Below are 57,671 nucleotides of genomic sequence, written 5' to 3' on the forward strand. Positions count from 1 at the left end.
CACCCGACCCGCTGTCCCCGGTCCCCGTGTCACCGCCGGTATCACCCGACCCGCTGTCCCCGGTCCCCGTGTCACCGCCGGTATCACCCGAGCCGGCGTCTCCGGTCCCCGTGTCACCGCCGGTATCACCCGAGCCGGCGTCTCCGGTCCCTGTGTCACCGCCGGTATCACCCGACCCGGCGTCTCCGGTCCCTGTGTCACCGCCGGTATCACCCGACCCGCTGTCCCCGGTCCCCGTGTCACCGCCGGTATCACCCGAGCCGGCGTCCCCGGTCCCTGTGTCACCGCCGGTATCACCCGACCCGCTGTCCCCGGTCCCCGTGTCACCGCCGGTATCACCCGAGCCGGTGTCCCCGGTCCCTGTGTCACCGCCGGTATCACCCGAGCTGGTAGACTCAGGGTGACTAAATGCTTCGCCACCAATAATCTGACGCTGCCCATCACTGTCCGGGCCCGCCCATTCTAGCTGTAAAGATGCGGCGCCACGGCGCTCAAAGTAGAAGATTTCGATATCATGTGAACCAGCGCTCAGTTCAAGCGTGACCCGTTGTTCGCGCGTAGCGTGCAGACCATCATTGTCGATTACCGGTTCACCGTCGATATAGAGCGCCGAACCATCATCTGAAGTCAGGTAAAACGTATAAGTCCCTCCGGCCTCAACATTCAGATTACCTGCATAATGCGCTGCAAAATGATTTCTCGGGCCACCTTCCCAAAATCCGCCTCTCTCATAAAGAATGGCAAGCTGGTCAACGTTGGCCGTCTCAACCGGAGTTGCCTCAAAATCGACATCCGACAAATTGGATATCTTGTTAGCAGGTGTGAAATAACGAGCCACAAGACCCGACACCTGTGTACTGGCCGAATCCGCATCTCCAGTATTGCCAGTATCCACATCGTCTTCGGCACTGCTTTCGTCGGCACTCGACCCTATACCGTCAGAGCCCGTTTCATCATCAGCGCGCGTATGACTGAATGTTTCGCCTTGGATAATCTCGCGCTGGCCACCACTGTCCGGTCCAGACCACTCCAATTGCAGCGATGCATCTCCAAATCCCTCAAAATAGCGGATTTCGATGTCATGTGAGCCGGCCCCAAGATCAATCGTGACAGTTTGTTCAATATCACCATGCAAACCGTCATTATCAATCACCGGCTCGCCATTTATATAAAGTGCCGAGCCATCATCCGAAGTTAGGTAGAACGTATACGTACCACCAGAATCGATATTCAGCTGCCCGGTGTAACGCGCCGCAAAATTGTCTGTCGCACCACCAAGCCAGAAGCTTTCCGCGCTGTATCGCGTCGCAAGTCTTGAAACCGTACCAGTCGCTGAGGGAGGTGCATCAAAATCAATCTGGCTGAGGTCTGACACACCAAATTCCAGAGTAAAGTATTCCGCATATAGGCTCATGACTGTACCTGCTCTTGAGTTGAAGCCTGCCTGCCAGGCCCTACTGTTTCCATTTTTTTGCACAACACGGCTAAATTAAGACAATATTCTGGCACCTCACGAGAATCGCAGTCACGACCACCACATATTTGCCCCAACAGCCAAATTTACCAAGATCACAGATACCTAGAAGCGGATAGTTTCAAAATCCTAAGCGCTTCAATGATCAGAAGCTTAGGCATCATTTATGGGCAAAAAACAGCTGATATACGCCATCGTAAGCAAAAAAACACGCATATTGAAAAACCCTTGAGAGATATCTCAGAAAAAAATCAGCCACAGATTGATTGCATTTTTAATACGCCCTCGAAATATCAGAGGCTGAATATTCTTCAGGCTGGGCAATTCCTGAAAACGAGGCGCAAAGGGCAAAGTGAAAACATATGAATCAATCTTTCGGAGCGCTCAAAGCATTTTCACTTATGGCCGCCATAAGAAATCTCGACCCAGTGCTACAAAAACCAATGGCGAATTTGCACGCCCAACGCCCTCTTCATCCCGGCTCCGATAGCTAACGCCAGTGTTGAAATTCCAATCCTGAGTTAGCCTCCGGCTGTAAACAGCATCAAGATCAAAGCGCGCAACCCTAGGATCGCTTGCCGTACCTTCTGCAAGCGCATATGTCGCCCGAAACCCCAGTTGCGAAACGGCACTAATCCCAAAAACTACTCCAAGATCTGCGACGGTTTCCGGCCGGTATTCCCGGCTATCTGTGACACCGATGCCTCGATTGATCCGGGCAAAAGCTTCGTGCGCGCCGAATTCATACGCATATGCCAGCGCCCCAATGAAATCGACTTCTCCATCAGAATCGCGCGCGACACCGACATCGGCGGAAAACGCTCCGTCTGGGATATCTACACTGCGCCCGAATGTCAGTGTATTCAAACGCCCCGGCGTATCGCGTAAAACGACAAACTCAGCCGACACATCTCCATTCGACACATCATATTGCCAGCCAATATCTCCAACAGGACCCGTAACGAGAATATCGCCTTCGACCTGATCGCGCTCGTCAATGTCAATGAAGCCTAAAGACCCCTCAAGCCGCGCCCGGGGCGAAAGCTCATGTTCTATTCTGAAAGCGATTTCTTCAGTGTCGCGGTCAGTCTGCCCTTCGCTTTCATCCTCGTAATAAATTGCCGTCAGATCGATGGCTGCCCTGGTCCGCGGTGAAAGATCAAAAGTAACACCCGCCCGGGCGGCAACTTCATCGCTTGCAAAAAGATCCGGATTGGAGGCGTCCGAGTAATCGATCCCGTTCGCTGCAACTTCCAAATTATATCCAACCAGATTCTCGCGCCCGAAATCGATCCGCCCGCTCACCAGATACTCATTCCGAATGCCCGTACCGGTCAGGTCATCAAAGTCGCGCGGCAACAAAATGACTCCCTCGTCATCCGTAAAGGTCAATAAGGAGCGCTGAAAGCCAATGTCATACCGAAGAAAATCGGCACTCAGATTCAACCCGGCATTCGCGGCTTCACGATCATACTCGAGTTCCAGAATGGCATCGCCAAAATCGATCTCGCTCTCTTGCTCGGGAAGATTTGTAAACCGTAAAGCAGTGGTGGCATCCAAAGAAAATCGCTGCGTCCGGGTTTCATCGGATAATCCAAAAGACAATATTGTCGAAGCAATTGTGCCTGATCCTTCTTCCGGGACCTCTAGCCCAAGGTTTTGCCCCGACTCAATACGCTCAGTAAGCCCGAAAGTCATCACGCGACCACCGGGATCAACCTCCTGTGCTAAAGCGGTATTTACGAAAATCAAAGGTATCCACGCAGCATTAACAACCGCTGCGTGTATATATGCTTTGTGTACCACGTCGCTCTCGTTACCAAATTACTCGAACAATCGCCTAGACGGGATGACAAGGACATCGCCCTCCGACAATCTGACGGCTGATCGTGAAACCGTACCGTCAAGAATGGAGTCATAGTCGAATTTGAAAACCGTTTCCTTGCCCGACCTGTCTGTCCGGCGCAGGGCAATTCTCTTGGTGGCGGCAAACCTGGTAAACCCCCCGGCCTCTGCAACAAGCTGCAATAACGTGGTACCGGGTTCAACCTCAAACTTACCCGGTTCTTCCGCTTCGCCGATGACATAGACACGGATCGGGTCAGGGTCTACAGGTTCGCCCACTTCACCCAGCGATACAAAAACATTTGGGGTATCCGCAAAGTTGGGTGCCAATAAATTTGCCAGATCACTTCGAAGCTGCTCAACACTGCGCCCTCCAGCAACAATCGAACCAGCTAATGGCATCGTAATCCGTCCATCAGGGCGAACAAGCACATCCCGGTCGAGCGTAGCATCCTCGAGAACCTCAATTTGCAGTGTGTCGCCGGGTTGAATGCGGTAGCTACCTTGAGCCAGAGCCGGCACAGCAACCGCAGTTGTCAGAACCAATGAAACAAGCAACGCAATTAATGAATGCATATTTATTCTCTAAAGCTCCCGCTCTTACGCCAAACTTTTTCAACCCGTCCGGCCCCAAATACATCTTCGATGGGTCCCGGATAGTGGGCCCACTCTAGCCTTGAAACTTACAGTAAAGCCACGTGTATTTGCGATCCCTTAACAATTTGGACTCAGAATGGCTCTGTATTGACCGCACCGCAACACCGAAGCGGACATGATCCATCGGCTGCATCAGGATTAAATTTTGCCATGCTTCCGCATTTTGTTGGCAGCCTGGCAACTCATTTTGAATATCACTCATCCAAGGGTATGGGCTAGATGATGCGCTTTCTGCACTGGATCATGCCTCACGCACTGCAAAGATGCGTATCAAGGACAGTCGCTAGCAGGCCTGCCTATTCGGCATGCAACAAACTCCTGCGCCCCTTGAGCAACCCATCGCCTGTTTTACCAACATCCTGAAAACTTGTCTGGCAACCGATCCCCTTCAGGAATAAGTTTGCTCACCCGCTTTCGCCCAGGTTGTGTTCAGGCAATAAATATCATGCTGGTTGGACTGATCATACTAGGGATGGCCCTTGGGGCATTCACGGCTATTGGCGTATTGATATTCGGTCATGGTATTATTGCAGCCCTGATTGGCTATATTACTGCCGGGATCCTCCCGCTTCTGGTGGTCTGCATCGCACAAGCCGTCCGTTCCGAAACATGCCAAACTAAAAAGGAGTCATCCGGCCGGGTCCCGCTTTCTCAACCACCCCAAAAACGCTTTGTCCGGGCTTCTAAGGGGCACACGACCCGATTGAGCCCAGAAAGCTCGCCAGTCGGCTTCAAGCGCATAAACATCCTGACCCGGCGCCAACGCACGCGCTTCTGCCAGCGTGGCCGGGGCAAGAAGTAGAGCAGCCCTCTCTCCCACCTCGACCACCACATCCCGACGGCTGACGCGGATGATATCACCCGGTTCCTCTCCCAGGTGATAGTCGGGCAAGTGATCGGCGGCGATCATGTCGCGCAGCATCTTACGGAACACCCGGCGCGGTGAGGCCGAGCCGGATTTCTTCAGCAGCGTCTCGACCGACACCCGCCAGTCTGGTTGACGACCACAGTGCTTACGCGCCAACTCGTAGATCCGGCGCTCCAGCGGTTTGCGCAGGCGGAAGTAGTCGCGGCTGAGTGTCAGCACCGATTTCGCCAGCACCGCTCGAAACAGCCAATCCGACAATTTGACCGAAACGCTGACCATCCGCCCTGCCCGCGTGTGGCGCACGATCTCCCAGCTTTCGATCAAGCCGAAACCTGTGGTCGTCTCAACCCCACCGGTGACCATGTTGGTGGTGATGCGGGTACCGGCCAACCGTTCAAAGGCTTCGCGCAGCCGCTTGTAACCATCGCCCGAGGTTTCCCGGTTAGTTGCCACCAGCAGATCATGCGCCTTGAGGTGCAACACCCGGCTGACGGCGCGGCCTGCGTTGATTGCAGCCATCAACTGACTGATGCAGAAGATCAGGATGTCCTTGTCGTGGATCGTCGCCAGCCCCCGGACCGAGGGTGTGACGGTGATCTCAACCCCGTTATGCTCATAGTTCAGGATGCGCCGATCCGGGCGTGTGGACAGCGAGAACATCGGATGCTCCATTGATCCCATGTCTGTCTTGGGCAGTGCATCGAAAATATCGCAGACAAAGAAATCCGCTGTCGGATGCCTCTCGGGCAACAGCCCCCCTGCCCCGGCAGGGGTATCCGCGCTCATGAAAAATCACTCAGAACTGAAACGTCCCAGCCCATACCTCTGCCCCTGATCTGCCCGAATCTTTTTTCGTGGTTTTATTGACGCTTACCCTAAAGTTATCCACAGACCGGGTAAAGCATCGGATCGTGGGTTCAGAGTCAGGACAACGTGGGATCAGAGTCACTTGATCGTGGGTTCAGATTCACTCTGTCTCAAAAGAGCCGCTAAAATACATTTTTTTTCAACACTTTATGTTACTGACGTCTATACCGTAACTAATAAATAACCATATTCTAACTAAAAAAAATTCGACAAGGCCTAAAACCTACGGATTTCTACACTTCCAGCCCCTTGATTTACTTAGAAAATATCGGTTGATGCCGTTAGTTCTTCCATATGTCATGTTTTGTGATACTATGGCGAAAACACAGCATATCGAGCAGAAGAACATGGCGTTATCTCCGAAAGACGGGCTTCCACCCTATTTCAATATTGATCCCGACACCGCCCTTGCCGAACTGGGGGATCCTTCAACCACAGCCAGTTTTGCAACTATTGCCGGGGCTTGCTCTCAGGGGCGTGAAGATCTGGCGAGCCGGGGATTGGAAGATGGAGAAACGCGGCAGTTGCGTTTGTTTTCCACTTGGGAAATCACCCGTTACCTGATCCCGGTTGCGGCACCCCATTTCCGTCGGGTCCTGAAGGCCAACCCGGATCTGCCCCAGGGGCGATCAGAATCCGAAGGCGGCGCCAAATGGTTCACCTTGGATGAGGTGCTGCGGTTGCGCACTCATTTTGCTTCAGAAGGATCGAAGGCAAAAGAGTACCGCCCTTATCGCCCCGAGGGTCTACCTGCCAAGCTTGTTTCTGTTGCCAATTTCAAAGGCGGCGTTGGAAAGACCTCGACTTGCGCGCATCTGGCGATGTCAGCGGCACTGGATGGCTACAAGGTTCTGGTGATTGATCTGGACAGCCAGGGTTCCATGACCTCGATCTTCGGTGGCAAGGTCACCGATGAATGGCAGACCGTATTTCCCCTGCTGGCGCGTCACTATGCCGGATATCTGCGCCGCGAAAACCAGGGACGTCTGGACCGGGGTGAGACGCCCCACCCTATCGATGACACTCTGATGGAGGCGCTCGATACGCGTGCCAGCAGCCTGATCCAGAAAACACACTGGCCCAATATTGATCTGATTGGGGCGCAATTGAACCTCTACTGGGCCGAGTTCCAGATCCCCGTCTGGCGGATGCAGGCCCGCGGCTGGAAGCTGTGGGATGCTCTGACGGAAACGCTTGAGGCGGATGGTGTTCTGGCCGATTACGATCTGATCTTCCTCGATACCCCCCCTGCCCTTGGTTATCTGACGATCAACGGACTAGCGGCGGCCGATATCTTGCTGGTCCCAATGGGGGCTTCGTTCCTGGAATTCGATTCCACGGGGAGGTTCTTTGACATGCTGCATTCGACTTTTCAGTCGATCGAAGAGGGCGAGAACATGGCCGCCCGGGCCCTTGGACGCGAAGAAATGGCCTTTGAATGGGACGCGGTGCGCACCGTTATAACGCGCTATGACGGCACCCAGCAGGCAGAGCTGGCCGGCCTGATGCAATCCTATCTGGGCAGTGCCCTGTCGCCCCACCGGCAGGAGTTTACCGCGCTGATCGGTCAGGCGGGGGAACAGGTGAACGGGATCTACGAGGCAGACTATCGTGACTTCAACCGCGAGACCTACGCACGGGGCCGCGAGACCTTTGATGAAACCTACGCCGCCTTCAAGCGGTTGGTTCTAGGTATCTGGCGACGCGAGGAGCTGGCCCGGATCGCTGAAGAGCAGCCCGAGGTGGCGGTATGACCCCCCTGCCCTGCCTGATGAATGTTTCGCGCGCGAAACGCCTGCCACGCACACCGTACGGATCGGTGGTCGGACGACATGCAACAGAGTCTATGACCGGCAGATAAGGAGGATTTGACATGGCAAAACGCAAACGACTGACCCCTGCCCGCGCCGATTTCCAGTCTGCCGGAACCCCGGGCACCGCACCGGAAACGAAATCCATGTTCCCGTCCGTTCAAATTGCGCCCCCGATCGCGCAAGTGGCCGGCGATACGGCGCTGCAGGCTGCTGTTGATGATCTGAGCGCTGAGATCCGCACTGCCCGGGCCGAGGGCAGGTTGGTACAGCAGGTGCCACTGATGGCCATCGAGGAGGCCCATCTGGTACGCGACCGGATTGCAGTGGATGGGGAAGAGATGTCAGCCCTGGTCGAAAGCATCCGCGCCCGCGGCCAGCAAACCCCTATCGAAGTGGTTCAGTTGTCCGAGGATCGGTTCGGCCTGATTTCCGGCTGGCGACGCCTGACAGCGCTGAAGGCGTTGTACGCGGAAACTGGAGAAGACCGCTTCGCCACCGTACAGGCGCTGCTAAGACGCCCAGAGAGCGCCTCAGACGCGTATCTGGCGATGGTCGAGGAAAACGAAATCCGAGTTGGGTTGTCTTATTATGAACGCGCACGGATCGTCGCACGTGCAGTAGAGCAGGGGGTATATCCGGATGAAGGCAGCGCTCTGCGGGAGCTATTCGCTACAGCCAGCCGTGCCAAACGTTCGAAGATCGGTTCTTTCATTGCGATTTATCATGCGCTCGATGAAGAATTGGGATTTGCAGCTGCAATACCAGAGCGATTGGGATTGGCTCTGTCCAAAGCTCTCAAAGATGAGCCTAAACTGGGACTGCGTATTTCCAAAACACTGCGGAATACTCCTCTTGGGACCCCCGCAGCAGAAGCTAAGGTGATCTCAAGTTTTCTTGCTAAGAAAGAACGAGGCCGGCAGGACCGAGAAGAACCTGACACAGACGCCAAGAAAACCTCTGAACGAATTGGAAGTGTTCAAGTCCAACATGATGTGGATAAACGAAAACTGGTGCTCAGTGGCTCCCGTCTCGACGCTGAGTTTGTCGAGCGCTTGAAAACATGGCTGCAAACTGAGATCAGATAATGTTCGGACCTGCGGTATTTTTTGTTCCTATTTGAAGGCTTAATTGTGCAGTCTTCGTTTCATAAGCTGACGGGCTTTCCCAGTCGAGAGCATTGTATTTCCTGCGAGTGCTAAAGACGCTATTCTTATTAGGAAGTTGTCCATACGGCCTGCTTTGCTTGAGCTGCCCAAGGGAGCCGCTCAGCAAGCTTTGATCACAATCTAATCACGAGAAAGAAACAAGAACGGTTTTTACAGCCAAGCGACCTAGACTAGAGAGCTGGATGACCCCTTTGTGGCAAAATACCAAATCAAAGAAGCCGAAAGATCCCACAATGAACCCAGTTTCGCACGCGAAACATCTGTACGAAGGATCATAAATTGTTCGTTTGGGTGAGTCATTGTTCAACTCAACTTTGACCGAATTGCTTTTCCAATAGGACGTTCAAACCAGCGGTATGTGGCGAATGCTGCTGCAATAGAGGCCGCTAAGTAAGCTGGCAAGGTTATCCAATAGCTGGCGAATATTCGGGTTCCGTCAAACGCAATATCGGCGACCAGCAGTATGGCCATCTGAATTGGGACATGAATAAGGTATAAACTATAGCTGATGTCTCCTAAAATTCTTAAACGTCTGCCAAATTTTGGAGCCATGCGATCTAAGGAAACAAAAAGGGTCAGAGTCGCTACCGACACGCCTATGACAGATAGTTGGGTACTTTCAACGGCAAACCCGCATGCTGCGGCGATCACGCCCAACAAAAATAGAGGGATTGCCTTGAGCAAGTTTTCTTGCAGTTTAAGTGCGTATAAAAGCGATCCCAAAAAGAAATATCCACCACATTCAAAAACGCCGCGGGAAATGTATAGAACTGGGTAAGGTTGGAGGAAAAACCAGCTCCAGCTCAGTATGCTTAGGGTTGCTGTAACAAAAAACGGACTGCGTTTGATTAAAGGCAGTGAAGCTAGGAAAAGACCATAGACCAGAATCTCTAGTGAGACTGACCAAATAGGTCCATTGAAGCTTAGTCCGTGTGCAAATACCGGCCAGTTTGATGCCATCAAAAGTTGTAACACAAAATGCCTGAGATCATTGTTGCCGTAGATCTGCCAATGCCCGGTTTGACTTAGGCTAATCCACTGTAAGAAGGCGACATAGATCAAGGTTGCGAGATGGAGTGGATACAGTCTTGCAAAGCGAGCAACGCTAAATGACCGAAGGGTCACACTGCGTCGCATATAAACATGGGCAAAAACAAACCCCGAGATAAGCCAAAATAATTCCACAGCATGTGCGGCGTAAGGTCCGAACAAAGGCGATAGATATCGAGAGTGCGGAAAGGTATCGACTGGTGGAAGTGTCGAGCGGCTCATCGCATCAGCGAGATAGAAATGGTGATAGTGAAAAATTACGATGGCTATTGCTGCTATACCTCGCAACGCATCAACCCAGTAAAAGTGCTCAATTGTGCCGCTTCTAGTTTTCGACACTGATCATACCCCCCAAGCACAATTTTGATGCTTCATTGCTATGTGTTAGATGTGGTTGAAAGATCGCATATGGCGGACACAAACGTAGTGTCAGTGCATAGAGGGCCATAATCCAATGCGCTGAAACGTGTGGGGATATCGTTGCTTGCGGGAGGTTTCTAATCACATAATTGTAGGTCAAGGAGTAACCCCGTGGTGGTTTTATCTCTGTCTAATGCGGTATTGATTTTTCATGTTGACTGAGAAATCACCACCAGTCCTGAGACAATCAAGCATACACCTATGATGCGCCCAACTGAGAGTGGCTCACCCAAAAAGAACACTCCAGAAGCCAGTACCATTACAAAACTCATTGCGACAAACGGATAAGCAACAGAGAGTTCCAGCTGGCGCAACGCAAATAGCCAAAGAATGGTTCCGACACCGTACAGGGCAAGGCCTCCAATGACATATGGCGACAAGAGCATTGCGAGAGATTTACCAAGTATGGATGCGTCCGCACCCCAGCGGACCCGTTCTACCCCAATTTTGAATGATGTCTGCGCCAGCGCGGATAGAGACACGCTGGCAAAAACAATGACAAAGCTCGTGAGATTCATTGTAATACCCAATTCATGTCAATCAGACGTGCGCCCAAAATTATTCCGCCTGCGAGTAGCGCTGTCACCTGACTGGAACGGTCCCTCAAAGCAAAGACAACTGGGTCGTCGTCAATGCGTCCACGGCTGGCCCACATCCATGCACGATAAACCCAAAGCATCATCAATGGGACAATTAGCCAGAGTAATTCTGGGGTTTGATAACGTTCTACAATTCCTGGGTTGTTGATGTATTGTGCAAGCGTGAGCAGCGCTACGGCTCCATTGGAGATTCCGAAGATTTGCACCATAATCAAATCGGATGGGCTGTAACCCCGTTGGGCAAGTGGTTGCCCGTTCTTTGTTTGGCTCAGTTCTATAAAGCGTTTCATGTACGCGAGGCTGAGAAAGAAAAAGAGTGAGAAACTAAGAAGCCAGGGGCTGACCGGCACCATGATAGCTGCCGCTCCGGCGAGTATCCTAACTGTGTATAAAAGTGCCAAGGCGACAACATCGACTGTCGAATATTTTTTGAGCCAGATCGAATAGCATTTAGTCATGATAATATAGCCGATCAGTACCAGGCCGAAAATGGGGCCGACCGCAAAGAAGGCTATGATCAGCGCGAGGCCAAACAAGGCAACCCCAGCCAGCAGACCTGTGGTGGAAGTCAGTGCACCGCTTGCAAAAGGGCGGCGACATTTGCTGGGATGCATCCGGTCTGCTTCGATATCCAGTAAATCGTTGAACAGATAAACGGCTGAGGCACAGGCCGAGAAAGATAGAAAGGCCAGAACCGACAACACTAGATTATGCAGTTCGGTATAGGTGTGCGAGAAGAGCAAGGGCAGAAAAAGGAGGGCATTCTTGCTCCATTGATGCGGGCGCATTGCACGTATCAATGGGCGGGGCGTGGGTTCCTTGTCGTTCAGCAGAATAGAAACCAATTTGGGGTCTTCTTCCATCAATTCTTTTGCCTTGAGCGGAGCATTCACAAACCCCCGCAGCGTAGCGACGCGCCAGATTGGCAGATCCGCTGTTGAATCGCCTATGTATTCAAAACTCTGGCCTTCTATGTAATTTTGAATGGCCTCTAGCTTGGCCTGTCCCTTCATGTTGTGACCGGGTCCAGAGGCAATGATGTCATCAAACAGTCCTAGGTGATCTGAGACCTGACGTGCGATTGAAATATCCGCAGCGGTCGCCAGTATAACAGTCCTACCGGCGTTTCGGGCAGCCTGTAGATACGTAACGACAGTTTGGTTGTATGGCAGCAGTTCAGCTTGTAGTTCCACTGTCTTGGCAAGCTGATGTTTAAGATCAGCACGATCCCCGCGCGCCAGGGTAGGGACGATCATCTTCACGCAATCTTTGTGACGCAAACCGCGTATCAGAAGTTCCAGTGCCACATCGGTGCGCACAAGTGTTTCGTCTAGATCTACAAAAAGGGGAACATCTCTGTTTTGCTGATGGAATTCGGAACTTGGTATCATGTTTCTGTTTTGCAAACTATTCCACCGTTACTTGGCGCATTATGCATTGTGAGGGATGAAGATATGGGCCAACCTTGTGCGAATTGCTTTCATTTCAGAGAACATAGTAGTTTCTTAAAAGGTAACCCGGGTACGACTTGTTTCATGTTAAATAATAAATTTGACCAAAAAACAGCTATAATTGTGCTGAGTATATGTCTTTACCTGATCGCTTTGGTTCTGCGGGCCAGCGGAGCGGATTATGGTTATTTTCATGGGGATGAGCGCATAAACGATGCGGCGAAGGTTATGACAGGGCAATTGGTTCCCGGCCAACACTTTTATCCGCCGCTGATCAACTATCTCAATGCTGTGGCTTTTGCTGGACTGTTCACGTTTGGTCTGGGGACGGGAATGTGGAGTTCTCCCGGTGAGTTTCGGGCCGCGTATTTTGAGGACCCGACGCCGTTCTATCTGACCGCTCGGTATACGACAGCGATGATCAGTGCATTGATGGCCCCCCTGTTTTTTGCCTTTGCCCGTCAAGCGCAATTGAAGACCCCAATAGCGGTGTGGATCGGTCTGATGGGGGCCTTGTTTCCACTGGGCGTTTTCATGGCCCATATCGCCAAGGGAGACAGCGCTTTAGCTGTTGCGATTGTTTGGGTATTTTTCTGTTTGTGGAAACGTGTAGAAACGAAGTACCCGAAGCGGTGGGATTTTATGACCGGGTTGGGTGTTGTTCTGGCGGTCAGCTTCAAGCATTCGGCTGTTTTCATACTGGGGCCGCTCGCGATTGGCTGGATCATCATTCTGTTGCGGCGGGAAGGTATGCAGTCATGTTTAGCCTCGGCATTGCGGGCAGGGGTAGGCGTTCTGATCCTCTGGCCCATCTTGAATATTGGAATTTTGCTCGACCTTGAGAATTTCCTTGAATACCAGGAGATTCAATCCGTGATGTCTGTTCAGGAGGGGGAAGGCTTTGCTGTCGGGCTGACCACCCTGGCGGTACGGTCACTCGATTTATATTGGGGCCTGAACCCTGTTATTGCCCTGCTTGTCTTGTTGACGCCATTGGGGTTGCTAGCAAGGAGGGTAATCTACCTTCCAAATCGAGATGTTCTTTGGGTGATCTGGGGATCATTGATGGTTGGCAGTCTCATGACAGCCTATATCACGGGATCCAGGCAGCCTGAGCATCTCTGGATCGCAAATTTTGCTGGTTTTTTGCTGCTTGCATGTATGGTTCTCGGGAGCGCTGCGGCGGTGGCAGAGAGGGGCTGGCGTATTGCTGCGCTGAGTGTGGGGGGCGTTGCTACCCTGTTGGCGGTTGTGGGGGCAGCTGTTCCCGTCAGCCAGGCTATGGCGGTACCTGTAACGGAAGATCTGGAAGCGTATCTGAGTAGGAATTTCGGTGCGGACCGTATACTGACGTCTCAACCTTTGGGGGTGCAGCAGCATGCGTTGGCGCAAGAAATGGAGTTGCAACGCTTAGACAGGCTTGCCAAAAAATATAGTGTCGAACTACCGGAAATGGCGCCTGAGCGCCTGATACGGAATACCAACCCGAACGCGCTTTTTTACGTCAATGCCCCAAGCGCAATGTACGGGTTGGAGGATGTCGACGAAGAGGACGTCAACTATGAGGTCAAAGCCCACAGTTGGCCACTTCAGAAAGAAGAATGGCAGCTTGGATACTGGCGAGACAAAGGTTTTAGAATCTTGGTGGTCCGGGATCTTGACTATCTTTTGACCGAAGTTCCGTCGGATTTGATGCGGGATTATTACCAGTCCGTCACCGAAGAATGTTTGGCTGTCAAAACATTTGAAACCCGCAAGCCGCTTTTTCTAGAGCGTCCCGTTACAGTGTTCGAGTGTTGAAAAAGGAAGCACGGCTTTGACGTATCGTCCCGACATTGATGGCCTGCGCGCGGTAGCAGTTATCACGATCATTTTTTTTCATCTTGGTATCCCCGGATTTGGAGGTGCGTTCACGGGCCCAGAGGTGTTTTTTGTTTTGTCCGGGTTTCTGATCGCGACGCGGATATTTGATCAGGTAGAAAAGGGAGAGTTTGTATTCTCAGAATTCTACTATCGCAGAGTTCGCCGTTTGTTCCCAGCCTATTTCCTCATGCTGAGCGTTTCGCTGTTGTTGGCCTACTTTCTATTGTTGCCAGAGGATTTACGCAGCTTCTCCAAGAGTTTCGTTGCAGCCACCGTGTATCTTTCGAACGTAGAGTTCTACCGTGAGACCGGATATTTTGACACAGCAGCTCACTTCAAGCCGCTCCTGCACACTTGGTCTCTCTCTGTCGAAGAGCAGTTTTATCTGTTTTTCCCAATTGTCGTGAGTTTTCTGGCATGGATGTCGCGCCGCCAGTTTTTTTTCGTTTTTTTGGGTCTCAGTATTGTCTCTTTTGTGGCTGCAGTTGTCGTGGTTACTGTCGATAAAAGCTTTGCGTTTTATATGTTCCCTCTACGCATCTGGGAGCTGGGGCTTGGGATTTTAATCGCCACAGGCTGCTACACGCTTCCCAAGTTCGAGTCTGCCTTTACAAGGGAAGTTCTCGCTTGGTCTGGTTTTGCACTGATCTTGGTCCCGATGTTTCTTTACGAGCCGACAATGAAATTTCCAGGACTGGCAGCGGTACCTGCTTGTATTGGAACGTGGCTCATCATTCAGCTTGATGCTGAACGCCTGACGTCGGTTCAAAAGTTCCTTGCCCTGAAGCCAATGGTTTTCATCGGTACACTGTCTTATTCACTCTATATGTGGCATTGGCCGCTGTTCGTGTTCTACAGCTACACAGACACAAACGGAACCGACGCCTTGGAAATCACAGCCATTCTGCTTTTCACGCTTGTTGTGTCCTATCTTACCTATCGCTATGTTGAGACGCCATTTCGCACCGGAGCCTATGGAATATACTCCACCAAGAAAACGGTTTTCACGTCGACCATAGCGATGTCTGCGGTACTGATGGCGGCAGGCTTCTTCGTGTTCCAGAAAAATGGGATGCCAAACAGATTTGACGAACAAACGCGCGCAGCAATTGCGGCGACTGATTTGTTTGGTGACATTTCGCAGGATTGTGTTTTGGACAGTGCGCAATCGCGCCTCAAGGATATAGAGTATTGTGAAATCGGATCCCCTTTTGAGGCGGAGCATTACACGCTGATTTGGGGCGACTCTCATTCGCCAACATATCGACATGCCTTCCGGGACACTCTACCAGACGCTGACGCGCTTATCGTGTGGAGCGGCGGTTGCCCCGCACTATTTGATATCAGAGTCGATGAATATGTTGCGACCGCAGCGACAGATCGCGAATGTGAGCAGAGAAATGCCGCAGTCAAACGTCTCGTGACCGAAGACAAGCGGATCGATGCGGTGATTATCCTAGGGCGCTGGTCTTATTACGGGCAGGGTACTGGGATCGGTGCAGATATTCAGAACGAAATCAAAATTTGGCCGCAAGGAGAGGCGTTCGATCCGTCAGCTGATCAATACGAAGTCTACATCGAAAGTTTTGAGCGAACGATCAACACGCTACGTCAGCAAGGCTTGAAAGTCTTTGTGATAGAGCAACCCCCTGAGTTCCCAGAATTCAGTGCTCGTACCTTTGTCATGAACAAATTAACCGGAAGAATATCGGAAAATGAAATAGCAGCGTTTGGCATTGTCGATGTAGAGACGTTGCTTGCGCGTCAGGGGCCGATGATGGGGCTTCTTGACCGGCTTGAACGGCAGGGGGATATTACCGTTTTGCGTACGCATGACAGCCTCTGCGGCGACGATACATGCTCTCTTATGATGGATGGCGCACCCCTTTATTTCGACAACAACCATCTGGCAGCTGCCATGGTGCCGCGAATATCTAGTTTATTCATTCCCGTTGCCCTGCATCACAAAAGTGCTCAGTAATCCTCTGGATTGTATTTTTTACATTTGGCGGCTTGCCCCACCTTCCATCGCCTAGAAGATAGAAGGTGGGCGAGGAGTTCTGAACTTCTCCAGCATACGTATGATTGGCCGACCTAGCTTTTGGAAAAAAGGAACCATCTCCGACTATTTGGATGCGAAAATTCTTTGCGGTCACTACTGCAACTTTTAAACTGTCATATTGTATGTTTGTGTAACACAAACACCTTATCCTGTCATACTCACCAAGAGCGAGCGGCTGAGTGACTTGAAAAAGTAGTACCACCAATCTGTCTGACGTCAGCAACTTTCGGACAGATTTAGGGGTTTGAGAAACCGAGGCTTTCTAGTTTGTCGTAGCTTACATGGAGCGAAGATGAACGAGAGGCCCGGAGAATAAACGTCACTGACAAGTTGGTCAGTGACGTCAAATGCAAGAATTGCGAGCACCACTAATTTTCGGCGGGATTGCCGCAAAACCTGGTGTTGGAGGTCTCGGCGCGCGATCAGACAACGGTTGTTCACCAGCTTTATTTGCCAAGTGATAACAACTCGTCTTACGTCGTAGCCGATGCTTGAGTATCTTGAACACAACGGCATGGATCACGTTTTTGAGGCCCGCCAAGTCGCCCGTAGATCCCGGGACGAGATTTGGCTTTTGTATCAGACGACAAAGCTAAGCCTTGTTGAAAAACGACTTTCTGCCGGGAGCCCTCGAATACCAGATCGGAGCCCTTGTCGATCACGGAAACAGCTGACGATACTACGAGCTTTTGTAGCCTAACACCCGCCGATGTCGATCGTCGCAGGGGTGCGAAAAACTCTGAAGATGGACACTTACAAACTATATGATCTTTTGGACGGCACTGCAGAGCAATGTGACAATTTGATTGACGATGTATGATCCGTCGATATTACGATTCATAGAGTGATATATCGGTATAGTGGAATGAAGTGATTGTGCCTATGAATTTAGTATCTTTTGCTATCCCGGGAGTTGTTTTAATCACGCCCGAGCGTTTTGGGGATCAGCGTGGTTTTTTCGAAGAAACGTATAATCTGGACAGTTTTACAGCCCAAGGCATCGACACAGTCTTCGTTCAAGACAACCACTCGCTTTCAGGCGCCGTGGGAACGGTACGGGGTCTGCACTTCCAGGCTCCACCAAGGGCGCAGGCCAAGTTGGTTCGCTGTGGACACGGCCGGCTTTTTGATGTTGCCGTGGACATTCGCAAGGGTTCACCCACATTCGGCCAGTGGGTCGGTGAGGAACTGAGTTTCGAGAACGGGCGGATGATGTTGGTGCCCGCAGGGTTTGCCCATGGGTTCATGACATTGGAGCCTGAGACCGAGATCATTTATAAATGTTCCGACACCTATGCACCGGAAACAGAAGGCGCTATTCGGTGGGATGACCCTGATGTCGGAATCAACTGGCCGCTCGATCTGGCCGAACCGCAATTGTCTGATAAAGATAAAATCGCGCCGTTTTTGCGGGACATCGACAGCCCATTCACAATTGAGGATATCAAATGAAAATTCTGGTGACAGGCGGCGCGGGCTTCATCGGCTCTGCCGTGATCCGGCGCGCGATTGCCGATGGTCATATGGTCGTCAATGTTGATGCGCTGACCTATGCGGCTTGTCTGGATAATGTTGCCTTGGTGGCGGATGCGCCGGGCTATGTTTTTGAGCAGGCCGACATCCGGGATGCAGGCGCGATGATCGCGATCTTGAAAAAACACCAGCCCGACACGATCATGCATCTCGCGGCCGAAAGCCATGTTGACCGCTCAATCGACGGGCCTGCAGCGTTTATCGACACCAACATCACCGGCACCTACGTCCTGCTGGAAGCTGCCCGCGCCTATTGGGTCGGGGCAGGCAAACCCGATACGTTCCGCTTCCATCACATCTCGACCGATGAGGTCTTTGGTTCACTCGGCGAGACAGGCTTCTTCACCGAAGACAGCCCCTATCAGCCAAATTCACCTTATTCGGCCTCAAAAGCGGGGTCGGATCATCTGGTCCGGGCCTGGCATGAAACCTACGGCCTGCCGGTGGTGATGACCAATTGTTCGAACAATTACGGCCCCTACCAGTTTCCCGAAAAGCTGATCCCAGTGGTGATCCTGAACGCGTTGGCCGGCAAGCCGATCCCGATCTATGGGGCAGGGGACAACATCCGCGACTGGCTGCATGTCGAAGACCATGCCGAAGCGCTGTTACTGGTGTTGGAGCAAGGCAAGCTGGGCCGCAGCTACAATATTGGCGGTGAAAACGAGATGACCAATCTCGATCTGGTCAAAATGCTCTGCGCGATCCTCGACCGATTGAAGCCGGGCAAAATGCCTTATGCCGATCTGATCAGTTTTGTCACCGACCGCCCCGGCCATGATCGTCGCTATGCCATCGACCCGGCCCGTATCCGGGAAGAACTGAACTGGCGACCCTCGTACACACCTGAAACCGGGTTGGAGCAGACGGTTCAGTGGTATCTGGACAATGGTGCATGGCTGGCCGCTCTGCAGGACCGCAGCGGCGTCGGAGAGCGGCTCGGGGTGGCCGGATGAAAGCGCTGGTCTTCGGGCATAGCGGACAGGTGGCCACGGAACTGCGCAGGCATGCGCCGGCGCATGACATCACGATCGAGGCGCTGGACCGGTCCCAAGCGGACCTGTCTGATCCACAAAGCTGCGCCGCCGCAATCCGCACCACAGATGCCGATGTGATCATCAACGCAGCCGCCTATACGGCGGTCGACAAGGCCGAAGATGAGGCCGAGCTTGCGCGGATGATCAATGGTGATACGCCGGGTGCCATGGCACGCGCTGCGGCAGACCGTGATTTGCCTTTTCTGCATATCTCGACCGACTATGTTTTTGACGGGGCAGGGGCCTCGCCCCAGACTGTTCAAGACCCGACCGGTCCGCTGGGTGTGTACGGCCAAACCAAGCTGGACGGAGAGCGCCAGATCGCCCAAGCAGGTGGATGGCATGCGATCCTGCGGACGAGCTGGGTGTTTTCAGCGCACGGTCATAACTTTGTCAAAACCATCCTGAGGTTGGCTGAGGCCCGAGATAGCCTGACTATCGTGGCCGACCAGATCGGCGGGCCGACCCCGGCCACGGATATTGCCAAGACGCTGCTGACCATGGCCAGAGGGCGTGCCGAAGGCGGGGTGTTTCACTATTCCGGGGCACCCGATGTCAGCTGGGCCGGTTTCGCGCGCGAAATTGTCTCGCAGGCGGGTCTGGCCACTCAGATCACCGATATTCCAACAACAGATTACCCGACCCCAGCCCCCAGACCGCTCAATTCGCGGCTGGAGTGTTCGCGGCTTAATGAGATTTACGGGCTTGGGCGGCCTGACTGGAAAGCCGGCTTGGCGCAGGTGCTGGCCGAGCTGAAGGTCACTGATAGCCCTGCTTTGAAAGGATAGATCATGCAACGCAAAGGTATCATTCTGGCTGGCGGCTCGGGAACGCGGTTGTATCCGATCACCATGGCGGTCTCAAAGCAGCTGCTGCCGATCTATGACAAGCCGATGATCTTCTACCCGCTGAGCGTGCTCATGCTGTCGCAGATCCGTGAGATCGCGATCATCACGACGCCAGAAGATCAGGAGCAGTTCCAGCGTCTGTTGGGCGATGGCAGCCAGTACAGCCTGTCGCTGACCTGGATCACGCAGCCGTCGCCAGACGGTCTGGCGCAGGCCTATACACTGGCCGAGGATTTTCTGGCAGGTGCGCCATCCGCGATGATCCTGGGGGACAATATCTTTTTCGGCCACGGCCTGCCTGATCTGTTGCGTGCAGCAGATGCGCAAGAGAGCGGCGGAACAGTCTTCGCCTATCGTGTGGCCGATCCCGAACGCTACGGCGTGGTCGATTTCGAAGGTCAAAAAGTACGTGGCATCATCGAGAAACCGAAAGTACCGCCCTCAAACTACGCGGTGACCGGTCTCTATTTCCTCGACGGTGACGCCCCTGCGCGCGCCCGTCAGGTCCAGCCGTCCGAGCGCGGTGAGTTGGAGATCACATCCCTGCTCGAGATGTACCTGAACGAAGGGCTGCTGAATGTTCAAACCATGGGCCGCGGCTTTGCCTGGTTGGACACCGGTACGCATGGATCGCTGCTGGATGCGGGGAACTTCGTACGGACACTGACGGATCGCCAAGGTATGCAAACCGGCAGCCTGGACGAGATCGCTTGGGCCAATGGCTGGATCAATGATGAAGCGCTTGAAGAGCGGGCTCAGCTATTCGCCAAATCCACATATGGTCACTATCTAAAATTGCTATTGAGTTGACGGCCCGCGCTTTTCAAGGCGTCAGCGCCTCTTGTGTGCATGACGTCTCGGAAGCAGATGGAGACGCGCGAATCAAGGGGTTGGGTCCTAGAGAACATATCCATCCACGTTTGCCATTTGTTATTTTCTCTAAAGATGAGAAAAACGCGAAAAGAGTAGGGGCTCCGTGCATTCAACCCCAGATTGACAGGCCGTGTGGTGAGGTAAACAATTTTAGGCACTTTGCAAAATTGTAGCCAGAGTAAGGCTAGAATTTGCCATCCTGGCGCAATTGCTTCGTTGTGATGGAGTTCATATACGTATAATCTCAATATTAAGTAAAAAGGCGCCATAGTTGTCCATCTGAAGTGTTTCGATGTATCAAAGGCGCTGGGTCATTTTGTGCCCCGCAATGTGTGGGTTAGTGGTGAAGCCGTATTTAAGGCTTTGGGTTTAAAGGTAAAAAATGTCTATTCAGGATACGAATATTTCCGCTGAGGTTCGGCCTTGTAGTACAACCATTCGTGCGCGGAGCTCAACGGCTCACTCCACACAGCTATATCGCAAGATTTTTAAACGGTTTCTGGATGTAGCTTTTGTTCTGCTAGCATTGCCGATTGTTCTGCCCGTTGTAGCCCTGCTTGCAGTTCTGGTCGCCCGGGATGGTAGTAGCCCGTTTTATGGACAACAGCGTATTGGCCGGGACGGTCGCGTTTTCACAATGTGGAAGCTGCGCACGATGGTGCCCAACGCACAATCGCTTCTGGATGATTATCTTGCCCACAATACCTTGGCGCGGCTTGAATGGGAGCAGACGCAAAAGCTCAAGGATGATCCTCGGATTACACCATTTGGCAAGATTCTCCGCAAGACATCACTGGATGAGTTGCCACAGCTGTGGAATGTGATTGTCGGTGAAATGAGCTTGGTTGGACCTCGTCCGATGATGCCCGAGCAGCAGAAACTCTATCCCGGTAAAGCATATTTCTCGCTACGGCCCGGGTTGACCGGCTCATGGCAAGTGTCCGAACGCAACGCCAGCACATTTGCAAGCCGCGCGGATTTTGACACCTCTTATGCGGAAGATCTGACGTTCAAAACTGATGTTGGCATTCTCTATGCCACAGTGGGCGTTGTTGTACGGGCAACCGGGTACTGATTCATACCCGACCCTCTGTCTTTGAGTGACGGGCTGATCAGATAAGGGCGATGAATCCTTTCTTGTTGCAGGGCAATCACAAGAGGCTGCTCAAATCCTATTTCCCCGCCGTGATGAGTTAAGCGCAAAAACTGCTCAATGGCAGAGATGGTGCTGAATTGTGCGCAAACCGGAAACACATAAGGCGCCGGTGATAGATTTCATGTCGTGGCTTCATGTTATGCGACAAGCCGGTAGACTGATTGAAAACCCAACCCGGTCAACAGGGTATCCATACAAATTTGAATGGCTGACGGGCCAGGTTTTCTTACGGATTCGTTTGGCAATCTCAACTATGCCGCCTACACTCAAACCGGTTTATTTATGGATGGTTCTACTGTGAGTATTTCTGCCAGGGACGGCGACATCGCAATCGTTGGCATGGCCGCGCATTTGCCCGGTGCGTCTTCGATTGCGGCATATTGGTCTAACCTGCGCGAGGGGGTGGAATCTATCCACCAGCTCAGCAGGGAACAGCTCATTGCGAATGGTGAGACTCCGCATTTGCTTGAGCGGCCCGACTATGTGCCGTTTGCCGCGCCGCTGGATCGGTTCGAGGAATTTGACGCCGAGTTTTTCGGTCTTTCCCCAAAAGAAGCCGCCATCATGGACCCGCAACACCGCCAGTTTCTGGAGGTCGCTTGGGAAGCACTGGAAAACGCTGGCCATCCGCCTGAGAATTTTCCCGGACCTATCGGCGTGTTCGCAGGCTGCGGCATGGGCAGCTATTTCTATTTTAATGTTTGCTCGAACCGGGATCTGGTCGACGATGTGGGCATGTTCTTGTTGCGCCATACCGGCAATGACAAGGATTTCCTGTCGACCCGGCTGAGCCATATCCTCGACCTCAAGGGGCCGAGCGTGAATGTACAGACAGCATGTTCGACCTCGCTGGTCGCAACTCACTATGCAACGCAGGCTTTGTTGACTGGTGAGTGCGATATGGCGATTGCTGGGGGGGTTACGATCGAACTCCCTCATAACAGAGGTTATGTTTATAAAGAGGGTGAGGTTCTCTCACCCGATGGCCATTGCCATGCCTTCGATCATCGCGCGCAAGGCACTGTTTTTGGCTCGGGCGCTGGCGCTGTCATTTTGCGGCGTCTGTCTGATGCGATCGAGGATGGCGACCATATCTGGGGCGTGATCCGCGGCACGGCGATCAACAATGATGGCGCGGCCAAAGCCGGGTACTTGGCGCCATCTGTGGATGGTCAGGCCGCCGCGATTTCCGAGGCCCATGTGATGGCCGATGTTCGGGCCGACACGGTGGACTACATCGAATGCCACGGCACCGGCACCTATCTGGGGGATCCGATCGAAGTGGCCGCGCTGACACAGGCGTTTTCGGAAACCACACAGGAAACGGGCTTCTGCCGGCTGGGCTCGGTCAAAACCAATATCGGCCATCTGGATACCGCCGCCGGGGTGGCGAGCCTGATCAAGACCTCGCTGGCCCTGCATCACAAGCAGATCCCGCCCAGCTTGGGCTACGAGAAACCCAACCCGGCGATCGATTTCGAGAACAGCCCGTTCCGGGTGAATGACACTCTGACCGATTGGGTCTCGCATAAGGGCCCGCGCCGCGCCGGGGTGAATTCTCTGGGTGTCGGCGGCACGAATGCGCATGCCATTCTGGAGGAAGCGCCTGAGCGAGCCGCATCCGAGCCGTCAGATTGGCCGTTTCAGATCCTCACGGTCTCGGCGCGGGGCAAGAAAGCGCTGGATGCCAACAGCGCAGCACTGACAGCGTATCTTCGGGCCAATCCTGAACAAGATTTGGCCGATATCGCCTGGACGCTGAAAAACGGAAGACGTGGGTTTGAAAAGCGGCGCGTCATCGTCGCCGAAACCCATGAAGAAGCCGCCGCGATCTTTGAGGAAAACGATCCGCGTCGGGTTTTCACCCATACGGTGATCTCGGACGCGCCTGAGCATGTCTTTATGTTCCCCGGCGGAGGCGCTCAGTACGCCGGTATGGCGCGCGACCTCTATGAGACCGAGCCAGTCTTTGCCGATTGGATGGATCGGGGTCTGGATATCCTGCAGGCCAAGCTGGACTATGATATCCGCGCGATCTGGCTGCCCGAACCGGGCGAGGAAGAGGCTGCGGATGAGCGGTTGAAAACGCCCTCGGTACAACTGCCGCTGATCATGATCACCGAATATGCGCTGGCGCAGCTTTGGATGGAATGGGGTGTTCAGCCCACCGCTCTGGTCGGCCATTCGATGGGCGAAAACACCGCCGCTTGCGTGGCCGGTGTTATGTCGTTTGAGGATTGCATCGGTCTGGTGCATCTGCGCGGGCGACTGTTTGATACGGTGCCCGCCGGCGGCATGCTGAGTGTCCCCCTGCCCGCCGATGATCTGCGGCCGCTTCTGGGCGATGACCTCGATCTGGGTGCCGTGAACGCCCCCAGCCTGAGCGTCGCAACCGGACCACAGGCGGCGCTGGACGATCTGGAGGAACGTCTGCGCAATCAGGGTGTCGACTGCCAACGCATCCCGATCGATATCGCCGCGCATTCGCGGATGCTGGAGCCGATCCTGCAGGAATTCGGCGACTATCTGCGCTCGATCGAATTGAAGGCACCGCAGATCCCGTTCCCCTCGAACCGCAGCGGTGACTGGATCACCGAGGCTGAGGCGACCGATCCCGAATACTGGGTCGGCCATCTGCGCAACACCGTTCATTTCGCCGATTGCATCACCACGCTATCCGAGAACCCAGAGCGTATCTTCATTGAGGTCGGCCCAGGCAAGGCGCTGGCCTCTCTGACCGGACAGCATGACAAGGTCGACGCCAATCAGGTGATCAGCAGCCTGCGTCATCCAAATGATGATGTGGCTGACGATGCTTATTTCATGGCCATGCTGGGCCGGATCTGGGCTTTGGGCGGCGCGTTCGACTGGGAACAGATCTGGGGCGAGGCGCGGCGCAACCGCGTGCCTCTGCCCACCTATGCCTTCCAGCGCTCGCCCTATTTCATCGAACCCGGCACGACACAGACCGAGACAGCCAGCCAATGGCTGATGCGCACCGAAGACCCCGCCGATTGGGGCTATCGCGTGGCCTGGACACCGAAATACGCAGCCTGCGATGTCGATGTCACCGGCGATCTGTCGGATGCGGCACAGGAAAGCTGGCTGATCTTTGCGGATGAGGCTGGGCTGTGTACCAACCTGACCGAACGCCTGCGGCAAGCCGGTCACAAGGTTGTCACGGTCACGCCCGGCGATGCCTTTGCCCGCATCAGTGACGATCACTATCAACTGGCCCCCGAACGCGGGCGCGAAAGTTATGACGCGCTGATCCGTGATCTCGTCGCGCAGGAACACCTCCCAACCCGAATTGTGCATGGCTGGCTGCTGACACAGGCCGAGACCTTCCGCCCCGGCGGTAGTTTCTTCCATCGCAATCTGGAACAGGGCTTTTACAGCTTGTTCTTCCTGGCGCAGGCCATTGGGGACGAAGATCTGCCGATGCCTCTGCACCTCCATGTCTTTAGCTCGGGCGCATTGCAGGTGAGGGGTGAGGCCCTGCCCTACCCGGAAAAAGCAACCGTGACCGGCCCGACCCGCGTGATCCCGCGCGAATTCCCTGGCCTGACTTGTGCGCTGCTGGATATCGACCTGCCGCAAAGCGCGAGCAAACGCCGCGCGCCTGCCCTGCCCGAGGGGCTGACGGATCAAGTGATGGAAGACCTGCTGGCTCCGCCCGCCTCGTTCACGGCGGCGATCCGCGCGGGCAAGCGATTTGAACAGGGCTATCGCCCGCAGGCTCTGACGGAACCGTCTCTGGACGATCTGCCCCTGCGCGATGGCGGCACCTATCTGATCACCGGCGGTTTTGGCGGCATTGGCCTGACACTGGCCGAAGCGCTGATTGCCAAGGTGAATGCCAACATCGTCCTGCTTGCGCGTGGAGACCTACCACCACGGGACCAGTGGGAAACCGTGCTGAACAACTCGGCCCCGCAGGACAAAACGGCCCGCCGGATCCGGGCCATCAAAAAGCTAGAAGCCGCAGGCGGCAAAGTACTGCCGATGCCGGTCGACGTCAGCAACGTTGAAGAGATGCGCCGCTGCGTCGAAAGTGCCACACAGGCATTCGGCCAGATCAACGGCGTGATCCATGCGGCTGGCCTGATCGACGACGCGCCTATCATGACTAAGACCATGATGGAAATCGAGGATGTCTTTACACCCAAGATCCATGGCACGCAGGTCATCGACCAGATCTTCCCGGACGGATCGTTGGATTGGCTGGTTCTGTTCTCATCCAGCTCAACCGCAACGGCACCTGTAGGTCAGGTCGACTATGTGGCCGCCAATGACTACCTGAACGCCTATGCGCGCGCGCGTTCGGGCGACAAAACGCAGGTTGTGTCGGTCAACTGGGGTATATGGGCCGATGTGGGCATGGCCGCGGATGCGATGGAGGCTCGGACAGGCACCGCAGAGCCCGCGCCCGTAACCTCGGCGGACGTTCCGATGCTGGATCAGGCAAGCTTTGATGACGCGGGCAACCGCCTTTTGAGTGCGACTTACAACGCCCATGACCGCTGGTTCCTGAACGATCACCGGACCAAGGCCGGGCATGCTCTGATCCCCGGCACCGGTTATCTGGAGCTGGCGTCTGAGGCACTGCGTATGCAAGGCGAAACCGGTCCGTTTGAAATTCGCGATCTGTATTTCCTCCGCCCCCTTGCGGTGTCCGATAGCGAAGATCAGCAGGTCCGTCTGCGCCTGCCACGCAGCGATGTGGGCTATGACCTAACGGTTGAGAGTGGATCGGATGATGCGTTCGAACTTAACGCCCAAGCCAGCCTGTCTCTGCTGCCGCTAATCGCGCCCGCACCGCTGGATGTGGAGGCCATCACCGCCCGTTGCGGTTCGACCCATCAGGCCGAAGGTGCAGGGCGCCTGCGATCCCCGCAGGAGGCGCATCTGAATTTCGGCCCGCGCTGGCGGGTGCTGACCTCAACTGCACTGGGGCAGGATGAAGGTCTGGCTCATTTAGCGCTGCCGGACGCCCTGCAAACGGATATCGAGGCAGGCTACCACCTGCACCCTGCCCTGATGGATCTGGCTACGGGCTGGGCGATGGAATTGATCGCGGGATATCAGGCCGCACACCTGTGGGTGCCGGTCTCCTACCGCTCGGTCCGCGTTTATGCACCACTGCCCGCGCAGATCGTCAGTTGGGTCCGCAACGCGGGCGACAACCGGGCCGAAGGCGAGGCTGCCAGTTTCGATGTCACCATCGCCGCCCCGGACGGCACGATCTGTATCGAGGTCGAGGGCTTCTCGATCCGCCGGATGGAAGATGCGGTGGATTTTGCCTTCACCGAAAGCGCCCCGGCGATCACCTCTGAGGTCGACGCCCCGGCGCCCCTGTCCCCGGCCGAGGAGCGGCTGCGCCACAACCTGTCTCAGGGTATTCCGGCGACAGAAGGGGCCGATCTGTTCTTCAAGGCACTGGCCAGCGGGCAATCGCAGATCATCCTGTCCTCACTGGATCTGGACGGCTTGATCGCGCAGGCCGCAGATAGCGGTGCGTCCACCGAAAGCTCGGATCAGAAATTCCAACGTCCCGAGTTGGACTCTGATTACGTCGCCCCGGAAAATGACATCGAACGCCGCCTCGCCGGGTTCTGGCAGGAATTACTGGGTGTTGATGAGATCGGTGTCGAGGACAGTTTCTTCGATCTGGGTGGGCATTCCCTGATCGCGGTGCGCCTGTTCGCGCAAATCCGGAAGGCCTATAATGTGGACTTCCCGATCTCGGTCCTGTTCGAGGCCCCGACCATCCGCAAATGCGCCGAACTGATCGCTGCCCGCGGCGTGCCGAAAGATGGCGACGAAGGGGACGCACCAGCAGCGGCCCCGGCGACACCGGAACGTCGCTTCACCCATCTGGTGCCAATGCATTCCGGCGAGGGCGGACCAAAGACTCCGTTCTTCCTAGTGGCAGGCATGTTTGGCAACGTGCTGAACCTGCGCCATCTGGCGCATTTGGTGGGCACCGACCGGCCATTCTACGGCCTGCAGGCGCGCGGTCTGTATGGTGATGAGGAACCGCACCGCGATCTGCGCGAAGCCGCCAAGGATTACATCGCCGAGATGCGGCAGGTGCAGCCCTCGGGGCCGTACATGCTGGGCGGTTTCTCGGGTGGCGGTATCACGGCTTATGAGATTGCGCGCCAGTTGACTGAAGCGGGCGAAGAGATCGCAGCGCTGGTCATGCTGGATACGCCTCTACCGGTACGGCACCCGCTTAGCAAAGCGGATCGGTTGAAGATTCAGTTGCAGGAGATGCGGAACAAAGGCGCAAGCTACCCCATTAAATGGGCCAAAAACCGGATCGCATGGGAAATCCAGAAACGCCAACCCAAGGAAGAAACAGCCGAGACCGGCCAGCAATTCCATGACACCGAGATCGAGGCTGCGTTCTTGGAAAGCGTCAACAGCTATCCCTTGCATTCATGGGATGGCCCCCTGACCCTGTTCCGCCCGCCTTTGGTCGGGAAATGGGAACTGGGGCCGGGCAAATTGGTGCATCACGAGCGTTATTACCTGACCCACGACAACGATTGGACGCCCTGGGTCCCCAATATCGAAGTGTTCGAGGTGCCCGGAGATCATGACTCGATGGTGCTTGAGCCCAATGTCCGGGTGCTGGCAGCGCAGATGAAGACCTGTCTGGAAAATGCCGAGCGTCAGATCCCGCGTCCAACCCTCCGGCAGGCGGCGGAATGACCATGGCTGATCCCAAACTCCTGACGGTTATTCTGAATTACAAAACGCCGGACATGACCCTGCGATCCGTCAGATCCGCACGGCAGTCAATGGAGGGCATCGCGGGCGAGATCATCGTTGTCGACAATGATTCACGGGACGGGTCTTTCGAGGCAATTTCGGCGTATGTTGCAGATCAGGGCTGGGATCAGGACAATCGCGTTCGGGTCGTCCAATCGGGGTATAACGGCGGTTTTGGTGCAGGTAATAATGTGGGCATCCGAACGGGCCTGTCCGATGGTACGCAACCCGACTACATCTACATCCTGAATTCAGATGCCTTTCCAGCACCGGATGCCATACACCTGTTGATGGGGCATCTGGAAGCCACGCCAGAGGCGGGTTTTGTGGGAAGTTATATCCACGGCGAAGACGGTGATCCGCATTTGACCAGTTTCCGCTTCCCTTCAATCGCAAGTGAATTTGAAAGCGGTATTAACTTTGGCCCCGTTACTCGGCTGTTCAAGAACCGGATCGTACCCATTCCCATCCCCACTGAGACCCGCCCTGTCGATTGGCTGGCCGGGGCAAGCCTGATGATGCGTCAAAGCGTTCTGGATGAGATCGGCCTCTTTGACGAACAGTTCTTCCTCTATTTCGAAGAAACCGACCTGTGCCGCCGCGCCGCGCTGGCGGGTTATCGCACCGATTACCTGCGCCCCAGCGAGGTCATGCATATCGGGTCCGTCTCCACCGGTATGAAAAGCTGGAGCCGGGTGCCGACCTATTGGTTCGACTCGCGCCTGCATTATTTCATCAAAAACCACGGCCGGTTTTATGCGGCCGGTGCCACCTGCGTACATTTGACCGGTGGTTTCCTGCACTGGTTGCGGTGTTTGATCACCCGTAAGGACAGCGGTGTTCCACCCCATTTTTTGCGTACCCTGGCCTGGCATGACCTGTCCGCCTGCTTTCGCGCGCCCTCTCGCAAAGCCACACAGGACAGCACGTCCAAGCCAGTTATTGGAGAGTAACGATGCCTTTCAGCACATTCCTTATCGGCCATGAATCCCTTGTCATTCAATGCGGGGAAATGCTGCTGGAGGCGGGGCACAGTATTCAGGGGGTGGCGACCCGCAACCCGGATGTCGAGGCCTGGGCACAGTCGCATTCCCTGCCCCTGCATGCCCCTGGTCAGGATTTGTCAAACCGGATTGAGGGTGTGTCGTTTGACTGGCTGCTCAGTATCGCCAATCTCGATCTGTTGCCGCAGACGATTTTGGACAAGGCCAGCAAGGGCGCGGTCAATTTTCATGACGGCCCGCTGCCACGCTATGCCGGTCTGAACGCGCCGGTCTGGGCCATTCTGAACAGTGAGGCACAACACGGGATCACCTGGCACAAGATCTCGGGCGGTGTCGATGAGGGCGGGATTGTCGCCCAGAATCTGTTCGATATCAGCGACCGTGAGACCGCCCTGACCCTGAACACCAAATGCTATGGCGCCGCCATCGAAAGCTTTGGTAATGTCATCCGGGCGCTTGAGGCGGATCAGCCCACGACCCCGCAAGATCTGTCTCAACGCAGCTATTTCGCCAAGAACGACCGTCCAGCGGCAGCGGCGCGGCTGGATTTCTCCAAGCCCGCTACTGAGTTGGCGGCTCTGGCCCGCGCGTTGGATCATGGAGAATACTGGAACCCGCTTTGCTGTCCGAAAATCGAGCGTGATGGTCAGATCTGGCTGGTCGGCTCGGTCGAAGTCAGCGATCAGCAAAGTGACGCGACGCCTGGCACCATTCTGGCAAGCACAGCCGACAGCCTGACCGTTGCAACAGGTTACGGAGTGGTTGAGATTAGCGGATTGCGCAATGGTTTGGGGGCTTCGGTCTCGACCGATGGGCTGTTGAACGGGGGCAGCGCTTTGCCCGTACCGACCGCAGATCAGGTGGCGCAGATCGACCGCGATGTTTCAAGCGCTCTGTCCGCTGAACCCGAATGGCGCATCCGCCTTGAGGCGCTGCAACCGATCGAGATCCCCCTGATCAATGCAGCGGCTCCGTCCGGTGCGCCTCGGTCGCAAGTGCTGCACCTTCCAACTGGCCTTGACGATATCACCGCCAAAACGGCTCTGGCGGCCCTCATGGCGCGGCTCGGTGATACCGTGGGCCTTGATCTGGCGTTGCGGCTATCGGATGCAGCATCACCCTATCTCAACAGCTGGGTTCCGATCCGCTTTGCGGCTGATCAGGCCTTTGCAGAGGCGCAAGAGGGGCTGAGCCAAACCATCGCACAGGCCCGCGAGATGGGTCCGTTTGCCTGCGATTTACCCGCGCGCATGCCGGGATCAACTCCGCTGCAAACGCCTGCGATCGGTTTGTCCGATGACGTCTCGTTTGGTCTGGTTCCGGGCACAAGCCTGACTCTTGCCGCATCCGGGGATCAGGCCGCGCTGTTTGTGGACAGCGGACATATCTCGGACGCCGCTCTGCACCTGTTTGCGGCCCGGCTGGAAAACCTGCTGGTGGCACTCTCCGGTGAGGCACAGCGCAGTCAGACGATTCAGGATCTTCCGATCCTGCCCGAGACCGAGCGTGCTCAGATCCTGCAGGACTGGAACGATACCGAAACCGCATACGATCAGACCTCCTGCGTGCATCAGCTTTTCGAGGCGCAGGTCGTACGCACGCCAGATGCCCCGGCGCTGGTCTTTGAGAACCTTGGCTTCTCATATACCGAACTGAACGCTCTGGCCAATCAGGTTGCGCATGTTTTGCGTGAGATGGGTGTAGGCCCCGATACGCTGGTGGGTTTGCATGTCAAACGATCCCCGCTGTTGCTGATCGGGGCGCTGGGGATCCTGAAGGCGGGCGGAGCTTATGTGCCGATGGATCCGGCTTACCCTGCGGACCGGACGGCGCTGTATCTTGAGGATAGCGGGGCGAAGGTGGTGCTGACGGAATCCGCGCTAGCCGCAAGCCTGCCTGATCACGGCGCGCAAGCCTTGCTGCTTGACACGGACCCACGGCTGGGAACAGCTGCGACGGACAATGTCGACAGCGGCGTGCGTTCGGAGAACCTCGCCTACATGATCTATACCTCCGGCTCGACCGGACGCCCCAAGGGGGTCATGGTCGAACATCGCAACGTGTCGAACTTCTTCACCGGCATGGATGATCGCATCAGTCATGATCCGGCCGGGGTCTGGCTGGCTGTGACCAGCCTGTCTTTCGACATCTCGGTGCTCGAGCTGTTCTGGACGCTGGCGCGCGGGTTCAAGATTGTCCTCAGCGATGATGAAAACCGCGCGTTGGTCGCAGGCGATGCGACCGCCGGGAAATCCATCACCGGCAAGGGGATGGAGTTCAGCCTGTTCTACTGGGGCAACGACGATGGTGTCGGGCGCGACAAGTACAAGCTGCTGCTCGAGGGCGCAAAGTTCGGAGATCAGAACGGCTTCTGCGCCGTTTGGACGCCCGAGCGTCATTTCCATGCCTTCGGTGGCCCCTACCCCAACCCTTCCGTGACGGGCGCAGCCGTTGCCGCCGTGACCGAGAATATCGGTGTCCGCGCGGGCAGCTGCGTCGCACCTCTGCACCACACCGCGCGCATTGCCGAAGAATGGGCGGTGATCGACAACCTGACCAACGGGCGCGCGGGGCTTGCCATCGCCTCTGGCTGGCAGCCTGATGATTTTGTCCTACGGCCCGAGAACACGCCGCCGGAAAACAAACCGGCGATGCTTGAGGCGATCAGCACTCTGCGACAGCTCTGGGCTGGCGAGACAGTGGAATTCCCCACCAAGTCCGGGGATATGCACGGCGTGGTTACACAGCCGCGCCCGGTTTCCAAAAAATTGCCCGTCTGGGTCACCACTGCGGGCAATCCAGACACTTGGCGCGAGGCCGGGGCCATCGGTGCCAACGTGCTGACCCACCTTCTGGGCCAGAGCGTTGACGAAGTCGCCGACAAGATCGGTATCTACCATGCTGCGTTGCGCGAAGCGGGCCATGACCCCGATGATCACACGGTCACCCTGATGCTGCACACCTATGTGGGTCAGGACCGGGAAGAGGTGCGCGAGGTCGCGCGCGAGCCGATGAAGGACTACCTGCGCTCGGCCGCCGGGCTGATCAAGCAATATGCCTGGGCCTTCCCAGCCTTCAAGAAACCCAAAGGTGTGGCGAACCCATTCCAGCTGGATTTGGGCAGCCTGTCTGACGAGGAACTGGAAGGCATCCTCGATTTCGCTTTCCTGCGTTATTTCGAGGATTCCGGCCTGTTCGGCACCGTCGAGGATTGTTTGAACCGGGTTGAAGAGCTAAAACGCATCGGCGTGGATGAAATCGCATGCCTGATCGACTACGGCATCTCAGTCGACGAGGTGATGGAGGGTCTGAAGCCTCTGGCCGAGGTTCTGCGCCTGTCCAATCAGGATACAGAGCTGGCCGAGGATGACTATTCCATTGCCGCCCAGATCATTCGCCACAATGTCAGCCATCTGCAATGTACTCCTAGCATGGCGCAAATGATCCTGATGAGCGACGAGGCGCGGTTTGCTTTGTCTAAGATCAAGCACATGATGATCGGTGGCGAGGCCCTGCCCGGCTCGCTGGTCAAACAGATCAACAAGCTGTCGCCTGCGCATATCGAAAACATGTACGGGCCGACAGAAACAACGATCTGGTCAACGACCGAAACCGCCGCTTCTGCCGAAGGCGTGATCAATGTCGGCACGCCGATCGCCAACACGCAGGTCTACGTACTGGACGAACACAGAAACCCCGTTCCCATCGGCGTGGCCGGAGAGCTGTATATCGGCGGCGCTGGCGTCACCCGCGGTTACTGGCAACGCGAAGACCTGACCGCCGAGCGGTTTGTGCCTGACCCGTTCTCAGATATGCCGGGTGCACGGCTCTATCGCACCGGAGATCTGGTGCGTTGGCAAACGGATGGTAAGCTCGATTTCCTGGGCCGGGCCGATCATCAGATCAAACTGCGCGGCTACCGGATCGAACTGGGTGAGATTGAAAGCCTGCTCGACGCACAAGCCGGCGTGCGCCAGTCGGTTGTCATCGCACGCGAGGATACACCCGGTCTAGTGCAGCTGGCCGCCTACATGACCACCGACCAGCCGGTGGATGATAAAGCACTGCGTCAGGCACTGACAGCGCAACTGCCGGACTACATGGTGCCGACGCATTTCGTGACGCTGGAGAGCTTCCCGCTGACACCGAACCGCAAAGTCGACCGCAAGGCCTTGCCTGTCCCTTCAGTGCAGAAGCCCCGCGTTGCGCCTCCGGTATCCGAACCCGTCTCGGGCGGCTCGGTTCCGCAGAAGATCGCAGCGATCTGGTCGCAGATTTTGGGGGTCGCCGAAATCAGCGGACGAGACAATTTCTTCGATCTCGGCGGGCATTCCCTGTTGGCCGTGCAGGCGCATCGGGAAATCCGCAAAGAGCTCAACGTATCCAGCCTCAGCATCACGGATATCTTCCGCTTCCCGACTTTGGCAGGCTTGGCCGAGACCATCGAGAAGAAAACCGGAGTGAAGCCGGCTGACGCAGGATCAACTCAACCAGCGCAGGACAAAGTGAACAATCGCAGCGATGCCATGGCCCGCCGCCGTGAAATGCGCGCCCGCAGACGGTCGGCATAAACAGGCTGATAGAGATAACGGCCTGGATATCAGTATGAGGGTGAAGGGCGCCAAGAGGTTGGCATCATGATTAAACGTTTTATTCCGGCTTTCCTTTTGGTTGGTATCGCAGCAGTGGTTGGGTTGGTGCGATTTGGGGCCACTAAGCCCATTGATGTAGCGGCGTTTGATATTTTGTACGACGCACCTGCTCCTCCGCCGACAAAGCCACAGAATGTCTTTCATCTGGGCCACAGCCTTGTCGGCCCTGACATGCCGGTGATGTTGCAGCAATTGGCCGGAGAAAAGCACCACTACAGCAGCCAATTGGGCTGGGGAACGCCGCTGAAAGCCCACTGGGAGCCGGATGAACCGATCAATGGATTTGAACTGAGAAACATGCCGTCTGAATTTAAGGATGCCAAAGAGGCAATATCCTCAGGGGATTACAATACTCTGATATTGACCGAGATGGTCGAGATTCAAGCAGCTATCAAATATTTTGACAGCGCAAAATATCTGCATGAATGGGTGCAGCTTGGCCGGCAGTCCAATCCGGACATACGCATTTATTTCTATGAAACCTGGCACCCTCTAGACGATGCAGAAGGCTGGCTTGAGCGACTCGACAAAGATTTGGAGCGCTATTGGGAAAAAGGAATCCTGCGCTCCGCCCTCGCCTATGAAGACCATCCCGCGCCAGTCTATATCATCCCAGCGGGTCAGGTCATGGCGCAGTTCGTACGAGAGGTCGAACGCCTCGGAGGTGTCGGGCCGATAAATGATCGCAGTGATCTGTTCTCCGACGAGATTCACCTGACTGACTACGGGACCTATCTTGTGGCCCTGACCCACTATGCCGTTCTGTACCAGACATCACCGGTTGGCCTGCCATATGAACTGACCAAAACTGATGGTACATTTTTTGACAGTCCCAGCCCTGAAGCGGCGGAACTCATGCAAGAAACTGTTTGGGATGTCGTGACAAAATATAGACCTACCGGTATTCGTTCGCAGCAATGACGCAATCACACAACAACTAAATAGTTAACCCCGTGCAATCGCAGCGGTCGTTTGACCCGCAGGCAGTGAATTGTGTAAATTCATCAGATAACGTTTTGAAGTTGGTAACAAGTGAAATGATGCTGCATGGCACCTGGGTTCGCATATTAAGTGCGGCTATCGCGGGGACGATTTTTCCCCTTCTTATCAGTGTATCTGATGCGTCTGCACAGTCTGTCTGCGGCCTAAGCAACACGTCCTCTTGTGTTGTTCCAAGCGGAACAACAATCCTGCGTGTGGAAACAACGGGTAATGGGTCGAGTGTCCAGAATCTGGGTAGGGTTGATGGAGATATCGACACCCTTGATGATTTATCCGGGGTCGACAATGTGGGCAGTGTCGGGGGTAATATCAGAACATCGGGGGACGGTTCCAATATTTCTAACGCGGGCACGGTTGCGGGTTTCATTGAGACCAGAGGTGAGAATTCTGCAATCACCAATAGCGGCAGTGTTGATGAGGTGTTTGCTCGGGCTGCAAATGCTCGTGTAACAAATTCCGGGACGGTTGTTCAGAATGTCACGCTCAATGAGATGGGTGCAACGTTTGCAAACTCAGGCACCATCAACGGGAATGTTTTGACCTTTGGATCGGGAACGAGGGTCACGAATACGAATTCCATCGGCGGGTTCATACAAACAGTTGGTGAAAACTCGGTTGTGGAAAACACCGGTACCGTTGGCGCGTCCAACACCGGCATGTTTGATGACGCGATTGCCATCGGAGGTCGAAATACGCGCTTCAGCAATTTTGGTGTTGTTCGAGGGCAAGTCCTGACGGTCGGGCCAGAAACAGAGGTTATCAATGCCGGGACGGCAGGCTTTATATCTGTTGGCAGTTCTGCTGTTGGCGCACGCGTAAGCAACTCCGGCTCAATCGGATCATTTTCTAGCGCAGGCGACAATACTCAGTTGATCAACTCAGGGTCCATTGGGCGCAGTGGTGCGGATAGTATCACCTTTCTTGGCTCTGGTGCATCTCTGGCTGTGCTGCCGGGGTCCATTATTCAAGGCAACATATCTTTCCAAGGCGGGGGAACGCAGACTTTGGAAATTGGAAACGGGTTATCCCTCGATTACACATTTTCCGCGACCCCAAATCGCATCATGACAAATGGTGCCCCCTTCATCTTGTCCGGAAATCGCCTCGCAGCTGTGGATTCAACCATTTTCTCCACGCAGGATGAACAGCTTGCTGACCTGACGGGCGGTATTGCGTCGGTCCTAGACAGTCGGTTCTATGGTTTAAGATCACAACGTCAGGAAACGGCGACCAGAAGCCTGTCATCTGTCTCGGGTGCATCACCGGCCTCTGCTCAGGCGGTGTGGATTGATACGTTTGGTTCGTATCGCAATCAGGATTCCGATGGCTCTGTGACGCCAAATACCCAATGGGTTGGCGGGTTGATGCTGGGCACAGACCCTGTTGATATTGGTGGAGTGCAGACCGGCTTCTTTGTTGGCGGCTCCAAAGGTAGGGTAAAGACGGACACAGATAGCCAAAGCGTGGATAGTCAGAGTTTTTTTGTTGGTACGTATGCCACCACACAGGGAGCGGGGCTGACGTTCGATTTGGCGCTCACCGCTGGCTATTCATCGTTTGACCAGGAGCGACAGGTTCTCAACAATCTCGCTACGGGTGGCGTGGAAACGGCGACTGCGGATTTTGATGGTTGGTTTGTGTCGCCCGCATTGACGGTGACAAAACCGGTTGAGATTGCCGGGCACCGTCTGGAGGGGAGCCTTGCGCTGCGCTACGCGGGCCTCTTTCTGGATGGATATACGGAAAGCGGCGCTACGGCCAATCAAACGGTAGACAGCCGGAACGTGCACATAGGCGTGATGCGCTTGCAGATTGCGGCTCCATTCGAGTCTGTTTCCGCAGACGGCTCTTTCTTAAGCTATCGTCTGCGCGCAGGTTTGGAGGCCCGAACCAATTTTGGCGGGGATACCATTGAGGGCGCTTTGTTGGGCCAAGATATCAGCTTCAATCCAGGCGGTGACGATAGTGTTTTGGGTGGCTATCTAAGTCTGTCCGGAGAGTACTTGATGGCAAATGGCATGAATATCGAAGCAGGCGCTGAGGGGATCATCGAGAGCACGGGCTCATATCAGGTTTCAGCCTATGCGGGTTTGGAGTTCCGTTTCTAGGGCGAATTTCCATGTGTTTTCTGATCAGGAAAGGCGCTCATCACTGTTGGAAAGTTCGAAAAATGCGCGGCGTTGCCAGCAGCTTTCTTTGTTGACACTGAACATGGCTGCCGTGCACTTTATTTTCCAGGGTATATTGCATTGTTGATTGAGGTTTTATGGTGACAGATTATTCTGAAACGCTGGCAGGGGACGACAAGGATTTTTCGGTTTACCCGCTTGATTGCGATACTCTTTATCTTGATGCGAAGCAGGCGGCGGATATAGGAAAGAAATTTGCAACCGAATATCAATCAGGGCAACCGTATCATTATATAGGCATTGATAACTTTCTGCCTGAATCTGTTGTCGAAAAAGTAAGGCAGGAGGCGTTATCGCAAGGTGAGAAAGCCCCGGAGCATCTCAGTCCACAAGAGCATCTGAAGACGTCCTACAATCCAGATATTCTTCCTCTATATTCACGTGCTGTGTTTAATGCTCTAAACTCTAAGTCGTTTCTCAAGTTCCTTGAAGAAATGACGGGCATCAAAGGGCTTGTCCCGGATCCTTATTTTTTGGGCGCCGGAATTCACAGAACCAATAACGGCGGTTATTTGGGTATTCACGCAGATTTCAATTATCACAAGCCAATGCATCTTGAGCGTCGGTTGAATGTCCTGATTTACCTCAACCCGGATTGGAAACCGGAATACGGAGGCGCATTCGAGATCTGGACGGATGATATGCAGGAACAGATTGCAACTTACCCTCCAGTTATGAATCGCATGTGCTGCTTCTCGACCAGTTCGACAAGTATGCATGGAAACCCAGAGCCAATTAATCATCCAGAAGGCATCCCCCGCCTATCAATTGCGCTTTATTATTATACGGCTACTTGGTCCGACAGCCATGTCGCACATTCCACACTTTTTCGTGTGCGCCCTGGTTCATCTGACAAAACTGAGCATCGAGAAAACCGGTTGCATAAGATGCGAAAATACACCCCTCCTGTTTTGCATCCGTTTGCGGAGAAAGTGATGCGCAAGCTACATATCACCTAGGGTTAAGATGTATTATTTCCGTATTATTGATACGTGAACACAAAAAAGATGTCTTGAGAACGTCGGGACTGGAGTCAGTACTCTATCGGAGCACGATCAATCGCTTTGTGCTCCTCAAATGCGCAGGTTTAAATTTCAAACATTATTCAATGTGCTGGTCCAGTAGTATATCCGACATCAGCTTTGCGCTGCGGGAGGACGAGAAATGGTGCTGGATTTTTCTTCGTCCTTTTTGGCCCAGTGAAGCCCTCAATTGAGGGGAAATCATCACGTGATGCATCATTTGCGCGAGAGCATCTGGTTCGTTGGGTGGGACTAGCAATCCATCCTCTCCGTTGTCGATTAACTCTGCCACTCCGCCTGCATCGGTCCCAAGTGTCGGCAGGCCGCAGGACATAGCTTCCATGTAAACGACGCCCAACGGTTCATGTTTGCTGGCAAGAACGAATCCATCGCTGGACTGCATGAGCTCTAAAACTTTCGTCTGAGGTACGGATCCTAGTAGAGTTATTTTGCTTTCTATGTTTTTCGCTTTGATTTCTTGCTCTAGGACTTTTCGATACCCGTTGCCCCCTAGCTCGTCTTCGCCCGCAATTATCAGTCGGAACCTCAGATCCGGGTAATCCTGTTCAAGCTGTTTGACGGCCGGCAATAGTGTATCAAAACCTTTCACCTTGTTCAGCCGGGCGCAGCAAAACCAGGTGAAACCATCAAAATTGTCTGACTGGACAATTTGGGCAGGTACAAAATGATTGGTATCAACACCCATGGGGGCGATGTGGATTTTATCTGCCAAATCCGGCATCCGGTCTAATGCTTCTTGGTACAGCAGGTCGGTTATGACAAATACAAACGCTGCGTGCCGCCACTTATAATCCTGGTAGGCGCCGTAGTCGGAAAAAGGGCCATGTAAAACAAGACTGTAAGGCAAACCATAAATTCTATGGCACATCACGCCCAACAACGCAGAATCCGCGCATGAGTGGATATGTAAATGATCAATTCCAAGTGCTTTGCATTGCCTTCCCAACTTTGTGGCCATAGCCAAAAGCGCCCAAGCCTTTGGCTTATGCAAGACTTGCCAACTGTCTTTATGACCGAGAAATTTTGGGACCCGTCGGAGAAAGTCAAACAGGGCAAATGCGCAGTCTTTGAGGCTGAAAGGATAGAGGTAATGTGGATCAGCATCTTTCAGCCATTCATGGGTGACTGGCTGTGCGGGCAGCCGGGTGCTGATAATTTCAGCGTTTAGATTGTGGTCTTTGCGAATGATCTGGATTTCTCGCCAGAAGAAGGAATGCGTTTGCCCGGGAAATTCCGGAATAAGAAAACCTATTTTGCGAGGGATACAGTTTGCCATAGGTGCTTCCAGAGTTATCCGATGGTTTGAGTTTGATACTAGGGTGGCGCTATGAACAGTTGTAGTTACGCCGCTCTTTAGCTCTTTTATTTGCTGTGAAGGAACCGTGCGCGGAGTGCACCAAAGGTTAAATGAGGCAGGATCAGGATACAGCGCCCATAACGAAGCATAAGACGGCGGGGATTGTGCAACATGCGCCAGACCCACTCTACCGCCAGTGTTTGCGCCCATTTGGGAGCTCGTTTTTGAGTTCCAGCGATAAAATCCAGCCCCGCCCCAATTGAGACAAACCCGCATTGCGGCGCGATCGTGTTGCCCTTTATAGCGAGTATCTCCTGTTTCGGAGCGCCCAATGCAATGAAGCACAGTTTTGCGCCGGAAGTATTTATAGTTTCCAATATAGAAACGGCATTTGAGCCTTCCGGATCGAATCCAAACGGGGGGGCTATGCGTGCGACAACCTGCAATCCGGTATGTTCCTGTGCCAGTCTCTCGGCAGCTGTATCAAGCGTGTCTTGTGTCGCGCCCAACAGGGCGATAGGGATTTTGTTTTGCGCGGCCAGCGCCGCGAGTGGCTGAATCAGTTCTGATCCTGGGACAAGCTCGATCCTTTTCCCAGCTAGTCGGGAGAGCCAGACAATCGGATTTCCATCCGCAACAACGTGGCTATGAGATTGATACGCCGATGAAAAACTGGCCGAGCTTCGTAATTTTACAATGTGATCTAGGTTGAGTGTGGCCACAGTGAAGCCTCGGTTACTGCTCCAGTGAATCTGGATGCTCTCCAACAGCTTGGCGCGTGTGGGTATGTTCACAAGTGCTAACAGCCCTGCAGTTGAAAGGGGCGCCGGGGCCGCCATAACAGTTTCACTCATTGCGGAACTCATTCACTGAACTGGGAAATCCCTCTTTTTTGATGAATAACAGAATATGAGATGTCCATGATGCTTTGATGTGTCTTCAAACTCTGGCATCACAAACGGGATTTGATTTAATCGAAAGCATTACAGGTGAATAGAAATGTGCATGAGGGATCCGTGAAGTCTTCCTTTGCAAATAAATCAGAAGATTGTCTGACTGTCATTATAGCGGCCCATAATGAAGAGAACTACATCGCTGCCTGCTTGCAAGCGTTGACAAGGCAGACAATTTCATCTGGCCATTTAGCGGTTGTTGTGGCGGCGAATGCCTGTTCGGATAGAACAGTTCAGATTGTGGAAACATTCAGAAGCGCCTTCAAGGCAAAAGGTTGGCAGCTGCATGTTCTGGATATCCCTGAAGCTGGCAAGCTGAATGCATTTAACAATGCGGATCAGATCATTGCGGGTGGAGCACGTCTTTATCTGGATGCAGATGTGCTGTGTGATCCCGAGTTGCTGGAACAGCTCCGAGCGGCTTTGGATGCGCCCGGACCACGTTATGCGACAGGAACCTTGCAAGTCACTCGTGCGCGAACTTGGGTCACACGACGCTATGCTGATATGTGGGTGCGTTTGCCGTTTGTGCAAGGCGGTACAGTCGGCGCTGGCTGTTTTGCGGTGAATTCTACCGGCCGGGCCCGCTGGGGGGCATTCCCGAACATCATTTCTGACGATACATTTGTACGGCTACACTTTTCGCCAGAAGAACGTCATGAAGTACCTGCAGCCTATCATTGGCCAATGGTCGAAGGGTTCCGGAACCTGGTACGCGTTCGTCGCCGACAGGATGCTGGCGTTGCCGAAGTGCGCCGCTGCTATCCAGTTCTTGAGAAAAATGAAGGGAAATTCAGCCTTTCAACGAGAGATTTGATCCGGTTGTTCTTCGAAGTTCCTGCCGGTTTTTTAGTCTATATGCTGGTGCATGTAACCGTCAGGCTTCGAGCCGGTGGAACGGAGTGGACCCGAGGCCGGTAGAGGATGTATGAAACGACGAGTTTGTTTCGCCAGTAGTTTGCCACAAAGGGATTCTAAGAAAGATTCGATTAATTCCGTTCAAAGGTAATGGTGCTGCTCAATGAGCATAGTTTCTATAATCGGCTGTGGGTTTGTCGCCGATCTCTACATGAAATCTTTTGAAAGCTTTCCAGAAAGCCGGGTTTGTGTCGTCTATGACCAGGACACCGCTAGAGCCGAAGCTTTTGGGGCATATTGGTCTGTTCCGGTCGCCCAGTCTTGGGGCGAATTCGTTCAGATGCAGGCCCCTGGTAGTCTGGTTTTGAATCTGACCAACCCCTCCGCGCATTACGACGTTACCCGCCGGGCACTGGACTCTGGATTTCATGTATATTCGGAAAAGCCGTTGGCGACGCAGATGTCACATGCGCAAGAACTGTACGATCTGGCTCGCGCGCGCGGTCTGATGTTGGCTTCGGCACCATGTAGCGTTCTGGGAGAGGCCGCACAGGTTGTTATGCAGTCGGTTCGGGATGGGGTGGTTGGTACCCCCCGGTTGGTTTACGCCGAACTGGATGATGGGTTCATTCCGCAGGCCCCACATCAGGATTGGCAGAGTGTATCGGGAGCCCCCTGGCCCTTTGAGGATGAGATGCAGGTCGGGTGTACACTGGAACATGCCGGGTACTATCTGACATGGCTTATAGCGATATTTGGATCGGTCGAGCGGGTGGTCGCGGCATCCGCGAAAATTCTACCCGACCTGCTGCCGGAAGAATCCGCGCCGGATATGTCCGTTGCGGTTCTGTTTTTTGAGAGCGGAATGGTTGCGCGTCTGACATGTTCGATTGTTGCGCCGCATGACCATTCACTTAAGGTCGTGGGGGACAATGGAGTACTTAAGATAAACCGGGCATGGGATAACGGGGCGCCTGTCCGCTTTCACCGCCGGGTGCGCATCCGGCGTCGTCTGCTTGAGAACCCGATTGGGAAACGCCAGCATCTGAAAACAACGCCGCCCCCCAAAGTGAGGCGTACAGGCGCGGCTTCGATGAATTTTGCTCTGGGCCCGATGGAGATGCTCAATGCGCTGGAAAAGCAGCGCCCAAACCGACTGACACCGGAATTCGCCTTGCACCTGAATGAAGTCACATTAGCCATTCACAATGCGGGTCAGGAAAACGGTGTACAGATTATGCAAACCCACTGCCAACCGATGGAGTTGCTGCCATGGGCGGGATGAAGATCCTTGTCACTGGTGCTGGCGGGTTTGTCGGGCGCCACACGGTCGCTACCCTGCGAGAGCGGGGACATCATGTTTTGGCTTTGGTCAGACAGCGCAGCGCCGCGTTTTTGGATTGGCCTGACGATCCGGGCATCCAGATTATAGTGTCTGATCTGATCTCGCCTGCCGAAGAATTGCAAATGGCATGCACCGATTGTGATGCAGTTGTTCATTGTGCGGCGCTTATGTCTGGCAGTGACGAGGATCATGCCGCCTCTACACTGCCAATGACCGAACAAATCGGACGAATGATGCCCAAAGGGGCTCATCTGGTGTTGGTCAGCTCGTTGTCCGTTTATGATGTATCTGCTGTGCCGTCATTCGCAGTGCTGGATGAGGCCACGCCGCTGGAGCAGGACGGTATCGGCCGGGATGCCTATTGCCGAGCCAAGCTGGCTCAGGAAAGTATAGCCCGCAAACTTGCGGCAGACCGCGGCCTTGTTCTGTCGATTTTGCGACCGGGGGTGATTTTCGGCCCTGGGCGACTCTGTAACAGTCATCTGGGATTGGGATTTGGCCCTTTTCTTTTGCGCATCGGACGACAGGGGCAGCTTCCTCTCAGTTTTGTCGAGCATACGGCACAGGCCATTGCTCTTGCTGTAGAGCAGCGTGAGGGGTGCGGCGTGGTGAATGTCATTGACGACGACCTACCCGACCGACGCGTTTTCGTGAAAGCCTTACAAAAAACAGGATGGCCACGCTTCATTCTCCCATTACGCTATAGCCTGTTCTCAAGGATTGCCGCTATTGGTGAGCTGTTGCCGCGATCGCCCGGACTGTGCCGGCGCAAAACACTGGCCGCGCGCTTGCAGCCGCAAAGATATTCCAATGCCATGCTACACAACAGGTTGGGCTGGACAGCGCGCTATAGTTTTGAGCAGGCCATGAACCGATCTATCGAAAAGGATCATGTGTGACATTCTCCGGTCCTATCGCTTATCTTACTGGGGAATACCCGCGCGCGACTGACACGTTCATTCAGCGAGAAGTGGCGTCCTTACGTGACCAAGGCGTGACGGTTCTGACCTGTTCCATACGCAAAACAGGTCAAGAGCATCTTGTCGGCGAGGAACAGCGGGCCGAAGCTGCGGAAACTTTCTATGTTATACAGGCCGCTCGTAACCTGGGATATCTGACGGGATGTCATCTGCGGGCGTTGACCCGGGACCCCAGACGATACTTTTCCGCCCTGAGGTTTGCAGTTCGTACCAGCGCCCCAGGCGCCAGAGCATTCTTGTATCAATTGTTCTATTTCTTTGAAGCGGTTGTTCTGGCTGATCATTTGCGCCGAAACGGAGTCCGCCATCTGCACAATCACATTGCAAAAGCCAGCTGCACCGTAGCGATGTTGACCAGCCGTGTCTCGGGTATCCCGTTCAGTTTCACACTGCACGGCCCGGATATCTTTTTCGAGCCAGAACGCTGGCGCTTGGATGCCAAGATATCCGAGGCGAAGTTTGTTGCATGCATCAGTCATTTTTGCAGATCACAGGCTATGGCATTCTCGCACAAAGATGATTGGGACAAGCTTCACATTGTTCATTGCGGGGTCGATCCGGTCCGATATCAAGGCCGGGATGTCACGCGCCAGGGGAACCAGCTTCTTTTTGTTGGACGACTGGCTGGTGTTAAGGGGGTTCCGCTGCTGTTGGAGACAATGCGGAATCTTGGGCAAGAGTTTCCGAACCTACGCCTTGTTTTGGTTGGGGATGGGCCAGAGCGCGCTGTTCTTGAGCAGCAGGCTAAGGAGATGGGTGTGTCCGATGCGATTATGTTTGCCGGGTACAAATCGCAAAGTGAAGTGGCGACCATCCTTATGGAAAGTGATGCCCTTGTTTTGCCCAGCTTCGCTGAGGGCGTCCCGGTCGTGTTGATGGAGGCCATGGCGGCCAATCTACCAGTTGTTTCTACTCGTGTTGCAGGCATACCCGAACTTGTCGAAGACAAAGTCAGTGGGTTTTTGGTCCCCCCGGGGGATGTCACGGCCCTCTGTGCCGGCTTGCGTCAGGTCTTGTCTGACCGCGATTTACGCATCCGGATGGGGGCCGAAGGCTACAAGAAAGTCACTGCGGAATTTGACGTAGAGCAAGAAGCTGCCTGGCTTCTGCGCATCATCTCCACTTACTACAATACGAGCAAAAGGCCGGGATTGCGTCCGGAAGCAGAATAATGGCTTTGAATTTTTTGTACCCCAAGATGCGACAGATTATCGACCCAGTAACAGATTGCAGGCCTGAGGGGCCTGGTACAGCGAAAACGTGGTGCTGAGGATATGCAGGCTGAGACATTGATATCTGCTGTTGTCATTGGTCGCAATGAAGGCGCAAGGCTGGTACGCTGTCTTGATGTGTTAGCAGAGCAGAATGTGCCCGTAGCATATGTAGATTCAGGATCCACGGATGACAGTGTCGCTGAGGCTCGGGCACGTGGGGCGATTGTGACAGAGCTGGACTTGTCCCGGCCCTTCACGGCGGCGCGCGCGCGTAATGCCGGGTTTGAAGCGCTTGAAGCGCGTGGTGTTGAAACAAGGTATGTTCAGTTTATCGATGGGGACTGCGCGCTTGTTCCCGGATGGCTGGACGCCGGAGTGCAGGCGCTGAGTGCAGACAGCACTTTAGGGATTGTGACTGGGTGGCGCGCTGAAATTCATCGCAATCGAAGCGTTTACAATGCTTTGTGTGACTTCGAATGGCATCGCCCTGCTGGAGATATCCTGACCTGTGGTGGCGATATGATGGTGCGTCGCTGCGCTTGGGAGCAGGTCGGAGGGTTCAATCCGAATGTCATTGCAGCCGAGGACGACGAATTCTGTGTCCGCATTCGCGCGGCAGGGTGGAAGATAAGGCGCTTACCCTGCCCGATGACTCAACATGATGCTGCCATGACCCGGTTTTCGGAATGGTGGCAGCGCGCCATACGCAGCGGGCACGGCTTTGCACAGGTTGGGGCGTTGCATCCTCAATACTTCCGACGGGAACGCCAGAGGGTGTGGGTCTATGGATTGATACTGCCTCTGCTTGCTTTGGCCGGGCTTGGTATTTCTTGGCTGCTGCTTGTTTTCGTGATCGGGCTGTACGCTTTGTCTTATTGGCGCACGATCAGAGGGTTGAGCAGCGCGGGCTTGCCCCGACACGAGGCATGGCATCACGCCGTTTATTTATCGTTGTCTAAGGTACCAAACATGATTGGTATGGCTGTCTATTACTGGCGTCGGGCCTTTGATCGCGACATGAGCATAATTGAGTACAAATAATTGGAACGAGTAGTGCAATGGTAGGGCATGTTGTCAGAACCGGGATCGTTGGCGCCGGGAATATCGCCTCAAGGCATGTAGATGCAATCCGCGCCACCAAGGGGGTTGCCTTATCCGCGATCTGTGATGTGTCAGCCTCGGCCGCGCAGGCCCTGGCAGGGGCGACGGGAGCTCAGGCTTTTACCAGTCTGGATGAGTTGATCGCATCGGGGGCATGCGATGCTATTCATATTCTGACGCCACCGCCCTTGCACCGGAAACTAGCAGTGCAGGCTTTCCAGGCCGGGCTGCATTGCTACATCGAAAAGCCTGTTGCCCTGTCCTCAGTGGAAACACGGGATATCACCGAAGCCGCCGACAAAGCGGATCGCGTTCTGGGGGTTGGGCATAACTTCATGGGAAGCCCGAAATATCAAAGGCTTCAGGACCTGTGCAAGACAGGTCAACTGGGACGGATTGCCGAAGCTGATATCCGTTGGAATTTGCCACTGGCACCGCTACGGTCTGGACCGTTTGGCCTTTGGCTTCTCCGATCCCGAGAAAATTTGCTGCTGGAACTCGGTCCACACCTGTTTGGTTTCGCGAATGATCTCTTTGGGGTGCCTGATATCGAACACGTCTCGTTGGGCAAGCCTATTGAAATACCCGGGGCTGGCGGGGTCCGTCCACAGAGTTGGCGGATCATGGCGCGGGCTGGACATGTCGATCTGAATCTTTCCCTGTCGCTTGTTGAAACAACTGAGGACCGGTCCGTTACGGTTCGCGGCTCCAGCGGCATGGCACAGTTCGACTACGCGAACGATACGTTGGTCAGGTGCTCTGAAAACAGTTCGGATGTTATCGTGAATGGTTTGCGGAGGCAGGGAGGCTTGTCTTGGCAGCACCTGAGAGAGGGGGCCACAAACGCATCGCGTCAGCTGTTCTCACTTAATCGCAAATCTCCCTATGACATCAGCTTTCAAGGTGCCCTGGGTGCATTCTATGATGCTATACGGTCCGGTACTTCGATCGATCGCAGGTTCTCGGGCGCAAGCGCTGTTTCGGTCATGCAGGCGATAGATGATGTACTGGCCATGCTGCCCCCTGACAAGCAGGGGGCAGCGCCCAAGCGAGAGCGTGATCCCAAGCCATCGGTGCTGGTTATTGGCGGCACCGGGTTTATCGGTCGTGCTTTGACAAGGGCACTGGTCGAACGAGGGCGGGATGTGCGGGTCCTTAGCAGGGGACGCACGGGACCGTTTGCCGATCTGCCCAAGCAGGTTGAAATCATGTCCGCTTCGTTGACGAACCCCGAAGATCTGGATCGGGCGATGCACGGGATCGACGCTGTCTACCACTTGGGCAAGTCGTTGGATTCGACATGGGAAGATTGCCTGAAAAATGATGTGGGCGTGACAGTTGCCATCGCTGAGGCGGCATTGCGGGCCGGGGTCAAGGCATTTGTCTACACCGGTACGATTGCATCGTATGATATGTCGGACCCGAATACAGTGATCACTGAACAGACCGGTTTTTCTGACGATATGACAGATCGGAACCTCTATGCCCGGTCAAAAGCGGAATCTGAGCGTCGATTGCTGGATATGCAGCACCAGCAAAACCTGCCATTGACGATCGCGCGCCCTGGGATCGTTGTCGGTGAAGGTGGTCCTTTGCAGCATTGGGGGATTGGCCGGTGGCACGGGGCGGGCGCGGTTCGTATCTGGAACCACGGTCGCAATGTGTTGCCCTTTGTGCTGATCGATGATGTTGCCGATGGTTTGGTGCGTATGATCGAAACGGAAGGTGCGATCGGTCAGAATTATAATCTGACAGGCGAGCCAATGTTTTCCGCCCGAGGGTATTTTGATGCGATCAACGAGCATCTAGGCGCACGCATTAGCGTGGATGCGGGCAACCCATATGTGTATTATATGGCTTCAAGCCTGAAATACTTGCTAAAACGACATGTGTTACGCAAGCACAATACGCCTTACACCTCTCTGAAAGATTGGAAATCTAGGGCACATTTTTCCCGTTTCGACAATCAGAAGGCGAAACGGGAATTGGGCTGGCAGCCTGAAATTTCGTCAGAGAAATTTGTCGCGAAAAGTATGGATAGTGTAAGCCTGTTTGGATTCTGATGGCTTGGGGTTTGCAAAGATTTTTCGGTACGGGCCTGAACGCCAGGCTTCTTCGAAGTTCGGCTTGGTCAGCTCTTGGCCATGTTGTTTATCAGGCCGTTCGTTTCGGCTCGAACCTGATACTAACAAGGCTTTTGTTCCCCGAAGCCTTTGGACTGATGGCCTTGATTATGGTTTTTGTCCTTGGCCTGGAGATGTTTTCAGATGTTGGAACGGCAGTTTCCATTCAGCGCAGCAAGAATGGAGACGATCCTGACTTCCTTAACACCGCATGGACACTACAGGTCATTCGTGGGGGTTTGTTATGGATCGCATGCTGTGCAATCTCCTGGCCTGTATCAATTTTCTACAATGAACCTTTCTTGGCCGTAGCGCTGCCGGTATCCGGCTTGACACTTTTGCTGTCTGGGCTCAATCCCACAAAGATACAGACGGCAACCCGGCATTTGGCCGTCGGTCGCTATACAATTCTTGCGCTTTTGACGCAGATTATCAGTCTGGTGTTTTCGATTGTCTTAGCCTGGTGGTTCCGGTCGACATGGGCGCTTGTCGTCAGCGGTGTATTTTCAGCGTTTGTCTATCTTGTTTTAATGACAGTATTCTTGGAGGGGAACAGGAACAGATTCAGGTGGCACAAGGCCGCGCTTGGCGAGCTGGTCACTTTCGGTCGATGGATCCTCCTCAGCACGCTCTGTGGGTTTATTTTAACCCAGGGCGACAAAGCAGTTTTGGGGAAATATCTCACAGCGGATAACCTGGGAATCTACAACATAGGCTTCTTTCTCGCGACCTTCCCAACCGCTCTTGCTGCCGCTGTTACAAACAAGATGCTCATCCCGATGTATCGGGAAAGACCCCCAGCCGCCTCTGCGCAAAACTATGCTAAAATCAGAAAGGCTAGGTTTGCCCTGACAGGGTTTCTTTTCATACTTCAACTGCCTCTTGTATTTGGCGGGGTGGTTATTGTGGAAATGCTGTATGATTCCCGCTTCTGGCTGGCTGGACCAATTGTTGTGGTGATGGCCTGTCTGAATATTCCAAACATAATCACTATAACTTACAGTCCCGCCGCGCTTGCAGCTGGGGATTCGCAAAGGCATTTTACATTTCAGTTTGTAAGAGCCACGCTCTATATCGCATTTTTTCTGTTTGGCGTGAGCACCTTGGGGCTTGTTGGGGCATTTCTGGGACAGCTGGCGACCCATGTAGCAACGTATCCGGTTCTTGTTTGGCTGGCCCGCAAACATTCCGCCTGGGATGGGGCGCATGACATGATATGGTTTGGCGCTGGTCTTTGCCTGTCTGGGGCGGCGCTTTGGATAAATCGAGGCGCGTTATCGGAACTGAGTCTGTTATGAGACTATTTTGATAAAAGAAACGGACTCCAACCTTATGTCACAATATATGCGCGACAAAAAAATTTCCGTAGCTATCGCTACATACAATGGAGAGCGTTACATCGGCGCGCTCATCGAATCCATATTGTCGCAAACACGACCACCCGATGAAATCATTTGTTCGGATGATGCATCATCCGACGATACCGTCTTGATACTAAAGGAGTTTGCACAAACGTCGACCATTCCAATACACATTATAGAGCGAGAGCGTAACGTGGGGATCGTGCAGAATTTTCTGTGCGGTTTTAGGAGTTGCACCGGGGATTACATAGCTTACTGCGATCAGGACGATGTTTGGCTTGAGGATAGGTTGCTACAATTTCAAAATGGAATTTTAGATGACACGATGCATCTGATTTGCAGCCCCAGTTACATCTGTGATGCCAACTTGCAGGAAATTGCCCCGATTTACTATGATGTCAAACGAGACAAATGCCTGATATCGCCTGCTGTTTTCAATGCAGTACATGCCTGGGGGCACCAGATGCTTTTTTCCCGAAAGGCTTTGTCTGACCTTCTCTTGATGTATCAGAAATCAGGCTTTGAGTTTTCAGAGTTTGGTAGTTGCTTTGATTTTACAATCCCTTTCTCAGCTAGCCTTTCTGGTGATTTGCTGTTCCAAAAGAAACCACAACTCAAGTTCAGACGCCATTCAGCGTCAACTTCTGAAGCCGGGCACGACTTGGTAGAACTACGTGGTGGAGTGCGCGCCAAAGCAGTTGAAAGAATGAAACAGGCAGAGGTTCACTCTCTAATTCTGCAACAGGCATTAGAGACAATCGACTGGATGGTGGAGAACGGTCACGAGATAAGCCCACATGTCAGGGAAGCTTATCAACAAGAATTAGACTACATGAATTGCCGGCTGAATATATTTAAAAAGAGGAGCATTCCAGCGCGGCTTTTGGGGATGCTCAACAAAGACTATATTGGTTCCCTACGCCGCAATGGTAGTGGGCGATCGAATCTCAGAGAAGCGGCTGTAGACGCTATTGCGGTGATAGCCCTGTGAGCGATCGAACCAACCTAAAAATCCGGCCTCTCTTAATTGCAGAAGAGGCCAATCCAGAATGGGTCAGCGTCCCGCTTGTCGGGTGGTCGCTTGCCCGTGCTATTGCTCAAAGAACCAATGCACATATTGTTACACAGATTAGAAATCGCGATGCCTTTCTGAGGGCTGGACTGATTGAAGGTGAAGATTTTACAGCCATTGATAGTGAGCAATGGGCCGCAAAGGCTGACAAGATCGGAACAGCGCTGCGCATGGGGCGAGGCAAAGGCTGGACAACAGTCATGGCACTAGGAGCCTTGGCATATCCGTTCTTTGAAAAACTGGTGTTCGAGAAATTTGGCGCCGATATAGAGCAGGGAAAGTTTGATCTCGTTCATCGGATCACGCCTCTCAGTCCAACTGTAGTCAGCCCGCTTGCTACTAAATGTGAACATGTGGATACGCCATTCATGATAGGCCCGATCAACGGTGGCATCCCTTGGCCAGCCGGTTTTGAGACCGAACGCTGGAGAGAGCGGGAATGGCTATCTTATATTCGCAAAATATATAGGTTTGCCCCAGGTCGACGGCGCTCTTTGAACGCGACGCGCGCCATTATTTGCGGCTCGCGGCACACACAAAGTGAAATCCCCCACAACCAACAACACAAATGCACTTACATCCCTGAAAACGCGATAGACCCTGCCCGCTTTTCGCTTGGCCCAAAGCCAGATATCGGACACCCGATCCGCGCCTGCTTTATCGGCCGCTTGGTTCCGTACAAAGGGCCGGACATGTTATTGGAAGCAATTTCCGGTTTTCTATCATCTGGACAGGTCACACTCGACATTATCGGTGATGGTCCGATGCGCGCGGACCTCGAAAAACTCGCGGATCACCTTGGTATTGCAGACCGTGTCACTTTCCATGGGTTTGTTGCACATGAACAGGTGCAGACCATCGCACGTGACTGCGATCTGTTTACCTTTCCAAGTGTCCGAGAATTTGGTGGAGGCGTTGTTCTTGAGGCAATGTCATTGGGTGTGGTTCCAATTGTGGTCGGCTATGGTGGGCCTGGAGAACTTGTTACACAGGAAACCGGATTCATTGTTCCAATTGGATCCCGGGACAGTATTGTTGCCAACTTGCGTAAAATCGTAGAGAAGGCCATCGCTAATCCTGAAGATCTTGTTCAAAGGAAGCAGGCGGCGCGAAGGCGCGTTTTTGACTTGTACACTTGGGATAAAAAGGCCGAACAGGTGCTTCAAGTGTATGAGTGGGTATTGGGGCAGAGAGGAGAGCGGCCCACTCCGTTTGAATAGTCTGCCATAAGAGGCACCTTAATAAGCGGCCCGAGACGTGTTAGAGATTTGTTTCCAATTGATATGCAAAGCGATCAAAAATGTACTTTTATCTCGGCGTGATACACTGATGTGTTCTGCAGTAAATATTAATTGCGCCTGACACGTCTGAAATAAATATTCATGCGCTCCGTGCGACGAAGAAGTGAATGCATGTACGTCTTCCCGTGTCCTATGATGGGGCATAGGTTAGTACCGTCTTCGACAAAGATGGGGTGAAGTATTTGGGTGTATAAGACCCGATGTGAGTTTCGCATACTGTGTGCGGGAAAGTGTTGTGTGATAAGGTGTATCAGTTGGGTAAAGTTGCAACCGGGAATATCGTTGCGCCCGTCAGCCAGCCTCGGATTGGCACAGTGACGAAGCGCTCCGGGCAAAGCGGGCAAACTACATTGAGTATCGACCCTGGCCATAAACCAGAAAACCATCAAGCTGCCGCGCGCGGTAGCTCGTCGTTGGATATCTACAATGAACATTTTGGACTGACCGAGCGCCCGTTTTCGTTGTTACCGGACCCTGAATTTCTGTTCTGGTCTGAAAACCATCAGCGCGCTTATACCATGCTGGAATATGGCATTTTGACTCGCGCTCCGATTACGTTGATCACTGGAGATGTCGGTGCAGGTAAAACGACGCTTTTGCATCATCTTCTGAATTCGGTAGAGCATGATGTAAAAATTGGCTTGATAGCCAATGCACATGGTGATCGTGGCGAACTACTGCGTTGGGTCTTGATGGCCCTGGATCAACCCGCCCCTCCCAACGCGACTTATGTCGATCTATTTGCAGCTTTTCAGAGCTATCTGATCAAGGTCTACGCTGAAGGTCGCCGGGTCATCCTGATCTTTGATGAAGCTCAAAACCTAAACTCGGAATCTCTGGAAGAGCTGCGGATGTTTACGAACATCAACTCAAATAAAGATGAACTTTTGCAACTTGTTCTTGTTGGGCAACCAGAGCTTCGAGACATCATTAACCGTGTCGAATTAAGACAATTCGCCCAACGCGTCGCATCCAGTTTTCATCTTAATGCAATGGATGCGCGTACAGTGCGTAAATATGTCGGACATCGGTTGAAGGTCGCCGGTGCTATGAAAAACCTTTTCAGTCCGGCCGCGACCCAGTTGGTTTATGAGATGACTGGTGGTGTCCCGCGCCTCGTTAACCAGCTATGTGATCTCGCAATGGTTTACGCATTCACACGAGGACAAAAGAGAGTTGATGTGAAGACGATTCAGCGCGTTTTGGATGATGGGGCATTTTTTGCAGCCAGCTTGCACGACCGGAAGGACGACCTTGAGTCATGATGGACGAAATCCGCTTTTATTGGTCGCTCTTTCTTCGACGACTGCCCTATCTTTCAATCATAGTTTTAGTCTGTACGATTGCCGGGGTGTTTGTAGCGGTCACCTTACCCCCGGTTTACAGGGCACAAACACGACTTGTGGTCGAATCCCCACAAATTCCCGGCGAATTGGCATCGTCAACCGTTCAGGCCAGCGTCGTCGAAATACTCGAAGTTATCCAACAGCGCATTATGACCCAGGACAATCTTCTGGAGCTATCAAAACGCTTTGATTTGCATGCGGACAAACCAGGCCTGTCGTCCGAGGAAATCGTTGAAGATATGCGGGAGCGCATCCGCATTGAGCTGCCATTTTTCAGTGTGGGCAATCGGGCTTCTTTTGTACCGATATCGTTTGACGCCTCAACGGGTGAGAAGTCGGCACTGGTTGTTGACGAGCTAGCGGAGCAAATTCTACGAGAAAACATGGCTATGCGAACTTCGGCGACGGGGCAAACGCTGGCGTTTTTTGTTCAAGAGGTGGCCCGGCTGGATGACGAATTGGGCGTGCAGGGGGCAAAAATACTTGAGTTCAAAGAGGCACATAAAGATGCCCTGCCCGATAGCTTGGATTATCGCCGCAGCCGGCAATCCTCATTGCAAGAGCGTGTTCTGCAACTTGAGCGTGAACTATCAGGCTTGCGTGACAGGCGCTCTCGCCTGGTTGAGATATATGAACGAACAGGTCGACCGGATATCCTTGGTGAGAGTCTAACTCCAGAGCAGCGTCAACTTAGGCAGCTCCAAGACCAGCTTGCTTCTGCATTGGTAATCTATTCTCCGGAGAATCCTCGGATCAAATCCCTACAAGCTCAGATCGCAGCGCTGGAGGCTGCGAATATCCAGCTTGGTTTAGGGACCGAAACTGCTCCGAACATCACAGCTTTTGAATTGCAGCTATCGGACATAGATGGGCAAATCGAGTTCATTGAAGGAGAGAGAGACACCATTCTTTCAGAGTTGGACGCTCTCAAGATATCCATTGATGCAACACCAACCAATGCTATAGCGCTAGGCACATTGGAACGCGACTACGAGAATTTACGGTTACAATATACCCAAGCCACTGCGAGCCTCGCAGATGCACGTACTGGAGATCAGATTGAAGCACAGTCACGTGGGCAAAGAATATCGGTGGCCGAACAAGCCATTGTGCCAACAAGCCCAGCAGAACCAAAGCGCAAACTCATTGTCGCCGCAGGGTTGGCCGGTGGCTTGGGGTTGGCTGGCGGGATATTTCTGCTCATGGAACTGCTGAACAGCACAATTCGGCGGCCTTCGGATGTGGCATCACAGCTGGGTCTACAGGTGTTCGGCGCAGTCCCCTACATGGAGACACCGAAGCAAGCCGCTCTACGACGTAGCAAAGTAGCACTATTGTTTGTTGTTATGGGGGTTATTGCGTGCGGTAGCCTTTATTTGATCCACCTGCATTATATGCCATTTAATCTGATAGCCGATGGTTTGGTGGAAAAGTTAGGATTTGGAGAGATCCTTGGCCGCTTTGAAGCTGGGTAAAAGAGAGTACTGATATGGAGCGTATTCAGTCAGCCATTCAGAAAGCCCGCAAAGCCAGAGAACAGAGTTCTCCCGAGCAGCAGGATTTCGTTTCCGAAAAAGCTACGGCACTTGCAACCGGAGTACCGCAAGCCACTCCGGCTCGGGAGACCGAAGGGAGCAAGCATTTCTGGAGAGAGCTACCAAAACTACACCTACAGCCCAAAACCCTGCGCAACGCCCAGATTGTTACGGATCAAGCGGGAGGAGCTACTGCGCCTTTTGATGCATTGCGAACACGTATGTTGCACCAAATGCGCGCCAACAAATGGAGCCGCATCGCGATCACTTCACCAGGCAGTGCCTGCGGAAAAACAACCCTTTGCATGAATCTGGCCTTTGCATTAGCGCGCCAGCGCGACCTCAGGACATTGGTGGTGGATCTGGATATGCGCAAGCCCTCCATTGCCCAAGCACTAGGGCTTGCTCAGCAACTGAACTTTCCCGATGCGCTCAGAGGCAATAGCGCGCCGGAAGAACATATGGTGTGCTACGATGAGAAGCTAATTTTTGCTGTAACGCGCCAGCCAGCGGAAAGCCCTGCCGAGCTTTTACAAGAAAAAGGCGCCGCGCATGTCATCGACGATCTAGAAGCGCGCTATATGCCGAATGTCATATTGTTTGATACGCCACCAATGCTTGCATGCGATGATACATTCGCTTTCCTCGATCAGATTGATGGGGTGTTGCTGGTGGCAGCCGCCGAGAACACCACGTTGGAAGAGCTTGAAAAATGCAAGCAGGAGATTGAGACGCGCAGTAACCTGATGGGGGTTGTTCTTAACAAATGTAGGTATCTTAATCGAGAGGATAGCTACGGTTACTAATCCTTGCAGAAGTCGCGCGTTATACGATTGGCAAGGTCAATAAACCTTACTGTGGAGTTCAGAGTGTTTATCTTACAGATCATCAAACGAGTGGTTTTCCTTGGCGCTTTCCTAAGCTTTGTGCCGGCCTTATCGGTGCAGGCACAACAGCAGAAAATCTATGTTTTCGGAAACAGCCTCTTTCATCATCTGAGCGACAGCGATACCACCACGGTTCCGCATTGGCTGGCCTTATTGGCCAGCCAACAAGGCCAGCGCTTTACTCTGGACGGTGAATGGGGATTCCTCCGAAATTTTGCATCCAATCCCGAACCCATTCCAAACTGGTCTTTCAAGGCTGTTAGATCGGGTTGGGACAGTGAGCAGACCCGGTTTTCCAGATCCGGTATCAATAAGATCATCATTGTTCCGGCCAATTTCATCCAATGGCAGTCCCCAGATGCACTTTATGTGGACGACGGAGAAAAGACATCCCCGGTAGAGGCAACCGGAAAGCTCATGGGGCTGGTTGCAAAGGCGCGCCCCACTGCCAAATTCTATATTTATGAAGGATGGGCGGAACTTGCCGGGTTCGGCAACGGCTTCCCTCCCGGACCAAGCGGTATGGAAGAGTACTACTCATACAATGCCGGCGCATACCATGACTGGTACGTTGATTATATCGACGGTTTACCAAAAGAGCATACTGTCGAACTTATCCCGGTGGCGACAGTCCTTTCACAATTGCTGACAAGCACGCCACTGGATCAGCTAACTCCTCAAGATCTCTACCTAGATGACGCCCCGCATGGCACGCCTACACTGTATTTCCTTGCGGCAATGATCACCTACGCGGCTATTTTCGACAGTCCGCTGCCATCAGAGTTTGTCGCTCCTCAATCGGTGCATCCTGTTGTCGCAAAAGCATATTCTGAAATCGCCAATACAATACCAGACTTACTTGCCGAATACGGTTTGTAGCCAGAAACAGATGGGAATACCACCTTAGCCGATAAGTCGAAAGGTGGTGTTTCCTTGGGTCAATTTTGATCAAAAAATGGAAATAGACGCCTTATCAATGCCACAACGTCTGCAAATAGCCTATCTATGCGATAGATCGCCCTTGGACAAAAATGTCTATTCAGGTGGTAACGCTCAGATATTCAAAGCATTGGAAACGCATGTAGGTGAAGTTCACATCTTGAACAACGACTGGGGATTGGCGAAGCCGATTTATCGTTTGATCGAGGCTTTACCCGAAGCCCTAAACATCCGTTTGAAATGGCGTGTACATGTGCTGCTTTCGCGCATTATTGCAATCGGCATAAACAGACAGCTCAGGCAGAAAAAATATGACCTGTTATTTGGGGCGTATTCGTTTCATTCACTAGCAAATGTAGTCAGTTCATCCGATGTATTTAGAGTTTATACATCAGACGCCACGATGACGACGTATAGAGAGTCCGAGATTGGGCAAGCTTTTGGCAGCTATTTTGGACTGTCCCGCTATCTGGACCCCTTATTTTATAGGGCTGAAAGGAAAGTCTTTAATTCAATGGATCTTCTACTTTGGCCTTCACAGTGGATGAAGTCTATCGCTGATGCTCGTTATGGTCTGGCTCCTCCTCAATCTGTCATGGTACCTTGGGGCGCGAATACCACGCCAACCAGATATGAAAGTGATGTATCTGAGTTTTCGTCAACTGGGCCTGTCAAGTTGCTATTGATTGGCCGGGACTGGAAAGCGAAAGGCGGGCAACTTGCTTTTGAAACAATGATGGCTTTGCGCGCCAGAGGCATTGATGCCAGACTGGAAGTCATTGGCACAACGCCGCCAGAAGAGCACATAAATGAACACGTCAAGTTATATGGGCATCTCAACAAAAATGACCCCGAGCAATTCAAGCAGTTTGAGAAGACTTTGCAGCAAGCGCATTTTTTGCTTCAACCGTCATTTGAAAGCTACGGCTTCGCCTTCTGCGAGGCGTCTGCCTATGCTCTACCATCACTTTGTTTGCGCGTGGGAGGCGTACCTGTACGAGATGGCGTTAACGGACATGCCTTAGCTGAAGGATCCGATTCCGAGGACTTTTCAGACGTTATCCTAACATATGTTAACGACCCGGCCTCATACCGGGAATTGCGCA

At 53.6% G+C, this 57,671-nt stretch carries 38 protein-coding genes (1 of these 38 running past the window's edge); 29 read left to right on the forward strand and 9 right to left on the reverse strand.

Annotation, left to right across the window (positions count from 1 at the left end; all coding sequences use genetic code 11):
• The 4 genes from ACRZ95_RS21250 to ACRZ95_RS21265 all read right to left on the reverse strand — a co-directional run.
• Positions 1 to 1,414, reverse strand: a 1,414-nt coding sequence (locus ACRZ95_RS21250) for a PA14 domain-containing protein (RefSeq protein WP_480555534.1), incomplete at its 3' end; no start/stop codon positions are given.
• A 459-nt stretch (positions 1,415 to 1,873) separates the two neighbouring features.
• Positions 1,874 to 3,280, reverse strand: coding sequence for a hypothetical protein (locus tag ACRZ95_RS21255; RefSeq protein ID WP_170681537.1), 1,407 nt, complete (start codon positions 3,278 to 3,280; stop codon positions 1,874 to 1,876).
• Positions 3,281 to 3,298: 18 nt separating this feature from the next.
• Positions 3,299 to 3,895 carry a polysaccharide biosynthesis/export family protein gene (locus ACRZ95_RS21260; protein WP_170681535.1) on the reverse strand — a complete coding sequence of 199 codons (597 nt, stop codon included), beginning with the start codon at positions 3,893 to 3,895 and terminating at the stop codon, positions 3,299 to 3,301.
• Between the two features lie 709 nt (positions 3,896 to 4,604).
• A complete protein-coding gene (locus ACRZ95_RS21265) occupies positions 4,605 to 5,630 on the reverse strand; it encodes a replication initiator protein A (protein ID WP_170681533.1) in 1,026 nt (341 codons plus the stop codon).
• A 395-nt stretch (positions 5,631 to 6,025) separates the two neighbouring features.
• Here ACRZ95_RS21265 and ACRZ95_RS21270 point away from each other — a divergent pair, with 395 nt between their 5' ends.
• Together ACRZ95_RS21270 and ACRZ95_RS21275 are read left to right on the forward strand one after the other, a co-directional pair.
• Positions 6,026 to 7,465: an AAA family ATPase gene (locus ACRZ95_RS21270; RefSeq protein ID WP_480555537.1), complete on the forward strand. Its 1,440-nt coding sequence runs from the start codon at positions 6,026 to 6,028 to the stop codon at positions 7,463 to 7,465.
• 119 nt (positions 7,466 to 7,584) lie between these two features.
• On the forward strand, positions 7,585 to 8,610 hold the full coding sequence (locus ACRZ95_RS21275) for a ParB N-terminal domain-containing protein (RefSeq protein WP_170681531.1): 1,026 nt from the start codon (positions 7,585 to 7,587) through the stop codon (positions 8,608 to 8,610).
• Between the two features lie 384 nt (positions 8,611 to 8,994).
• On the opposite strand, the gene ACRZ95_RS21280 is transcribed toward ACRZ95_RS21275, so the two are convergent.
• The 3 genes from ACRZ95_RS21280 to ACRZ95_RS21290 form a co-directional block, all read right to left on the reverse strand.
• Positions 8,995 to 10,080: an acyltransferase family protein gene (locus ACRZ95_RS21280; RefSeq protein ID WP_170681529.1), complete on the reverse strand. Its 1,086-nt coding sequence runs from the start codon at positions 10,078 to 10,080 to the stop codon at positions 8,995 to 8,997.
• A 230-nt stretch (positions 10,081 to 10,310) separates the two neighbouring features.
• Complete coding sequence (locus ACRZ95_RS21285; RefSeq protein WP_170681527.1) at positions 10,311 to 10,679, reverse strand: EamA family transporter; 369 nt, start codon at positions 10,677 to 10,679, stop codon at positions 10,311 to 10,313.
• Positions 10,676 to 12,166 carry a UbiA family prenyltransferase gene (locus ACRZ95_RS21290; RefSeq protein ID WP_170681525.1) on the reverse strand — a complete coding sequence of 497 codons (1,491 nt, stop codon included), beginning with the start codon at positions 12,164 to 12,166 and terminating at the stop codon, positions 10,676 to 10,678. Before ACRZ95_RS21290 ends, ACRZ95_RS21285 begins: the two co-directional genes overlap by 4 nt.
• Before the next feature lie 129 nt (positions 12,167 to 12,295).
• Here ACRZ95_RS21290 and ACRZ95_RS21295 point away from each other — a divergent pair, with 129 nt between their 5' ends.
• The 13 genes from ACRZ95_RS21295 (at position 12,296) to ACRZ95_RS21355 (ending at position 38,169) form a co-directional block, all read left to right on the forward strand.
• Positions 12,296 to 14,011: a phospholipid carrier-dependent glycosyltransferase gene (locus tag ACRZ95_RS21295; RefSeq protein ID WP_170681523.1), complete on the forward strand. Its 1,716-nt coding sequence runs from the start codon at positions 12,296 to 12,298 to the stop codon at positions 14,009 to 14,011.
• Between the two features lie 16 nt (positions 14,012 to 14,027).
• Complete coding sequence (locus ACRZ95_RS21300) at positions 14,028 to 16,055, forward strand: acyltransferase family protein (RefSeq protein WP_170681514.1); 2,028 nt, start codon at positions 14,028 to 14,030, stop codon at positions 16,053 to 16,055.
• A 963-nt stretch (positions 16,056 to 17,018) separates the two neighbouring features.
• Positions 17,019 to 17,588 carry a dTDP-4-dehydrorhamnose 3,5-epimerase gene (gene rfbC / locus ACRZ95_RS21305; RefSeq protein WP_170644134.1) on the forward strand — a complete coding sequence of 190 codons (570 nt, stop codon included), beginning with the start codon at positions 17,019 to 17,021 and terminating at the stop codon, positions 17,586 to 17,588.
• Positions 17,585 to 18,625 (forward strand): dTDP-glucose 4,6-dehydratase, encoded by a 1,041-nt coding sequence (gene rfbB, locus ACRZ95_RS21310; RefSeq protein ID WP_170681512.1) that lies wholly within the window; start codon positions 17,585 to 17,587, stop codon positions 18,623 to 18,625. The genes rfbC and rfbB overlap by 4 nt, the downstream gene beginning before the upstream one ends.
• Positions 18,622 to 19,494, forward strand: coding sequence for a dTDP-4-dehydrorhamnose reductase (rfbD, locus tag ACRZ95_RS21315; protein ID WP_170681510.1), 873 nt, complete (start codon positions 18,622 to 18,624; stop codon positions 19,492 to 19,494). Before rfbB ends, rfbD begins: the two co-directional genes overlap by 4 nt.
• Positions 19,495 to 20,364: a glucose-1-phosphate thymidylyltransferase RfbA gene (gene rfbA, locus ACRZ95_RS21320; protein WP_170556555.1), complete on the forward strand. Its 870-nt coding sequence runs from the start codon at positions 19,495 to 19,497 to the stop codon at positions 20,362 to 20,364. It begins immediately after the preceding gene.
• A 445-nt stretch (positions 20,365 to 20,809) separates the two neighbouring features.
• Complete coding sequence (locus tag ACRZ95_RS21325) at positions 20,810 to 21,502, forward strand: sugar transferase (RefSeq protein WP_170644103.1); 693 nt, start codon at positions 20,810 to 20,812, stop codon at positions 21,500 to 21,502.
• 363 nt (positions 21,503 to 21,865) lie between these two features.
• Positions 21,866 to 28,303: a type I polyketide synthase gene (locus ACRZ95_RS21330; protein ID WP_170681508.1), complete on the forward strand. Its 6,438-nt coding sequence runs from the start codon at positions 21,866 to 21,868 to the stop codon at positions 28,301 to 28,303.
• A gap of 2 nt (positions 28,304 to 28,305) precedes the next feature.
• The gene (locus ACRZ95_RS21335; RefSeq protein ID WP_170681506.1) at positions 28,306 to 29,316 is read left to right on the forward strand and encodes a glycosyltransferase family 2 protein; all 1,011 of its coding nucleotides are present in this window, start codon (positions 28,306 to 28,308) and stop codon (positions 29,314 to 29,316) included.
• 2 nt (positions 29,317 to 29,318) lie between these two features.
• Positions 29,319 to 33,938 carry a MupA/Atu3671 family FMN-dependent luciferase-like monooxygenase gene (locus tag ACRZ95_RS21340; RefSeq protein ID WP_170681504.1) on the forward strand — a complete coding sequence of 1,540 codons (4,620 nt, stop codon included), beginning with the start codon at positions 29,319 to 29,321 and terminating at the stop codon, positions 33,936 to 33,938.
• A gap of 66 nt (positions 33,939 to 34,004) precedes the next feature.
• A complete protein-coding gene (locus ACRZ95_RS21345) occupies positions 34,005 to 34,940 on the forward strand; it encodes a hypothetical protein (RefSeq protein WP_170681502.1) in 936 nt (311 codons plus the stop codon).
• Positions 34,941 to 35,035: 95 nt separating this feature from the next.
• Entirely contained in the window at positions 35,036 to 37,129 is a 2,094-nt protein-coding gene (locus tag ACRZ95_RS21350; protein ID WP_170681500.1) for an autotransporter domain-containing protein, read from the forward strand.
• A gap of 161 nt (positions 37,130 to 37,290) precedes the next feature.
• Positions 37,291 to 38,169: a 2OG-Fe(II) oxygenase gene (locus ACRZ95_RS21355; protein ID WP_480555543.1), complete on the forward strand. Its 879-nt coding sequence runs from the start codon at positions 37,291 to 37,293 to the stop codon at positions 38,167 to 38,169.
• A gap of 142 nt (positions 38,170 to 38,311) precedes the next feature.
• Here the strand turns inward: ACRZ95_RS21355 and epsE are convergent, their stop codons facing one another.
• Positions 38,312 to 39,529, reverse strand: a complete 1,218-nt coding sequence (gene epsE / locus ACRZ95_RS21360) for an exopolysaccharide biosynthesis GT4 family glycosyltransferase EpsE (protein ID WP_170681496.1) — start codon at positions 39,527 to 39,529, stop codon at positions 38,312 to 38,314.
• An 86-nt stretch (positions 39,530 to 39,615) separates the two neighbouring features.
• Entirely contained in the window at positions 39,616 to 40,404 is a 789-nt protein-coding gene (locus ACRZ95_RS21365; RefSeq protein ID WP_480555545.1) for a WecB/TagA/CpsF family glycosyltransferase, read from the reverse strand.
• 162 nt (positions 40,405 to 40,566) lie between these two features.
• On the opposite strand from ACRZ95_RS21365, the gene ACRZ95_RS21370 reads away from it, so the two are divergent.
• The 14 genes from ACRZ95_RS21370 to ACRZ95_RS21435 all read left to right on the forward strand — a co-directional run.
• Positions 40,567 to 41,424 (forward strand): glycosyltransferase family 2 protein, encoded by an 858-nt coding sequence (locus tag ACRZ95_RS21370; protein ID WP_480555548.1) that lies wholly within the window; start codon positions 40,567 to 40,569, stop codon positions 41,422 to 41,424.
• 100 nt (positions 41,425 to 41,524) lie between these two features.
• The gene (locus ACRZ95_RS21375; protein WP_170681494.1) at positions 41,525 to 42,646 is read left to right on the forward strand and encodes a Gfo/Idh/MocA family protein; all 1,122 of its coding nucleotides are present in this window, start codon (positions 41,525 to 41,527) and stop codon (positions 42,644 to 42,646) included.
• On the forward strand, positions 42,634 to 43,605 hold the full coding sequence (locus ACRZ95_RS21380; protein ID WP_170667799.1) for an NAD-dependent epimerase/dehydratase family protein: 972 nt from the start codon (positions 42,634 to 42,636) through the stop codon (positions 43,603 to 43,605). The genes ACRZ95_RS21375 and ACRZ95_RS21380 overlap by 13 nt, the downstream gene beginning before the upstream one ends.
• The gene (locus ACRZ95_RS21385) at positions 43,602 to 44,858 is read left to right on the forward strand and encodes a glycosyltransferase family 4 protein (protein WP_170667800.1); all 1,257 of its coding nucleotides are present in this window, start codon (positions 43,602 to 43,604) and stop codon (positions 44,856 to 44,858) included. Before ACRZ95_RS21380 ends, ACRZ95_RS21385 begins: the two co-directional genes overlap by 4 nt.
• 102 nt (positions 44,859 to 44,960) lie before the next feature.
• The gene (locus ACRZ95_RS21390) at positions 44,961 to 45,941 is read left to right on the forward strand and encodes a glycosyltransferase (protein ID WP_170667801.1); all 981 of its coding nucleotides are present in this window, start codon (positions 44,961 to 44,963) and stop codon (positions 45,939 to 45,941) included.
• A 17-nt stretch (positions 45,942 to 45,958) separates the two neighbouring features.
• On the forward strand, positions 45,959 to 48,064 hold the full coding sequence (locus ACRZ95_RS21395) for an NAD-dependent epimerase/dehydratase family protein (RefSeq protein ID WP_170681493.1): 2,106 nt from the start codon (positions 45,959 to 45,961) through the stop codon (positions 48,062 to 48,064).
• Positions 48,064 to 49,422 (forward strand): oligosaccharide flippase family protein, encoded by a 1,359-nt coding sequence (locus ACRZ95_RS21400; RefSeq protein ID WP_170681491.1) that lies wholly within the window; start codon positions 48,064 to 48,066, stop codon positions 49,420 to 49,422. Before ACRZ95_RS21395 ends, ACRZ95_RS21400 begins: the two co-directional genes overlap by 1 nt.
• A 7-nt stretch (positions 49,423 to 49,429) precedes the next feature.
• The gene (locus tag ACRZ95_RS21405; RefSeq protein ID WP_170681489.1) at positions 49,430 to 50,476 is read left to right on the forward strand and encodes a glycosyltransferase; all 1,047 of its coding nucleotides are present in this window, start codon (positions 49,430 to 49,432) and stop codon (positions 50,474 to 50,476) included.
• On the forward strand, positions 50,473 to 51,777 hold the full coding sequence (locus ACRZ95_RS21410) for a glycosyltransferase family 4 protein (protein WP_170681487.1): 1,305 nt from the start codon (positions 50,473 to 50,475) through the stop codon (positions 51,775 to 51,777). The genes ACRZ95_RS21405 and ACRZ95_RS21410 overlap by 4 nt, the downstream gene beginning before the upstream one ends.
• 335 nt (positions 51,778 to 52,112) lie before the next feature.
• A complete protein-coding gene (locus tag ACRZ95_RS21415) occupies positions 52,113 to 53,123 on the forward strand; it encodes an ExeA family protein (RefSeq protein WP_480555553.1) in 1,011 nt (336 codons plus the stop codon).
• Positions 53,120 to 54,679: a GumC domain-containing protein gene (locus tag ACRZ95_RS21420; protein ID WP_170681485.1), complete on the forward strand. Its 1,560-nt coding sequence runs from the start codon at positions 53,120 to 53,122 to the stop codon at positions 54,677 to 54,679. Before ACRZ95_RS21415 ends, ACRZ95_RS21420 begins: the two co-directional genes overlap by 4 nt.
• 14 nt (positions 54,680 to 54,693) lie before the next feature.
• Positions 54,694 to 55,545, forward strand: a complete 852-nt coding sequence (locus ACRZ95_RS21425; protein WP_170681483.1) for a CpsD/CapB family tyrosine-protein kinase — start codon at positions 54,694 to 54,696, stop codon at positions 55,543 to 55,545.
• A 63-nt stretch (positions 55,546 to 55,608) separates the two neighbouring features.
• Positions 55,609 to 56,505 carry a hypothetical protein gene (locus ACRZ95_RS21430; RefSeq protein ID WP_170644073.1) on the forward strand — a complete coding sequence of 299 codons (897 nt, stop codon included), beginning with the start codon at positions 55,609 to 55,611 and terminating at the stop codon, positions 56,503 to 56,505.
• A gap of 76 nt (positions 56,506 to 56,581) precedes the next feature.
• On the forward strand, positions 56,582 to 57,671 hold the 5' portion of the coding sequence (locus tag ACRZ95_RS21435; RefSeq protein ID WP_170681481.1) for a glycosyltransferase family 4 protein. 116 nt of this gene lie beyond the right edge of the window; 1,090 of the gene's 1,206 nt are visible here — the first part of the coding sequence; the start codon lies at positions 56,582 to 56,584; its stop codon lies beyond the right edge, outside the window.

The organism is Ruegeria sp. AI3 (genome assembly GCF_056541245.1).

Coding starts and splice junctions, on each gene's coding strand:
- rfbD (WP_170681510.1), top strand. CDS start 18,622: ATGAAAGCGCTGGTCTTCGGGCATAGCGGACAGGTGGCCACGGAACTG.
- ACRZ95_RS21400 (WP_170681491.1), top strand. CDS start 48,064: ATGGCTTGGGGTTTGCAAAGATTTTTCGGTACGGGCCTGAACGCCAGG.
- ACRZ95_RS21325 (WP_170644103.1), top strand. CDS start 20,810: ATGTCTATTCAGGATACGAATATTTCCGCTGAGGTTCGGCCTTGTAGT.
- ACRZ95_RS21375 (WP_170681494.1), top strand. CDS start 41,525: ATGAGCATAGTTTCTATAATCGGCTGTGGGTTTGTCGCCGATCTCTAC.
- ACRZ95_RS21340 (WP_170681504.1), top strand. CDS start 29,319: ATGCCTTTCAGCACATTCCTTATCGGCCATGAATCCCTTGTCATTCAA.
- rfbB (WP_170681512.1), top strand. CDS start 17,585: ATGAAAATTCTGGTGACAGGCGGCGCGGGCTTCATCGGCTCTGCCGTG.
- ACRZ95_RS21425 (WP_170681483.1), top strand. CDS start 54,694: ATGGAGCGTATTCAGTCAGCCATTCAGAAAGCCCGCAAAGCCAGAGAA.
- ACRZ95_RS21330 (WP_170681508.1), top strand. CDS start 21,866: ATGGATGGTTCTACTGTGAGTATTTCTGCCAGGGACGGCGACATCGCA.
- epsE (WP_170681496.1), bottom strand. CDS start 39,529: ATGGCAAACTGTATCCCTCGCAAAATAGGTTTTCTTATTCCGGAATTT.
- ACRZ95_RS21260 (WP_170681535.1), bottom strand. CDS start 3,895: ATGCATTCATTAATTGCGTTGCTTGTTTCATTGGTTCTGACAACTGCG.
- rfbC (WP_170644134.1), top strand. CDS start 17,019: ATGAATTTAGTATCTTTTGCTATCCCGGGAGTTGTTTTAATCACGCCC.
- ACRZ95_RS21395 (WP_170681493.1), top strand. CDS start 45,959: ATGGTAGGGCATGTTGTCAGAACCGGGATCGTTGGCGCCGGGAATATC.
- ACRZ95_RS21365 (WP_480555545.1), bottom strand. CDS start 40,404: ATGAGTGAAACTGTTATGGCGGCCCCGGCGCCCCTTTCAACTGCAGGG.
- ACRZ95_RS21285 (WP_170681527.1), bottom strand. CDS start 10,679: ATGAATCTCACGAGCTTTGTCATTGTTTTTGCCAGCGTGTCTCTATCC.
- ACRZ95_RS21295 (WP_170681523.1), top strand. CDS start 12,296: ATGTTAAATAATAAATTTGACCAAAAAACAGCTATAATTGTGCTGAGT.
- ACRZ95_RS21335 (WP_170681506.1), top strand. CDS start 28,306: ATGGCTGATCCCAAACTCCTGACGGTTATTCTGAATTACAAAACGCCG.
- ACRZ95_RS21265 (WP_170681533.1), bottom strand. CDS start 5,630: ATGAGCGCGGATACCCCTGCCGGGGCAGGGGGGCTGTTGCCCGAGAGG.
- ACRZ95_RS21345 (WP_170681502.1), top strand. CDS start 34,005: ATGATTAAACGTTTTATTCCGGCTTTCCTTTTGGTTGGTATCGCAGCA.
- ACRZ95_RS21270 (WP_480555537.1), top strand. CDS start 6,026: ATGGCGAAAACACAGCATATCGAGCAGAAGAACATGGCGTTATCTCCG.
- ACRZ95_RS21380 (WP_170667799.1), top strand. CDS start 42,634: ATGGGCGGGATGAAGATCCTTGTCACTGGTGCTGGCGGGTTTGTCGGG.
- ACRZ95_RS21420 (WP_170681485.1), top strand. CDS start 53,120: ATGATGGACGAAATCCGCTTTTATTGGTCGCTCTTTCTTCGACGACTG.
- ACRZ95_RS21390 (WP_170667801.1), top strand. CDS start 44,961: ATGCAGGCTGAGACATTGATATCTGCTGTTGTCATTGGTCGCAATGAA.
- ACRZ95_RS21275 (WP_170681531.1), top strand. CDS start 7,585: ATGGCAAAACGCAAACGACTGACCCCTGCCCGCGCCGATTTCCAGTCT.